The organism is Flavobacterium aquidurense (assembly GCF_031458035.1).
Lineage (GTDB): Bacteria > Bacteroidota > Bacteroidia > Flavobacteriales > Flavobacteriaceae > Flavobacterium > Flavobacterium aquidurense_C.
In genome coordinates this window covers 1-57,671 of the sequence record NZ_JAVDXR010000013.1, presented here as the reverse complement: position 1 = coordinate 57,671, position 57,671 = coordinate 1, and the positions used below count along the sequence as shown (strand labels likewise).

General features: G+C 34.7%; 37 protein-coding genes (1 of these 37 running past the window's edge). 12 read left to right on the top strand and 25 right to left on the bottom strand.

The annotated features are described in order from the left end of the window. The 3 genes from rpoB to J2X17_RS17475 form a co-directional block, all read left to right on the top strand. Window positions 1–2,370: the 3' portion of a DNA-directed RNA polymerase subunit beta gene (gene rpoB, locus J2X17_RS17485; protein ID WP_310300932.1), read on the top strand. Its footprint begins 1,443 nt before the window's first position; the window shows 2,370 of its 3,813 coding nt (coding positions 1,444–3,813); its start codon lies beyond the left edge, outside the window; the stop codon is at window positions 2,368–2,370. A gap of 300 nt (window positions 2,371–2,670) precedes the next feature. Next, window positions 2,671–6,981, top strand: coding sequence for a DNA-directed RNA polymerase subunit beta' (gene rpoC / locus J2X17_RS17480; protein WP_310300930.1), 4,311 nt, complete (start codon window positions 2,671–2,673; stop codon window positions 6,979–6,981). Between the two features lie 10 nt (window positions 6,982–6,991). Continuing rightward, entirely contained in the window at window positions 6,992–7,303 is a 312-nt protein-coding gene (locus J2X17_RS17475) for a DUF3467 domain-containing protein (RefSeq protein ID WP_155102783.1), read from the top strand. Window positions 7,304–7,553: 250 nt separating this feature from the next. Here the strand turns inward: J2X17_RS17475 and J2X17_RS17470 are convergent, their stop codons facing one another. Beyond that, complete coding sequence (locus J2X17_RS17470) at window positions 7,554–9,146, bottom strand: peptide chain release factor 3 (RefSeq protein ID WP_310300928.1); 1,593 nt, start codon at window positions 9,144–9,146, stop codon at window positions 7,554–7,556. A gap of 353 nt (window positions 9,147–9,499) precedes the next feature. Between J2X17_RS17470 and J2X17_RS17465 the strand changes: the two genes are divergently transcribed. Beyond that, a complete protein-coding gene (locus J2X17_RS17465; RefSeq protein ID WP_310300926.1) occupies window positions 9,500–10,930 on the top strand; it encodes a peptidylprolyl isomerase in 1,431 nt (476 codons plus the stop codon). 78 nt (window positions 10,931–11,008) lie between these two features. Beyond that, window positions 11,009–11,962 (top strand): AAA family ATPase, encoded by a 954-nt coding sequence (locus tag J2X17_RS17460; protein ID WP_310300923.1) that lies wholly within the window; start codon window positions 11,009–11,011, stop codon window positions 11,960–11,962. Between the two features lie 59 nt (window positions 11,963–12,021). Here J2X17_RS17460 and xrtN read toward each other — a convergent pair whose 3' ends face one another. Beyond that, window positions 12,022–13,257, bottom strand: a complete 1,236-nt coding sequence (gene xrtN, locus J2X17_RS17455) for an exosortase N (RefSeq protein WP_310300921.1) — start codon at window positions 13,255–13,257, stop codon at window positions 12,022–12,024. After that, entirely contained in the window at window positions 13,258–15,855 is a 2,598-nt protein-coding gene (locus tag J2X17_RS17450; RefSeq protein ID WP_310300919.1) for an XrtN system VIT domain-containing protein, read from the bottom strand. A 433-nt stretch (window positions 15,856–16,288) separates the two neighbouring features. Here J2X17_RS17450 and J2X17_RS17445 point away from each other — a divergent pair, with 433 nt between their 5' ends. The 3 genes from J2X17_RS17445 to J2X17_RS17435 all read left to right on the top strand — a co-directional run bounded on the left by J2X17_RS17445 (window position 16,289) and on the right by J2X17_RS17435 (window position 23,297). Then, window positions 16,289–19,060 carry a bifunctional aconitate hydratase 2/2-methylisocitrate dehydratase gene (locus J2X17_RS17445; RefSeq protein WP_310300917.1) on the top strand — a complete coding sequence of 924 codons (2,772 nt, stop codon included), beginning with the start codon at window positions 16,289–16,291 and terminating at the stop codon, window positions 19,058–19,060. A gap of 122 nt (window positions 19,061–19,182) precedes the next feature. Next, window positions 19,183–21,447 (top strand): aconitate hydratase, encoded by a 2,265-nt coding sequence (locus J2X17_RS17440; protein WP_310300915.1) that lies wholly within the window; start codon window positions 19,183–19,185, stop codon window positions 21,445–21,447. 401 nt (window positions 21,448–21,848) lie between these two features. Further along, window positions 21,849–23,297, top strand: coding sequence for a LysM peptidoglycan-binding domain-containing protein (locus tag J2X17_RS17435; RefSeq protein WP_310300913.1), 1,449 nt, complete (start codon window positions 21,849–21,851; stop codon window positions 23,295–23,297). A 1-nt stretch (window position 23,298) separates the two neighbouring features. On the opposite strand, the gene J2X17_RS17430 is transcribed toward J2X17_RS17435, so the two are convergent. The 4 genes from J2X17_RS17430 to J2X17_RS17415 all read right to left on the bottom strand — a co-directional run bounded on the left by J2X17_RS17430 (window position 23,299) and on the right by J2X17_RS17415 (window position 26,717). Further along, window positions 23,299–23,694, bottom strand: coding sequence for a response regulator (locus J2X17_RS17430; RefSeq protein WP_310300910.1), 396 nt, complete (start codon window positions 23,692–23,694; stop codon window positions 23,299–23,301). Further along, a complete protein-coding gene (locus J2X17_RS17425; protein WP_310300907.1) occupies window positions 23,684–25,108 on the bottom strand; it encodes a sensor histidine kinase in 1,425 nt (474 codons plus the stop codon). The genes J2X17_RS17430 and J2X17_RS17425 overlap by 11 nt, the downstream gene beginning before the upstream one ends. A 643-nt stretch (window positions 25,109–25,751) precedes the next feature. Next, the gene (locus J2X17_RS17420; protein ID WP_310300904.1) at window positions 25,752–26,279 is read right to left on the bottom strand and encodes a hypothetical protein; all 528 of its coding nucleotides are present in this window, start codon (window positions 26,277–26,279) and stop codon (window positions 25,752–25,754) included. 99 nt (window positions 26,280–26,378) lie between these two features. Continuing rightward, a complete protein-coding gene (locus J2X17_RS17415; protein ID WP_310300901.1) occupies window positions 26,379–26,717 on the bottom strand; it encodes a hypothetical protein in 339 nt (112 codons plus the stop codon). Window positions 26,718–27,126: 409 nt separating this feature from the next. On the opposite strand from J2X17_RS17415, the gene J2X17_RS17410 reads away from it, so the two are divergent. Then, window positions 27,127–28,539 (top strand): APC family permease, encoded by a 1,413-nt coding sequence (locus J2X17_RS17410; RefSeq protein ID WP_310300899.1) that lies wholly within the window; start codon window positions 27,127–27,129, stop codon window positions 28,537–28,539. Window positions 28,540–28,873: 334 nt separating this feature from the next. On the opposite strand, the gene J2X17_RS17405 is transcribed toward J2X17_RS17410, so the two are convergent. The 6 genes from J2X17_RS17405 to dinB form a co-directional block, all read right to left on the bottom strand. Further along, window positions 28,874–29,338: a DUF1810 domain-containing protein gene (locus J2X17_RS17405; protein ID WP_310300896.1), complete on the bottom strand. Its 465-nt coding sequence runs from the start codon at window positions 29,336–29,338 to the stop codon at window positions 28,874–28,876. A gap of 168 nt (window positions 29,339–29,506) precedes the next feature. Then, the gene (locus tag J2X17_RS17400; protein ID WP_310300893.1) at window positions 29,507–30,133 is read right to left on the bottom strand and encodes an alpha-ketoglutarate-dependent dioxygenase AlkB family protein; all 627 of its coding nucleotides are present in this window, start codon (window positions 30,131–30,133) and stop codon (window positions 29,507–29,509) included. Window positions 30,134–30,142: 9 nt separating this feature from the next. Then, on the bottom strand, window positions 30,143–30,919 hold the full coding sequence (gene xth / locus J2X17_RS17395) for an exodeoxyribonuclease III (protein WP_310300890.1): 777 nt from the start codon (window positions 30,917–30,919) through the stop codon (window positions 30,143–30,145). Window positions 30,920–30,988: 69 nt separating this feature from the next. After that, window positions 30,989–32,368 (bottom strand): exonuclease domain-containing protein, encoded by a 1,380-nt coding sequence (locus tag J2X17_RS17390; RefSeq protein WP_310301133.1) that lies wholly within the window; start codon window positions 32,366–32,368, stop codon window positions 30,989–30,991. Window positions 32,369–32,419: 51 nt separating this feature from the next. After that, the gene (locus tag J2X17_RS17385) at window positions 32,420–35,479 is read right to left on the bottom strand and encodes a DNA polymerase III subunit alpha (RefSeq protein ID WP_310300886.1); all 3,060 of its coding nucleotides are present in this window, start codon (window positions 35,477–35,479) and stop codon (window positions 32,420–32,422) included. Continuing rightward, window positions 35,480–36,661, bottom strand: coding sequence for a DNA polymerase IV (gene dinB, locus J2X17_RS17380; RefSeq protein ID WP_310300884.1), 1,182 nt, complete (start codon window positions 36,659–36,661; stop codon window positions 35,480–35,482). A gap of 84 nt (window positions 36,662–36,745) precedes the next feature. On the opposite strand from dinB, the gene J2X17_RS17375 reads away from it, so the two are divergent. Next, window positions 36,746–37,519, top strand: a complete 774-nt coding sequence (locus tag J2X17_RS17375) for an XRE family transcriptional regulator (RefSeq protein WP_065448371.1) — start codon at window positions 36,746–36,748, stop codon at window positions 37,517–37,519. Between the two features lie 177 nt (window positions 37,520–37,696). Here the strand turns inward: J2X17_RS17375 and J2X17_RS17370 are convergent, their stop codons facing one another. From J2X17_RS17370 to J2X17_RS17320, 11 genes are all read right to left on the bottom strand, one after another. Then, window positions 37,697–38,458, bottom strand: a complete 762-nt coding sequence (locus tag J2X17_RS17370) for a phosphatase PAP2 family protein (RefSeq protein WP_310300880.1) — start codon at window positions 38,456–38,458, stop codon at window positions 37,697–37,699. A gap of 431 nt (window positions 38,459–38,889) precedes the next feature. Further along, window positions 38,890–40,608, bottom strand: a complete 1,719-nt coding sequence (locus tag J2X17_RS17365; protein ID WP_310300878.1) for a sensor histidine kinase — start codon at window positions 40,606–40,608, stop codon at window positions 38,890–38,892. A 212-nt stretch (window positions 40,609–40,820) separates the two neighbouring features. Then, the gene (locus J2X17_RS17360) at window positions 40,821–41,948 is read right to left on the bottom strand and encodes a sensor protein KdpD (protein ID WP_310300876.1); all 1,128 of its coding nucleotides are present in this window, start codon (window positions 41,946–41,948) and stop codon (window positions 40,821–40,823) included. 204 nt (window positions 41,949–42,152) lie between these two features. Further along, a complete protein-coding gene (locus J2X17_RS17355) occupies window positions 42,153–43,229 on the bottom strand; it encodes a porin (RefSeq protein ID WP_310300873.1) in 1,077 nt (358 codons plus the stop codon). Between the two features lie 448 nt (window positions 43,230–43,677). Next, window positions 43,678–44,229 carry a K(+)-transporting ATPase subunit C gene (locus J2X17_RS17350; RefSeq protein ID WP_310300870.1) on the bottom strand — a complete coding sequence of 184 codons (552 nt, stop codon included), beginning with the start codon at window positions 44,227–44,229 and terminating at the stop codon, window positions 43,678–43,680. A gap of 101 nt (window positions 44,230–44,330) precedes the next feature. Further along, window positions 44,331–46,364, bottom strand: a complete 2,034-nt coding sequence (kdpB, locus tag J2X17_RS17345; protein ID WP_310300867.1) for a potassium-transporting ATPase subunit KdpB — start codon at window positions 46,362–46,364, stop codon at window positions 44,331–44,333. Between the two features lie 205 nt (window positions 46,365–46,569). Beyond that, on the bottom strand, window positions 46,570–48,291 hold the full coding sequence (gene kdpA / locus J2X17_RS17340; protein WP_310300864.1) for a potassium-transporting ATPase subunit KdpA: 1,722 nt from the start codon (window positions 48,289–48,291) through the stop codon (window positions 46,570–46,572). A gap of 130 nt (window positions 48,292–48,421) precedes the next feature. Then, a complete protein-coding gene (kdpF, locus tag J2X17_RS17335) occupies window positions 48,422–48,499 on the bottom strand; it encodes a K(+)-transporting ATPase subunit F (protein WP_072975519.1) in 78 nt (25 codons plus the stop codon). 180 nt (window positions 48,500–48,679) lie between these two features. Then, window positions 48,680–48,961: a DUF7674 family protein gene (locus J2X17_RS17330; protein ID WP_310300862.1), complete on the bottom strand. Its 282-nt coding sequence runs from the start codon at window positions 48,959–48,961 to the stop codon at window positions 48,680–48,682. Window positions 48,962–49,202: 241 nt separating this feature from the next. Then, window positions 49,203–50,558 (bottom strand): sigma-54-dependent transcriptional regulator, encoded by a 1,356-nt coding sequence (locus tag J2X17_RS17325; RefSeq protein WP_310300859.1) that lies wholly within the window; start codon window positions 50,556–50,558, stop codon window positions 49,203–49,205. Window positions 50,559–50,609: 51 nt separating this feature from the next. After that, window positions 50,610–53,048 carry a sensor histidine kinase gene (locus J2X17_RS17320; RefSeq protein WP_310300855.1) on the bottom strand — a complete coding sequence of 813 codons (2,439 nt, stop codon included), beginning with the start codon at window positions 53,046–53,048 and terminating at the stop codon, window positions 50,610–50,612. Window positions 53,049–53,252: 204 nt separating this feature from the next. Between J2X17_RS17320 and J2X17_RS17315 the strand changes: the two genes are divergently transcribed. Beyond that, window positions 53,253–55,223: a sigma 54-interacting transcriptional regulator gene (locus tag J2X17_RS17315; RefSeq protein ID WP_310300852.1), complete on the top strand. Its 1,971-nt coding sequence runs from the start codon at window positions 53,253–53,255 to the stop codon at window positions 55,221–55,223. Here J2X17_RS17315 and J2X17_RS17310 read toward each other — a convergent pair. Then, window positions 55,220–56,005: an alpha/beta hydrolase gene (locus J2X17_RS17310; RefSeq protein WP_310300849.1), complete on the bottom strand. Its 786-nt coding sequence runs from the start codon at window positions 56,003–56,005 to the stop codon at window positions 55,220–55,222. The two genes, J2X17_RS17315 and J2X17_RS17310, sit on opposite strands and share 4 nt — an antisense overlap. Window positions 56,006–56,330: 325 nt before the next feature. Here J2X17_RS17310 and J2X17_RS17305 point away from each other — a divergent pair, with 325 nt between their 5' ends. Continuing rightward, window positions 56,331–57,335: an LLM class flavin-dependent oxidoreductase gene (locus tag J2X17_RS17305; protein WP_310300847.1), complete on the top strand. Its 1,005-nt coding sequence runs from the start codon at window positions 56,331–56,333 to the stop codon at window positions 57,333–57,335. The last annotated feature ends 336 nt before the right edge of the window (window positions 57,336–57,671 follow it).

Genomic DNA, 57,671 nt, shown 5'->3' with positions numbered 1-57,671 from the left:
GCTGAGATTACACACAAAAGAAGACTTTCTGCACTTGGACCTGGTGGACTTTCGAGAGAGAGAGCTGGTTTTGAGGTTCGTGACGTTCACTATACACACTATGGTCGTTTATGTCCGATTGAAACTCCAGAGGGACCAAACATTGGTTTGATTTCATCTCTTGGTGTTTATGCAAAAGTTAACGGAATGGGTTTCATCGAAACTCCTTACCGTAAAGTAACAAATGGTGTAGTTGATTTAGAAAGTACTCCAATTTACTTAAGTGCTGAAGAAGAAGAAGGAAAAATGATTGCTCAGGCAAACATTGAAATGGATGCTTCAGGTAAAATTACAGCTAGCAATGTTATTGCTCGTGAGGAAGGTGACTTCCCGGTAGTTGAACCATCTGCAGTACATTATACAGACGTTGCTCCTAACCAGATTGCTTCGATTTCGGCTTCATTGATTCCTTTCTTGGAACATGATGATGCGAACCGTGCGTTGATGGGATCTAACATGATGCGTCAGGCGGTTCCTTTGATCCGTCCGGAAGCACCAATTGTTGGTACAGGTTTAGAGCGTCAGGTAGCTTCAGATTCTAGAGTATTGATTAATGCTGAAGGAGATGGAACTGTAGAATATGTTGATGCTAACATTATTACTATCAAATACGACCGTACTGAAGAAGAAAGAATGGTAAGTTTTGATGCTGATGAAAAAACATACAACTTAATTAAATTTAGAAAAACCAATCAAGGAACAAGTATCAACTTGAAACCTATCGTAAGAAAAGGTGACAGAGTTAGTCTTGGACAAGTATTATCAGAAGGATATGCTACTCAAAATGGTGAATTAGCTTTAGGTAGAAACTTAAAAGTTGCGTTCATGCCATGGAAAGGGTATAACTTTGAGGATGCGATTGTAATTTCTGAGAAAGTAGTTCGTGATGATATTTTTACTTCTATCCACGTTGATGATTATTCATTAGAGGTTAGAGATACTAAGTTAGGAAATGAAGAGTTAACAAACGATATTCCTAACGTTTCTGAAGAAGCTACTAAAGATTTAGATGAAAACGGTATGATCAGAATTGGAGCAGAGGTTAAGCCTGGCGACATTTTGATTGGAAAAATTACACCAAAAGGAGAATCAGATCCTACTCCGGAAGAGAAATTGCTTCGTGCAATCTTCGGGGATAAAGCGGGAGATGTAAAAGATGCTTCATTGAAAGCTTCTCCATCTTTACATGGTGTAGTTCTTGACAAAAAATTATTTGCAAGAGCCGTAAAAGATAAACGTAAACGTACTCAGGATAAAGATGCTTTAGGCGCTTTAGAAATGGAGTTTGAGACTAAATTTGTTGAATTAAAAGACAGATTGGTTGAAAAATTATTCTTGATCGTTAACGGAAAAACATCTCAGGGTGTAATGAATGATTTGGGTGAAGAAGTTTTACCAAAAGGTAAAAAATATACTCAAAAAATGCTTTACGCAGTAGAGGATTTTGCTCACTTAAGCAAAGGTCAATGGGTTGCTGATGACGCTACTAATAAAATGGTTAATGATTTGATTCATAACTATAAAATTAAGCTGAACGACTTACAAGGATCTTTAAGAAGAGAAAAATTCACTATTACAGTTGGAGATGAATTACCATCTGGAATCTTGAAATTGGCTAAGATTTATATTGCTAAAAAACGTAAACTGAAAGTTGGGGATAAAATGGCGGGACGTCACGGTAACAAAGGTATTGTTGCAAGAATCGTTCGTCATGAAGATATGCCTTTCCTTGAAGACGGAACACCGGTAGATATCGTATTGAATCCACTTGGGGTACCTTCACGTATGAACATTGGTCAGATTTATGAGACTGTTCTTGGATGGGCTGGTATGAACTTGGGTAGAAAATTTGCTACTCCAATTTTTGACGGTGCTTCTTTAGATCAAATCAATGAATTAACTGATGAAGCTGGAGTACCACGTTTCGGACATACACACCTTTATGATGGTGGTACTGGAGAGCGTTTCCATCAAGCAGCGACTGTGGGTGTAATTTACATGCTTAAATTAGGACACATGGTTGATGATAAGATGCACGCACGTTCTATCGGACCATACTCGTTGATCACTCAACAGCCACTTGGAGGTAAAGCTCAATTTGGAGGTCAGCGTTTTGGAGAGATGGAGGTTTGGGCACTTGAGGCTTATGGAGCATCAAGTACACTTCGTGAAATCTTGACAGTTAAATCGGATGACGTTATTGGTAGAGCTAAAACTTACGAGGCTATCGTTAAGGGAGAATCTATGCCAGAACCAGGATTACCTGAATCATTCAATGTATTAATGCATGAATTGAAAGGTCTTGGATTAGACATTCGTTTAGAAGAATAATAAGTATTAGATAGTATTCAGTCCCGATTTTTATCGGGGCTGATTACTCATTTATAGAAGTTTTTAGGATTTATACCCGTAACCCGTTCCGATTTTTTATATAAACCCTAAGCGTTTTATAATTAGCACTTCAAAATAATAAGGTTTGAAGTTTAGAGAAGTAACCCGAGGTGTTTAAGTCGAAAGTTTAAAAAGTCCAAAGTCTAAAGTCATTCCTGACTTTAAAACTTTATGACATTTGACTTTAGACTAACAACAAGAATCAATTTTTTAATTGCAAATAAATCAATAGTAAAAACTATGATGAATAACAGAAACAATAATAAGGATAAAAATCCAGTTAAAAGATTTAATAAAATCTCAATTGGATTGGCTTCACCAGAATCTATCTTGAAAGAATCAAGAGGAGAGGTGTTGAAACCAGAAACTATCAACTACAGAACTCACAAACCAGAGCGTGACGGACTTTTCTGCGAAAGAATCTTCGGACCTGTTAAGGATTTTGAATGTGCTTGTGGTAAATATAAAAGAATTCGTTACAAAGGTATCATCTGTGACCGTTGTGGTGTTGAAGTTACTGAGAAAAAAGTACGTCGTGACAGAGTTGGACACATCAACCTTGTTGTGCCAATTGCTCACATTTGGTATTTCCGTTCTCTTCCAAACAAAATTGGTTATATCCTTGGTCTTCCATCTAAGAAATTAGATATGATTATTTACTACGAAAGATACGTAGTAATCCAGGCTGGTATTGCTAAAAATGCAGATGGAGAATCATTACAAAGATTGGATTTCTTAACTGAAGAAGAATATTTGAATATTTTAGATACTCTTCCGCAAGAAAATCAATATTTAGATGATATGGATCCTAATAAATTTGTTGCCAAAATGGGAGCAGAGTGTATTATGGATTTATTAGCTCGTATTGACTTAGATGCTTTATCTTATGAATTAAGACACAGCGCTAACAACGAGACATCTAAACAACGTAAAACTGAAGCTTTAAAAAGATTACAAGTTGTTGAGTCTTTCCGTGAGTCTAACTTAAACCGCGAAAATCGTCCAGAGTGGATGATTATGAAAGTGGTTCCTGTTATCCCACCAGAATTACGTCCACTTGTGCCGCTTGATGGAGGTCGTTTTGCAACTTCAGATTTAAATGATTTATACCGTCGTGTAATCATCCGTAATAACCGTTTGAAAAGATTAATGGAGATTAAAGCTCCAGAAGTTATCTTAAGAAACGAAAAACGTATGTTACAGGAATCTGTAGATTCATTATTTGATAACACTCGTAAAGCTTCTGCAGTTAAAACAGAATCTAACAGACCATTAAAATCATTATCTGATTCCTTAAAAGGTAAGCAAGGACGTTTCCGTCAAAACTTACTTGGAAAACGTGTGGATTATTCTGCTCGTTCGGTAATTGTTGTTGGTCCTGAATTAAAATTATTCGAATGTGGATTGCCAAAAGATATGGCATCTGAATTATACAAACCTTTCGTTATCCGTAAATTGATTGAAAGAGGTATTGTTAAAACAGTAAAATCTGCTAAGAAAATCATAGACAAAAAAGAGCCTGTAGTTTGGGATATCCTTGAAAATGTAATTAAAGGACACCCTGTATTACTTAACCGTGCTCCTACGTTACACAGACTTGGTATTCAAGCTTTCCAACCAAAATTAATTGAAGGAAAAGCGATCCAATTGCACCCATTAGTATGTACGGCTTTCAACGCCGATTTTGATGGGGATCAGATGGCAGTTCACTTGCCATTAGGACCAGAGGCTATTTTAGAGGCACAATTATTAATGTTGGCTTCTCACAATATTCTTAACCCTGCAAATGGAGCTCCAATTACTGTACCTTCTCAGGATATGGTCTTGGGTCTATATTATATGACCAAAGAGCGTATCTCTACACCAGAACACATAATTTTAGGTCAAGACTTAACTTTCTATTCTGCTGAAGAAGTAAACATTGCATTAAACGAAGGAAGATTAGAATTGAATGCTCGTGTAAAAATTAGAGCAAAAGATTTTAATGACGCTGGAGAATTAGTGTACAAAATTATTCAAACAACTGCTGGACGTGTATTATTTAATGAAGTAGTACCTGAAGCAGCTGGATATATCAATGATGTATTGACTAAGAAAAACCTTAGAGATATTATCGGACACATTTTAAGTGTGACTGATGTACCTACTACAGCAGCTTTCTTGGATAATATGAAAGATATGGGTTATAAATTCGCATTTAGAGGAGGTTTATCATTCTCTCTGGGTGATATTAGAATTCCAGAACAAAAAACAAAATTAATTGCAGACGCCAGAGAGCAAGTTGAAGGTATTTCTGTGAATTATAACATGGGTCTTATTACCAATAACGAACGTTACAACCAGGTTATTGACGTATGGACTTCAGCAAATGCTCAATTAACTGAGTTAGCAATGAAAAATATTAGAGAAGACCAACAAGGTTTCAACTCTGTATATATGATGCTTGACTCTGGGGCGAGGGGTTCTAAGGAACAGATTCGTCAGTTAACTGGTATGCGTGGTTTGATGGCTAAGCCTAAAAAATCTACAGCTGGTGGTGGAGAAATTATTGAAAACCCGATTCTTTCTAACTTTAAAGAAGGTCTTTCGATTCTTGAGTACTTTATTTCTACTCACGGTGCTCGTAAAGGACTTGCGGATACGGCTCTTAAAACGGCCGATGCCGGATACTTAACAAGAAGGCTTCATGACGTATCACAAGATGTTATTGTTAACATCGAAGATTGTGGAACTTTAAGAGGTGTTGAAGTTTCTGCTTTGAAGAAAAATGAGGAAATCGTTGAATCATTAGGAGAAAGAATTTTAGGACGTGTTGCATTGCAAGATGTTATAAATCCACTTACTAATGAAGTAATGGTTCAATCTGGTCAACAAATTACTGAAGCAATTATGAGAACTATCGAAGCTTCTCCAATTGAAAAAGTAGAGGTTAGATCTCCATTAACTTGTGAGGCTTTAAAAGGTATTTGTGCTAAATGTTACGGTAGAAACTTAGCTACTGGTAAAATGACACAAAGAGGTGAAGCTGTCGGAGTTATTGCAGCTCAATCTATTGGAGAGCCAGGTACACAGTTGACACTTCGTACGTTCCACGTTGGAGGGGTTGCTGGAGGTATTTCTGAAGAATCTAGTATTGTTACAAGATTCAACGGTAGACTAGAGATTGAAGATTTAAAAACTGTTAAAGGTGAGGATAGTGAAGGTAATGCGACTGATATCGTAGTATCGCGTTCAACTGAATTAAAATTAGTTGATGAGAAAACTGGAATCGTTTTAAATACACATAATATCCCTTACGGATCTAGTATTTTCGTTAAGGATGGTGAAGTAGTTACTAAAGGATCTGTGATCTGTAAGTGGGATCCATATAATGGTGTAATTGTTTCTGAATTTACTGGTAAGATTGCTTACGAGGATTTAGAGCAAGGACAATCGTTCATGGTTGAAATCGATGAGCAAACAGGATTCCAGGAAAAAGTAATTTCTGAAGCTAGAAACAAAAAATTAATTCCAACTTTATTGGTTTACGGTAAAGAAGGTGAATTGATTCGTTCGTATAACTTACCAGTAGGGGCACACCTTATGGTTGAGAACGGTGAGAAAATTAAAGCAGGTAAAGTATTGGTTAAAATCCCACGTCGTTCTTCTAAAGCAGGCGATATCACGGGAGGTTTACCAAGAATTACTGAGTTGCTTGAGGCTCGTAACCCTTCAAACCCAGCGGTTGTTTCTGAAATTGACGGTGTTGTATCTTTTGGAAAAATCAAAAGAGGTAACCGTGAAATTGTTATCGAATCTAAATTTGGTGAGATTAAAAAGTATTTAGTTAAACTTTCTAGCCAGATCTTAGTACAAGAAAATGACTTCGTAAGAGCAGGAGTGCCATTGTCAGACGGTGCAATTACACCAGATGATATTTTAAGAATTCAAGGACCAGCTGCTGTTCAACAGTACTTGGTAAATGAGATTCAAGAGGTATACCGTTTACAAGGGGTAAAAATTAATGACAAGCACTTTGAGGTTGTTATTCGTCAAATGATGCGTAAAGTACGAGTTCAGGATCCAGGAGATACATTATTCCTGGAAGATCAATTGATTCACACTAAAGATTTCATCGTTCAAAACGATAAATTATATGGTATGAAAGTAGTTGAAGACGCTGGAGATTCTGCTGTATTGAAACCAGGTCAAATTATTTCTCCTCGTGATTTACGTGATGAAAACTCATTGCTTAAACGAACTGATAAAAATCTGGTTGTAGCCAGAGATGTAATTACTGCAACTGCAACGCCAGTTTTACAAGGTATTACAAGAGCTTCGCTACAAACTAAATCATTCATTTCTGCTGCTTCTTTCCAAGAAACAACAAAAGTACTTAACGAAGCTGCTGTAGCTGGTAAAGTAGATGATTTAGAAGGATTAAAAGAAAATGTAATTGTTGGACACAGAATTCCTGCAGGAACTGGTATGAGAGAATACGATAATACTATTGTAGGATCTAAAGACGATTACAATGAAATGATGGCTAATAAAGAAGAATATATTTATTAATTAGGAAACTATGAGTAATCCGAAACAACAACAAGAGCAAATTAATATTGAGCTGGATGAAACTGTCGCAGAAGGAATTTATTCTAATCTTGCGATTATCAATCACTCCTCATCAGAGTTTGTTTTAGATTTTGTGAGCATTATGCCCGGTATTCCTAAAGCCAAGGTAAAGTCAAGAATTGTTTTGACACCACAACATGCTAAAAGATTATTAAAAGCAATTGGTGAAAATATTCATCGTTTTGAAGCCGCTCATGGCGAAATCAAAGAGACGGAACAAGCACCAATACCGCTTAATTTTGGTCCGGCAGGACAAGCATAAATTATAAAAGCCCCAGTAATGGGGCTTTTTTATGGAGTAAAAATAATGCATTATGCAGTTTGTCTGATTTTAATTTACTTTCGTCGATTAAATTTCTTTGTTAGGTTCTATTACTTTAATTTGGTAGCTCCTAATAGAAGATTTGTTTTTGGAATATAATGACTTAGTAAGGTTGGTTTAATTCAAATTAAAAAAAAGCGCTAATTTAAAATTAGCGCTTTTTTTATGGTTTCATTTTGAGTGAAAAATATTAATCAAATTCTGAAGTGAAAAATAATTTTACACTTGGATATTTGCTTTGTGTCATTTGAATTGTAAAATCAGAATCGGCCAAGAATACCAGCTGACCATATTTATCATGTGCTAAGAATTTTTGTTTGATACGTTTGAATTCTTTAAACTCATCATTTTTAGCATCATCAGGTTTTACCCAGCATGCTTTGTGAACCGGAAAATTCTCATAAGTACATTTAGCACCATATTCGTGTTCTAAACGGTATTGAATTACTTCATATTGAAGCGCTCCAACAGTACCAATAACTTTACGATTGTTCATTTCTAATGTAAACAACTGAGCAACACCTTCATCCATTAGCTGATCAACACCTTTGTCCAATTGCTTGGCTTTCATTGGGTCAGCATTGTTGATGTATCTAAAATGTTCTGGTGAGAAACTCGGAATTCCTTTAAAACTCATTACTTCACCTTCAGTTAAAGTGTCTCCAATTTTAAAGTTTCCGGTATCGTGCAAACCTACAATATCACCAGGGTAAGAAATGTCAACAATTTCTTTTTTCTCAGCAAAAAAGGCATTTGGGCTAGAAAATTTTAAATTTTTCTTCTGACGAACATGGTAGTAAGGTTTGTTCCTCTCAAAAGTTCCGGAAACAATTTTGATAAAAGCTAAACGATCTCGGTGTTTTGGATCCATGTTAGCATGGATTTTAAAAACGAAACCGGTCATTTTTTCTTCTTTTGGATCTACTAAACGAGTTTCAGAATCTTTAGGTCTTGGAGAAGGAGCAATTGCTACAAAACAATCCAGCAATTCACGAACTCCAAAATTATTTAAAGCAGAACCAAAAAAAACGGGCTGAATTTTACCATCCAAATAATCCTGACGTTCAAATTTTGGATAAACTTCATCAATCAATTCTAATTCTTCACGAAGTTTTTCAGCTGCTTTCTGACCAACAATTTTACCCAATTCCGGATTATTTTGTACATCAGAAAATGCAATGGTTTCTTCAATATTTTTACGGCTATCTCCACTAAAAAGATTGATATTTTGTTCCCATAAATTGTAAATTCCCTGAAAATCATAACCCATTCCAATTGGAAAACTCAACGGGGTAACTGTTAATCCAAGTTTCTGTTCTACTTCATCCATTAAGTCAAAAGCATCTTTTCCTTCACGGTCTAATTTATTGATGAAAACAATCATCGGAATATTTCTCATTCTACAAACCGCAACTAATTTTTCAGTTTGTTCCTCAACCCCTTTTGCAACGTCAATAACAACAATAACACTGTCAACAGCAGTTAAAGTTCTAAAAGTATCTTCAGCAAAATCCTTGTGTCCAGGAGTATCAAGAATGTTGATTTTTTTGTCTTTATAATTAAAAGCAAGTACAGAAGTAGAAACCGAAATACCTCTTTGGCGTTCGATTTCCATGAAATCACTCGTTGCTCCTTTTTTGATTTTATTGTTTTTTACGGCACCCGCTTCCTGAATAGCCCCTCCAAACAACAATAATTTTTCAGTTAAAGTTGTTTTACCGGCATCGGGATGCGATATAATTCCGAATGTTCTTCTGCGTTGTATTTCTTTTAAAAAGCTCATATTTTGTATAAATAGGTTGCAAAAGTACTATTAATTACTGCGATTTAAAAATAAATACGATTCTGTTTTTAACTGATTTCTTTTAGTTTATAACCCGAAACAGTGATGAAAATTGCCTGATTTTTTAGTTTTAATAAATTCATTTTAAGATTGAATATAATTTTTTGTTAATAGTAAGGCTGATAGTTGTATTATGTAATTGAATTGTTATTTTTGTTCGTTATAAGTTAAAAGAAACTAGAGGTTAATTATTTGGTATTTTTTAGATCATTCTAGGAGATTAAATAAATAAGTAGTTTGTTTTTAACGAAATTCTAAGGCAAGATCTTTACATTCAAATTAAATTTAAAATAATGTTATTAAAAAAATTACAGCTAAAAACAATTGATTACAGATTTGGGTTAACAATATGTTTTTTTCTTTTTTTCAGTTCAATTATTTCGGCACAAGAAATTATTCCGGATGTAGTAGCTCAAAAACCAATAGAAGTCCCTTCAGGTCAAAAGTTAAAAGTTGACGGTATTATTGCTACCGTTGGTGATTATATAGTCTTAGATTCAGATATTGACAAAGGATATTTGGAGATTGCCAGCCAGGGCGGTTCTACAAAAGATATCACCAGATGCCAGATGCTTGGTAAACTTTTAGAAGATAAATTGTACGCACATCAGGCAATTCAGGATAGTATTGTGGTAAGTGATGCCGAGGTAAGAGGTATGATGGATGATCGTCTGAACTATATGATTCAGCAGGTTGGTGATATTAATAAGGTTGTAGCTTATTACAAAAAAAGTTCTGTAGAGGAATTTAAAACCTATTTTGCAGATATTTTAAAAGAGCAAAGGTTAGCTAGCGAAATGCAAAAAAAAATTATTGATGCTGTAGAAATAACACCTGAGGAAACTAGAAATTTCTTTAAAAAAATACCAAAAGAAGAATTACCAACTTTTGGAGCAGAAATGGAAGTTGCACAGATTGTTGTGGAACCAAAAGTTTCAAAAGAAGATAAACAAAAAGTAATAGATCGATTAAATGCAATTAGACAAGATGTTTTAGAAGGTTCTAGTTTTGCAACAAAAGCTGTGTTGTATTCCCAAGATCCGGGATCATCAACAAATGGAGGTTATTATAAGATGACTAGAAGGACAGCTTTTGTAAAAGAATTTAAAGATGTTGCTTTTAGTTTGCAGGAGGGGGAAATTTCTCAGCCTTTTGAAACTATATTTGGTTTTCATATCATTATGGTAGATAAAATTAAGGGGCAAGAAGTTGAGTTGCGACATATTTTAATTTCGCCAACAGTATCTGAAGCGGCACTTAAAGAAGCAAAAGAAAGAATTACCAATATTCGAAATAAGATAATTAATAAGGAAATATCATTTGCTGATGCAGCAAGGACAGAATCTGACGAAAAAGAAACCAGAGCTAATGGTGGAACTTTAGTTAATCCGAATACGCAGGACACACGTTTCGAATTGACAAAAATGGATCCGACATTATATGGTCAGGTTTCAAATTTAAAAGATGATGAAATTTCTCAGCCTATTTTAAATACTGATGATAAAGGGAAGAAGACGTATAAATTAATTACGGTGACTAATAGAATTGATGAACACGTAGCTGATTATGCTAAGGATTATACTAAAATTAGAGAATTGGCATTAAAAGAAAAACAAATCAATGCAATCGCAAAATGGTTTGATGCGAAAATTAAAGATACTTACATTAAAATTATTGGAGAATACAGAGATTGTACATTTACAAACAATTGGTTGAAAAAATAATTTTTATTAAATAAATAAAAAGAGTTAGTTTTATGAATTCATAGAGCTAACTCTTTTTCAATTTAAAAATATACTTAAATGTCTGACGTAGCAGCAATTCATAATTTAGTTCAAAAACGTAACGAATTAAAATCAGAAATAGCAAAAATCATTGTAGGCCAGGATGCAGTTGTAGATCAAATTTTGCTTTGTATATTTTCAGGAGGTCATGCTCTTTTAATAGGAGTTCCAGGTTTGGCAAAAACGTTAATGATAAATACGCTGTCTCAGGCTTTAGGTTTAGATTTCAAAAGGATTCAGTTTACGCCGGATTTAATGCCTTCAGATATTTTGGGAAGTGAGATTTTGGATGAAAACAGACATTTCAAATTTATCAAAGGGCCAATTTTTTCAAATATAATTTTGGCAGACGAGATCAATAGAACTCCACCTAAAACTCAGGCAGCTTTGCTGGAGGCTATGCAGGAGCGCTCTGTAACTATTGCCGGTCAGAATTATAAATTAGATTTACCGTATTTTGTATTAGCAACTCAAAACCCAATTGAGCAGGAAGGAACTTATCCGTTACCGGAAGCGCAATTAGACCGTTTTATGTTTGCCATAAAATTAGAATATCCAACTTTTGAAGAAGAAGTACAAGTTGTAAAACGTACTACGTCGGATGCTAAAACAACTATAAATCCGTTATTTACAGCACAGGAAATCATCGATTTTCAGCATTTGATTCGCAGGATTCCTGTCGCGGATAATGTTATCGAATATGCTGTGACTTTGGTAAGCAAAACTCGTCCTGACAATGCATTGTCTAACGATTTTGTGAAAAACTATTTGGATTGGGGTGCTGGGCCGAGAGCTTCACAAAATTTGATTTTGGCAGCAAAAGCACATGCGGCATTTAATGGTAAATTTTCTCCGGATATTGAAGATGTAAAAGCGGTTGCAACTGGAATTTTACGCCATAGAATTATTAAAAATTATAAAGCTGATGCTGAAGGAATAACAGAGGAAGTTATTATTCAGAAGCTGTTGTAAAGAATATAAAAATCTTTAAAAAAGCCTGACGAATATATTTTCTCAGGCTTTTTTTATTGTTAAATTTTAATTGTTTCTGTTTCGTTAATCAGTAGTACGGGTTTATTTTGGAATAATTTTATCAGCAGAACTTCTACTATAGAAGTGTATTTTTTCTTATTACACTCATACCACCAATATGAATAATATTGTATATTATTTTTCTCCATTTTGACGCGCCATATTTTTTCATTTTCTTTCCTTACTTTTTCTGATTTGATAATTTTATAGCCAGTTCCGGTCCAACAAATTAGAGGATTATGAGATACTGTTTTAATATAAATTAATTTTTCTGGAGTTGTAATTTTAAAGACTTCCTTGTTTACCCAGACACCTTTTTGAGTATAATATTTCGGATTTAGATTTTCAAGTATATTGGAAGGCTGTTCTTTTTTTATTTCTAAACTTGTTACAAATAATAATATAGTTCCAATGAAGGTAAATAGCATTTGATACTGACTTGTCGTTTTTTGAATTTCTTCTTTTTTTGGTTTAAAGAACCGAACTAGAAATAACATTGGGATAATTTGATAAAAGATGAAGCAGAGAATTCCAATACTATGATGCAGTATGTTTTCTTCGGTACAATCAAATAGAATCAAAGTTATGATTCTAAAATAATTCGAAATAATATTCAGCACAATCAAAATACAGCAAAAGAGAAGAATTTGTAAAATATTGAAATATTTCTGTTGTTTCTTTTCTTCTAATGTCAATACAAATGCTCCTGAAAGTAATCCGGTTTTAAACATAGACAACCCCATACACGCGGTATCAATGGTGATTTTTGCATTGTTGATATAAAAATTCACACCTTCTATTTTATTAATTGGAACAAAATCTTTCAATGTTACATACACATAATAGCAAAGAGATTGTTTTATTTCAGTTGTCAAATATTCGAAAAAAGTATTAAAAATGGAAGAAAATAACAGGATGCAAATAAAAGCTATAAATGAAAATTTTTGGGTTATGTTGTAATATAATAAGCAAATAAACAAGGCTAAAGCTAAAAAATGTACAGATTTAGTATGAAGACGATAGCTTATAAATTCTAAAATAAAAATCATTGCAAGAAGTGGGTAGTTTAGGTTAAAAGACGTTTTTCTACCCCCAATAAAAAATAATGCTATTGAAAAAATAATACCGAACAAATTACTGTCAAGTCCTATTAATATAATATTATAATTTATAGCTAAAAGACAGCAGCAAATAATTATGCCGATTGCTTTTTTGTGTTGCAATAAATAATTCATTTAGACAGTCTGTTTTTTGTTTTTTCTATAATACCACAATAGTGTTGAAAGTCCGATAATAATCAATAGCCATTCGTGTGGCTCAGGAACCGCGCCATCATTATTTATTGACGCATTTCCTAATGTATTTACATTTTTTTCAATACCATTCTTTTTATAATCATCGTCAGTTTCAAGGACAATTAGCGAGGAAATAGGTGTAACGATATTGGCATCTTTTGCTAAATTCACATATTTATTATATACTAACGAATCATTCTGATTTTTGATTTTTTCTTTACGGAATTCGTCAACCGAAATTGCTGTAACGCTAGTTGTATCTTGAGAAACTGACTCATGTTTTTGTGATAGATAAGCATTCTGAATTTTCACTTGTTCGTCTAAAACTTTTCCAAAAGCGTACATTCTGTAAATATGATTTGGACCATTGTTTTTTGAAAAATTACTTTTCGGGTTTTCTTGTATACTAATATGTGCAGGTTCTATATTTACGGAGTTTGTATCTGTTTTGAATTGAACAAATTGATGCTTTTCAATCATCCGTAAACTGTTCTTTAAACTGGTCTGAAAGTAATCGACATATTTTTGCTCCTTTACAGTTTGCCAAAACGGGGTAATATCGGCTCCAATATTAATAACCTTTAAGTTTCTTTGCTTTGTACTGCTCTTGATTTTTTTCAAATATTCTGAATCTTCTATATCTTCGAAATTTGCAGAAAATGTTCCTGATTTTGTGATGATCAAACTGTTTTGGGCAAGTTTGTAAAGAGGCAATAATGAATAGTGAAAATCTTCAAAATCTAATTGAATTGCCTTGAAGTTTTCTTTATTAATTGCTGTTTTTTCACCATTGACAAAGACATAGATATTCTTTTGGTTTAGGTTTACAAATGATTCGATTTGTCTATTTGTCCAATTACTATTTAAATCTAAGATAATTTCAGAAGGAGTGAAGCGAATTACTGTTTTCTGAATGTCTTTAACTTCATAAATTTTGTCTTTCCATACAAATGAACTGGAGTTTATTTTATTTAAAGGCATATCAGCCTGCCAATCGTCTAATCCTTTTGATTGATTTAAATAAAAACCATTTTTGAGCTCGAAATCTTTACTGGTTTCGATTTTTGTATTTCCAGTAATCTGTATGCGTGAAATTGTTTTGGCATTTGCAATATTAGGACCTTTAATAGAAAGACTTTGGTATTTCATTTCGTTATCTTCGACTTTTAATGGAGTTGTAAAACCGCATTTAAAAGTTCTTGGAGTTTTGTAGCTGACAGGAAAAACTCGCACTACAACTCTGTTCCCTTCTTTCCATTGCATTAAGGAAGGATCGCGATATTCGACACCTACAATTTGATTGTATGCCGCTTTAGCTTTTTCTTTAGTAGTTAGAATTCCTTTTCGCTCGATGCCGTTTACCCATAAGGATAATGAAGTTGCAACGGATCCTTCCGGTAATTGAAATGAATAAATAGCCTCCTGATTTTGCCACGATTCTTTTTTGCAGGCAATATCCATGGTGATTTCCGTATATGCTAAGCGAGAATCCGGATATATTTTGACATCTTCTTTTATGTTTTTGGTGAATGTATCTTCACCACTCCAAAGCTGTTCCTCAGTTTCTAATCTCTTATCAAAATTTGATCTCAGAATATTAATTTTATCATCATTGCTTAAACCTAGATCTTCGCAAAATAAATAGGCAATACTTATAAAAGGATTGTTTATTTTTCTTTGATTGAATTGTTTTATTCCTAATGAATCAAAGTTGTTAAAACTGAAAAAATCGTCAGGAGCCATATAAACGATGTCTTTCTTTAATAGTATTTCATTAAAAAAATTTGGTTTTAAGTTTTGAGAAACAAAAATATATGCAGGTAGATCTTCCTCATTGTGAAAAGATTTAATTCGTGCAGTATTTGCAATTTTTCTGCTTTCGATTGTTAAACCTACAGTAAAGACTAACAACACAATAAATACAATTGAAATTCCGGCACTGAAAGACTGGAAATACAGTCGATTTCTTTGTAAATAACGCAGAATAGTCAAAGTGTGAATTATTAGAACTACCAATGGCACCAAACCGTAAAACCCCATTCCTAAAGCTAGAATTGCAACAATTGAAATGGGTGTAAGTGGAATGAGATAAATTACGAAATAAATTATTATGCCGAAAGAAGCGCCATTAATAAAGAAGAGTAAGAAACTATTCAGGTTGTCTTCTTCATTTTTATAAATGAAAAAATTGGAAAGACAAAATGTAAAGGTTGTCAAATAAACCCAAACTGGGAGGTCTTGAAATACAGGAATAAAAGTATTAAGGCAAAAACATCCAATGAACCAATTGAGTATTACAAAAGGAAGTAAATGAAGATATTCTTCTTTGCGTTTTAAAATCAGAAAAGAAAAAGCAATTCCATATACGAATTCAATTGTAAGACTGAGTATGGCCAGTGTTTCAAAGTCGCGGGATTTTAATTTTATTCCAATAAGAGAAACGATAAGTAAGGTGGTGCTAAATGCTGTTACAAGTAGGCTAATTGTTACTCCTGTTTTTTGAGCAAACTGTTTAAAAACTTTTAGTTTGTGTTTCATAGTTGTATTTTTTTAAAAGTACTTTGAAATACAAAGTTAGTGGAAAATTTGGAATATCAATTTTTAATTTAGTTTTTTGAATAGAGTGTGATTTAGATTAATTAGTGATTTCGCTGACGCCGAAAAAAGATAAAAACACACAACTATATCGTTATAACTGGTTATTTAGAAAGATTCTTAGCGAAAAACGGGGTAAAATCTCACTTCGTTTATAACAACAAATTCCGACTTTGTTAAAGAAAAGATCTTAAAATACCAATAATTCATTTTTTTAATACAAAATTGATATTTTGTCAAAAACAAGCAGTCAGAATCGTTTTTTAGCAATAATAATTTTTGAAAAGGCGAGTTCTATTATATTTTTTTTAATTCTCGGCTTTAATACATAAATTTGCGAACAAAAAAATAAAAATACCTACAAAAGACTTTTATTATGAATATTTATCAGGATTACATCCAAGAAATTGAAGAACGAAAAGGTCAAGGGCTTAACCCGAAGCCAATTGATGGTGCTGAATTATTAAGCGACATCATCGAACAAATTAAAGATTTGAATAACGAGTATAGAGCAGATTCTCTTCACTTTTTTATTTATAATGTTGTACCAGGTACTACTAGTGCTGCTGGTCTGAAAGCTAAGTTTTTAAAAGAAATCATTCTTGGTGAATTCGTAGTTAACGAAATAACACCTGCTTTTGCTTTTGAGTTATTATCACATATGAAAGGTGGACCTTCTATTGAAGTTCTATTAGACTTAGCACTTGGTAATGATACTGCTATTGCAAAAGAAGCTGCAAATGTTCTTAAGACACAGGTTTATCTTTATGAGGCAGATACAGATCGTCTAAAAGAAGCATTTAAAAATGATAACGCAATCGCAAGAGAAATTCTTGAGAGTTATGCGAAGGCAGAGTTTTTTACTACACTGCCTGAAGTTGTTGAAGAAATAAAAGTAGTTACATATATAGCTGGTGAAGGTGATATTTCGACAGATTTACTGTCTCCTGGTAATCAGGCGCACTCACGTTCTGACCGTGAACTTCATGGTAAATGTATGATTACGCCTCAGGCACAAGAGGAAATCAAAGCATTGCAGGCAAAACATCCTGACGCAAGCGTTATGTTAATTGCTGAAAAAGGTACTATGGGTGTTGGATCGTCAAGAATGTCAGGAGTAAATAACGTGGCGCTTTGGACAGGTAAACAAGCAAGTCCATACGTTCCATTTATTAATATTGCTCCAATCGTTGCAGGAACAAACGGTATTTCTCCAATTTTCCTAACAACTGTTGATGTTACTGGTGGTATTGGTTTAGATCTTAAAAACTGGGTTAAAAAAGTAGATGCAGATGGTAACGTTATTCGTAATGAGAATAATGAGCCTATTTTGGAAGAAGCATATTCTGTTGCTACCGGAACTGTACTTACAATAAATACAAAAACGAAGAAACTTTATAACGGAAACAAAGAATTAATTGATATTTCTAAGGCATTCACGCCTCAGAAAATGGAATTTATCAAAGCGGGTGGATCATACGCAATTGTGTTTGGTAAAAAGCTTCAGACTTTAGCTGCGAAAGTTCTGGATATTGAAGCTCCTCTTGTATTTGCTCCATCAAAAGAGATTTCTATTGAAGGGCAAGGTCTTACTGCAGTAGAGAAAATCTTCAACAAAAATGCTGTTGGAATTGCTCCAGGTAAAGTATTACACGCTGGATCAGATGTCCGTGTAGAAGTGAATATTGTAGGTTCACAAGATACGACTGGTCTTATGACTGCTCAGGAATTAGAATCGATGGCTGCTACGGTAATTTCACCAATCGTTGACGGTGCTTACCAGTCTGGTTGTCACACTGCTTCAGTTTGGGATAAAAAAGCTCAGGCAAATATTCCAAAATTGATGAAATTCATGAACGATTTCGGATTAATCACAGCTCGTGACCCGAAAGGTGAATATCATGCTATGACTGATGTAATTCACAAAGTTCTTAATGATATTACAATAGACGAGTGGGCTATCATTATTGGTGGTGACTCTCACACAAGAATGTCTAAAGGTGTTGCTTTTGGTGCTGACTCAGGAACAGTTGCTCTTGCACTTGCCACTGGAGAAGCTTCAATGCCAATTCCGGAATCAGTAAAAGTGACTTTTGTTGGAGAAATGAAGGGCTATATGGACTTCCGTGACGTAGTTCACGCTACACAATCACAGATGCTTAAGAAGTTTGGTGGTGAAAACGTATTCCAGGGTAGAATTATTGAAGTTCATCTTGGAACTCTTACTGCTGACCAGGCATTTACTTTTACAGACTGGACTGCAGAAATGAAAGCAAAAGCTTCTATTTGTATTTCTGAGGATGATACTTTGATTGAATCGTTAGAGATTGCAAAAGGCAGAATTCAGATTATGATTGACAAAGGAATGGATAATCATAAACAAGTTCTTCAAGGATTAATTAATAAAGCAGATAAGAGAATTGCGGAGATTAAATCGGCAGAGAAACCGGCTTTACAGCCAGATGCAAACGCTAAATATTACGCTGAAGTTGTTGTTGATCTTGATCAAATTATCGAACCAATGATTGCTGATCCGGATGTAAATAATGTTGATGTTTCTAAAAGATATACTCACGATACTATTAGACCTTTATCTTTTTATGGAGGTGATAAGAAAGTAGATCTTGGATTTATTGGTTCTTGCATGGTTCATAAAGGAGATATGAAAATCCTTGCTCAGATGCTAAAAAATATAGAAAATATACACGGTAAGGTTGAGTTTAAAGCGCCACTTGTTGTAGCGCCGCCAACGTATAACATTGTAGATGAACTAAAGGCTGAAGGTGACTGGGAAGTTTTACAGAAATACTCAGGTTTTGAATTTGACGATAATGCTCCTAAAGGTGCTGCACGTACTGAATATGAGAAAATGTTGTATTTAGAGCGTCCGGGTTGTAATCTTTGTATGGGGAATCAGGAAAAAGCGGCAAAAGGAGATACTGTAATGGCAACTTCAACGCGTCTTTTCCAGGGAAGAGTTGTTGAGGACACTGAAGGTAAAAAAGGAGAGTCATTACTTTCTTCCACTCCGGTTGTAGTATTGTCTACAATTCTTGGTAGAACTCCTACTTTGGATGAGTATACGGCTGCAGTAGATGGTATTAATTTGACCAGATTTGCACCTTCTCATAAATTATTGGTTATGTAATCATTTGATTAGTTAATTATATGCAAAAGCCCGAGTTATTCTCGGGCTTTTTCTTTTCTGGCTGATCAATTATTTGTAACTTGTCCTGTTCAAAAATAAACAAAACAAAAACAATTATACTTATGGCTTTTGATATTGAAATGATTAAAAAAGTGTATGAGAACATGCCAGGTCGTGTTGATAAAGCACGCGAGATCGTTGGTCGTCCACTTACATTAACAGAGAAAATTTTATACAATCACCTTTGGGATGGAAGTCCAGCCAAGGCGTTTGGCAGAGGTGTTGATTATGTTGATTTTGCACCAGATCGTGTGGCATGCCAGGATGCAACTGCACAAATGGCATTATTACAATTCATGCATGCAGGAAAGAAAACAGTTGCGGTTCCAACAACAGTTCACTGTGATCACCTGATTCAGGCAAAAGTAGATGCTGTAACCGATTTAGCCAGAGCAAAAACACAAAGTAATGAAGTTTTCGATTTCTTATCGTCAGTTTCAAATAAATACGGAATTGGTTTCTGGAAGCCAGGAGCTGGAATTATTCATCAGGTAGTACTTGAAAATTATGCGTTCCCTGGCGGAATGATGATTGGTACCGATTCGCACACTGTAAATGCAGGTGGTTTAGGAATGGTAGCTATTGGTGTTGGTGGAGCAGATGCTGTGGATGTTATGTCTGGTATGGCCTGGGAATTGAAATTTCCTAAATTAATTGGAGTAAAATTAACTGGTAAATTATCAGGATGGACTGCTCCTAAAGATGTTATTCTTAAAGTTGCTGGTATCTTAACTGTAAAAGGTGGTACGGGTGCGATCGTTGAATATTTTGGTGAAGGTGCAACTGCAATGTCTTGTACTGGTAAAGGAACTATTTGTAATATGGGTGCTGAAATTGGAGCTACAACTTCAACTTTTGGTTATGATGATTCTATGAGTCGTTACCTGCGTTCTACAAACAGAGCTGATGTTGCTGATGCTGCAGATAAAGTAGCTTCTTACTTAACTGGAGATCCGGAAGTATATGCCAACCCGGAACAATATTTTGATCAGGTTATAGAAATTAATTTATCTGAATTAGAACCACACTTAAATGGTCCTTTTACTCCTGATTTAGCTACTCCAATTTCTAAAATGAAAGAAGAAGCGATCAAAAATAACTGGCCATTACAAATTCAGGTTGGTTTAATTGGTTCTTGTACAAACTCTTCTTACGAAGATATTTCCCGTGCAGCTTCTTTGGCAAAACAAGTTGCAGATAAAAACTTAAAAACAAAAGCTCAGTTTACAATCACCCCAGGTTCTGAAGTTGTGCGTTCTACAATCGAAAGAGACGGATTTATTGAAACTTTTAATAAAATCAATGCTACTGTTTTTGCAAATGCCTGTGGACCTTGTATTGGTATGTGGGACAGGGACGGTGCTGAAAAAGAAGAAAGAAACACTATTGTTCATTCTTTCAATCGTAACTTCTCAAAACGTGCAGATGGTAACCCAAATACTTTAGCTTTCGTGGGTTCTCCGGAATTGGTAACCGCTTTAGCTATTGCCGGTGATTTAGGTTTCAATCCATTGACAGATACTTTAATCAATGAAGATGGCGAAGAAGTAATGCTTGATGCTCCAACAGGAGATGAGTTGCCTTCTAAAGGTTTTTATGCTGAAGATCCAGGTTTCCAGGCTCCGGCTGAAGATGGTTCCGGAGTTCAGGTCGTAGTAAGTCCAACATCTGAGCGTTTGCAATTATTAGCTCCTTTTGATGCTTGGGATGGTAAAAACATTACTGGTGCTAAATTATTAATTAAAGCATTCGGAAAATGTACGACGGATCACATTTCTATGGCTGGACCGTGGTTGCGTTTCCGTGGACACTTAGATAATATTTCTAACAATATGTTGATTGGTGCTGTGAATGCATTTAACCAAAAAACAAATTCGGTTAAAAATCAATTAACAGGAAATTATGATGCAGTTCCTGCTGTGGCGCGTGCCTATAAAGCGGCTGGAGTTCCTTCTATTGTTGTGGGCGATCATAATTATGGTGAAGGTTCATCTCGTGAGCATGCAGCTATGGAGCCACGTTTCTTAGGAGTGAAAGCCGTATTGGTAAAATCATTCGCGCGTATCCACGAAACTAACCTTAAAAAACAAGGTCTTTTAGGATTGACTTTCGCTAATGAAGCAGATTATGATAAAATTCAGGAGAACGACACTATTAATTTTACTGATTTAACGGAATTTGCTCCAGGAAAGCCATTAACATTAGAGTTCGTTCATGCAGATGGCAGTAAAGATATTATTCTGGCAAACCATACTTACAACGCAGGTCAAATTGGGTGGTTTGTTGCTGGTTCAGCATTAAATTTAATTGCTGCAGGAAAAGCTTAATTTTAAGATTCCATTATATTTTAAAACGCTCTGTGAAAACAGGGCGTTTTTTTATAAGAACCTAATCTCAACTGTCCGCTATATCTTTTTTTTCTTGCTAAAGAAGCAAGAAAAAGGATGTCTCCCGATACTTCGGGACCATCCGGCTAGGGTACTCATTTTTATAATAAGTTCAGGTGCAAATATTTGACTATAAAAAATCGATTAACTGTAATTGGTTGGTGTTTAATAGATTATAATGTTGTAAGAGTCAAGAATGTTAATTTGAACAAAATTTGTTGTTAAAAAAAGTGTTTTTTTTACTTTAAAAAGTTAAATTCGCCTTACCCCAAATAAAATTCGTTTTTTTAAGTTTAATAAGTGAATAAACTTGAGAAATTACGAAAACAAAATTGAATAAAATGGTTTTTAGGTTAATAATAGTATTGTTTTTTTTTAGTGTCAGTGCTTTTTCTCAGGAGAAATATATCAAACACAAAATCTCAAAAGGAGAAAATCTTACTGTAATCGCCAAAAAGTACGGAGTTAAAGCGAAAGATATTTTAGAGGCAAACCCAAACGCTCCTAAAATTTTAAAATTAAATTCGGTTTTACTTATTCCAAATACAAATTCAACATCTGCTATAAAATCAAGCGAAACTATTGCAAATGCGACTCCTGGTTTACACGAAGTTCAATCTAAGGAAACACTTTGGGGAATCTCAAAAAAATACAGCGTTTCAGTTGAAGATTTAAAGAAAGCAAATCCTTCTCTGGAAACTGAAGGACTAAAATTGGGTCAGCAAATTAATATTCCGTATAATTCAGTTTCGGTTTCAGAAAAGTCAATCGACGATCTTAAAATCGTCACCGATGTAGAAGTTATTGTGGAAGTACAGCCTAAGGAAACAAAATATACAATTGCTAAAAAATACGGAATTACTGTTGCAGAATTAGAGAGGCAAAATCCTTTTGTTAAGGGGAAATTACCTGTTGGGTATGTTTTAAAAATACGGACTTCAAAACAAAAAGCTGCTGCTGCACAAAGATTAGATGCTTCAAAGCCATCTATTCAGGTTGCGGCAAATACATCGTCACAAACAGAAGTGTCAAAAGAGGGGCAGCAAAATGAGCTATCAAGTTCTGCGGTAGTTTTAGAAAAATCAATTGACGATCTTAAAATAGTTACTGATGTTGAGGTATCTGTAGAAGTTCAGCCGAAAGAAACGAAATATGCAATTGCTAAGAAATACGGAATTACGGTTGCAGAGTTGGAAAAGCAAAACCCTTCTATTAAAGCAAAATTACCAGTCGGCTATGTGTTGAAAATTCGAACTTCAAAAGAAAAAGCAGATGCAGCACAGGCATTAATCCAAAACGTGGCAATAAAAGATACTTTATCAACTCCCAATCAGCATATTCAAATTGCTGATAATTCAGAATTTAACAGAGATTCCTCAGCAGTAATAAAAGTAAGTAATCATTCCGATTTGATTAATCAGCTGATAATAAATGCAACTGAAAATATCGGGATTAGATATCGCTCAGGCGGGACTACAAAAGCAGGTTTTGACTGTTCAGGCTTGATGATTTCGACCTTTAGTAATTTTGATATCAAACTGCCAAGAAGTTCTATAGAACAATCCCGTATAGGAATGAAAGTCAGCTCAAACGAAGCGCAAAAAGGTGATCTGGTTTTTTTTAGAACTAATGGAAGAGGTCATATTAACCATGTCGGAATGGTGGTTGAAGTACTTGATGGCGAGATTAAATTTGTTCATTCTTCAACGCACGGTGGCGTTATGATTTCTTCCACCAAAGAGCCTTATTATGCAAGAGCTTTTTCACAGGTGAACCGTGTTTTGGAATAGATTAAATATTTGGAAAAATTTTATTTCTAAACTCTTCAATAGGAAAAGGCTTTCCTAAAAAATCAGTAACATATCTGCTTTCGCTAATTCTTTGAATTTCATCGGAATCTAATGTGGAGGAAAGTACAAAGATTTGATTATCTTTTTTTAAGTCATTATCTAATTCTGCATACTTGTTCAAAAAATCAAAACCATTCATGACAGGCATCTGTACGTCCAGGAGAATAATTATTGATTGATACATTTTTCCGTTATTCTCAAGCCACTCAATACCTTCTTTTCCATTATTGGCAACATGGATTTCTTCTATAGAAAGTACTTTTTTGAACAGTTGTTTGATAACAAGCTGATCTATCAGATTGTCCTCAATTAATAAAAATGTGTATTTAGATTCCATAAGCATGAGGGATTGTGACTGTAAATTTGCTTCCAATATTGCTTTTTGAGCTTACGGATATGTTTCCTTTGATATTTTCTACTGCTTCTTTGACAATATAAAGCCCTAAACCAGACCCTTTGTTTTTATTGGTACCAAAATACATCTCAAAAATATTGTCCTTATATTCATCATTAATGCCAATTCCATTATCTGCGACTTCAATGCTGCTAAAGCCATCAATAAGATAAGTTTTTATAGAAATAAACATTTCCTGTTTACTACTATCGGCATATTTTATTGCATTTGATATTAAATTAAAAATAATAATCTTTAATCGTAAACTATCACTCTGAATTTCGTCAACTAATAATTGTTTTGTAAAAATTATTCGGTTTGCATTTTCAATGTGCATTAATTGAGCTATAGCCTCATCAAATAATTCCTGTAAACTTACAGGCTCCATAATAACTTGTGCTCTTTTGTTTTTAGAATAGTCAATAATATCGTTAATAAATTGGTCTTGTTTAGCAAGACTTTGATGCATTAGCTGCAAATATTTTTTGATTTGGTTTGGATCATCCTCCAACTGTGTTATTTCTATCAGTCCTTTTAATGAAGTAATGGGAGATCGCAAATCATGTGAGGCACTATAAACAAATCGGTCAAGTTCATGATTTACAAGTGTTAAGTTCTCATTTTTAACCTCAATTTCTTTTTTGGAAACGATAAGTCGTTTTACCATAATTGTATAATAAAGGCAGACACTGCACACAATAATCAGAATGAAAATAATATTAGTGGCCATAAGTAAGCCTTTTATTTTACGTGTTCCTTCGCCTAAAGTGTTAGAGAAGTTACGTTCGTTAATCGTAAGTTTATCACTGATATCGCTTATTTTCTGTAGAAATTTTTGCTGAATTTCAGGAGTCAGTTGATTCTTTTCTATTTTTGCATTAATCTGCTGGCCTATAACAAATAATTCAAAAATCAATTTATCGCCTTGTTCCCATTCATGAATCGCCTTCGCTAAAAATGGAACTTCCTTAAAATTTTCGAATAGCCAAACAAGATCATCCAAATCATCTTTATGATTTCGGCCAACTAGAAATCCTTTCCTGGCATCTTCATTGTCTCCCGCCTTTAGCATAGTTTTTCTGGCGATTCCATCACCTTGAGGAACTTTTAATTCTTCCAGATATAATTTCCATTGTTTTTGATCTGCAGTATATAAATAAGTAATAAGATGTCTGGAAGCATCTTTTTGCCCTTTAGAATAATGTGATTCTCCATTAACATAAGCCCGGTTTGCAGATAAAATTTTGATGGTAAAAAAGTTAATACAAATCAATAACGCACAAGAAACAAATACTATAAGTAATAGAATGAAGACGTTTGCAAAACGTAATTTGTTTAAAATCTGTAACTTAAACATCGCTTCTGTTTTGTAGGTTAATAATTTGATTTTCTGTACTAAGATAAACTTGAGGTAAATAGCGTTTTTAATTCAGAGGAATTTTTTCTGGGTCGGCTAGTTCTTATGTAAAGATAAACATTTGTTAACGAAATTATTGGCTTTTTACGTTTTTAACACCTCTATCAAATTTAATAAAAAATAATTAGTTTAAATAGAAGTGATTGTTTTTTTAATTTAATTTATTTTTTAATTATTTAACTATTTGATTTTCATATTTTTATCAATTTTAAATTCAGATTAATTAACAAAAATGATGTTAGTAGAATGAATTGGTCATAAATGTTCCAATTAAAAAACAACTATTACATTGTTTTTTTTGTTTAATGTTTTTAAAACTGATAAAAAATAATATCTGTTTAAAAGCAGGCTCCTAATTGTGTAATGTTAAAAGAAATTACGAGTTAATTAAAATGTAAGAATTTCAAAATATTTTGGTCGCAGGATTTATTTATATAAAAAAAGCTGTAAGTATGAAACTTTCAGCTTTTTTTTATTGATCATTAATTTCGAATGAATGCTATTTTATGCTTTAATAAATTGGGTGCTGCGAACTATATTTTTATGTTAAAAAATAATAATAAGCAAGTGGTTGTTTAAAAACTTACTTCGGTAAATATTGATTAAGATCTTCGTTCTCGAATTTATTGGTTACAATTTCTTCTTTTACAAAACTCAATTTTGGCTCTGACGCCATATTTTTCTGAAATTGTGGATTTGAAATCGTTGAACTTTTAATTTTAAAAAGATTAATCCCAAAATATCCGAGACAAGCAATACCTATAATAACTAAAAAGATATTCAGATAAAGTTCTGTGCCTTGCTTGTCTAAACTTTGAGCAAGCATGACAAGAGCAAATGCAGGAAATATAATTCCCCAGTATTCCATATTGATCCAAAACAAACCATGATTGCTTTTAAAATTTATTTCCTTGCCGGTTTCCTTATCAATAAATACCCTTAGAGTTCTATTCCATTTAACTCCGAAAATATAACTGAAAATAGCAGCGATATAAAGCGGAATAACAAAACACTGTGTCACGTAAGTTTCCGGTAGTATGGAAATAAACAAAAATATGGCGATAAATAAAATTAAAATTGAGAGAAATCCTCTGCCTGACCAAACTATCATAATATTGATTTTAGGGTTATGCCTACTTTATTTTTAAGTCTTTTTCGGCTTATTTAGACTATTGATTTTAAATAAAAAGTGTTAGAAAATTCGGTGTAATTAGGAGTTAACATTGATCAAGCCTCTGAAAAACTGAATTCCGCCAAATAAAATAGCTCCCCAAAAGATAAAGCCAACATTAGCCAACGTTAAGGCTGTTCCGCCAATGCACCAAAGAGCACCGTAGAGCATATCTTTTCTGGCTTTTTCGTGTTTAGCTTCTTCAATTTGTTCTTCAATATTATCAACAATAATTGTGGCATTTTCGTCACTCAATCCTTTTTCGACAAGTGCGGCCTTGGTTTCGTACGCTGATTTATTTTGGTTTATCAGAAGATTTGCGGCATAATTATACAATTGATTCGCTGTTTCTTGCGATGCTGCGTTGGTGGTTTCCATAATGTTTTTGGTTTTGGTTGGTTAGGTTTTTATGTTTTTGATTTTCAAATATAAATAGTTGAAATAGTATAATGTTACGGGAACACGTAAAGTGTTAAATTTTTGTTTTTAAAGTTGAATTTTATAGGATATTCTTTAGACAGAATATCTCATGAAACCGAAATTTGCGTGAGGAGTTGAGGCGGTATCCTTTCGCCGGCGAAGCAGGGTAAAAGATATAGCCGATCCCGAAGCCTCGGGATGACCAGGAGGGACACGCCAAAATTATTCGTTAATATTAAAGTTTGGTTTCAATTTTAAACTTGATTTTTGATGATTAATAGAAATGTCTAAAAATCCAACAATCTAACAATTGAATCAAAATATTTTAGAAAAAAGTATATCTTTAGCCAACCAAAAATCTAAAATAATGCAGGAAAACGACCAAGAACATTTTAAAAGAGAACTCGGATTGCTAGACGGAACTATGCTTGTCGTAGGTTCTATGATTGGATCCGGAATATTTATAGTAAGTGCTGATATCGCCAGACAAGTAGGATCAGCTGGATGGCTAACTTTGATTTGGTTAATCTCAGGATTAATCACAATTATTGCGGCCGTAAGTTATGGCGAGTTAAGCGCTATGTTCCCAAAAGCAGGCGGACAATATGTGTACCTGAAAGAAGCATATAATAAACTGATTGCATTTTTATACGGATGGAGCTTTTTTGCTGTGATCCAAACCGGAACAATAGCTGCAGTAGGTGTGGCTTTCTCGAAGTTTGCCGCTTATATTTATGAGCCATTAAGCGATGAAAATATATTGTTTCAATTGGGTTCTTTTAAACTCAACGCTGCACAAATTGTTTCTATTTTCACCATTGTTTTGCTAACTTATATCAATAGCCGTGGGGTTAAGAACGGTAAAATTCTACAAACTGTTTTAACGATTATCAAAATTTTATCATTGCTGGGTTTAATCTTTTTTGGATTAACGCTTGCTGCAAAAGCTTCGGTTTGGGATGCCAATTGGGCTGATGCATGGACAACGCGTTCGTACAATGCCGAAAGCAGTTCATGGCTTCCAATAAGCGGAACGGCTTTGATTACCGGGATTTCTGCTGCGATGGTAGGATCGTTATTTTCAAGTGATGCATGGAACGGTGTTACTTTTATTGCTGGAGAAATTAAAAATCCAAAACGTAATGTGGGTTTCAGTTTGTTTTTAGGAACTTTTATTGTGACGATTATTTATGTTTTGACCAATTTGATGTATTTAGCCGTAATTCCCCTAAACGAAATTGCCACAGCAAAATCTGATAGAGTTGCGGTAGTAGCTTCACAATATATTTTTGGAGATATCGGAACTTTAATTATCGCTATTATGATTATGATTTCGACTTTCGCCTGCAACAACGGATTAATTATGGCAGGTGCGAGAGTATATTATACGATGGCAAAGGATGGTTTATTCTTTAAAAAAGCGGCAGTTTTAAATGAATCGAGTGTTCCTGCCTGGGCTTTATGGGCGCAGTGTTTTTGGGCTTCTGCTTTATGTTTGACTGGAAAATACGGAGATTTATTAGATTTTGTAATCATCATTGTATTGATTTTTTACATCCTGACAATCTACGGAATTTTCATCCTTCGTAAAAAAATGCCTGATGCAGAAAGACCATACAAAGCTTTCGGATATCCGTTTTTACCAATGCTATATATTATTGTTGCAACAGCAATTTGTATCTCATTATTATTAACTAAATTCTCAACTTGTGGTTGGGGAGTGCTGATTATGTTAACAGGAATTCCAGTTTATTATTTAACGAAACCAAAGGAGAACTAAATTGTTTCAAGTTTCAAGTTTGAAAAGTTTTAAGTTAAATCAACTTTGAAAATAAATATAGAACACGCCTTGTTAATAGCAAGGCGTTTTTTTATAAAATCTGTTCAAATCAACGTAAAAATAATCTCGCAAAGTCGCGAAGTCGCAAAGGAAGCTTAAAAAGAAAAACTTTGCGACTTCGCGACTTTGCGAGATTAAAAACAAATAGCATTGCGAACTTTGCGTAAAACCCTTGCACCCTTTGCGGTTAAATCCTCAGCACATTTCAAAAAAAAAAGACACTGCTTATTTCTAACAGTGTCTTTTGATTTAAATAATCCAGAAAACCTTATGGTTATTGCGCCATTTCGGTTTCGGCAGAAGATTTTATAGTTGAATTAATAATATTCAAAGTAAGAGGATCTGTTTCTCCAGAGAAAAATGCATCCAATATTTCCTGAAATATAGGGTTTGTGTTTTCTACCAAAGAAAAAAGTGTCATCGAAGAGCGAAGTTTTCGGGCATCTAAATCTCCTAAAATTCCATCCGCTGATTTTCTTTTAAAAGTTAATAAAAGCTCAGAGATTTCTATAAGATGTTTTCCTAAAATAGGGTGCTCTAAAAATTCGGTAGCTTCATTAAGATCGGCAATAGCATACAGATTTGCAGTATCGCTACTACCTAATCCTTTAATCTGAGGAAAAATGAACCACATCCAGTGAGTCTCTTTTTTTCCCTTGTTAATTTCGGAAAGAGCAGTAAGATAAAGTTTGTTTTGCGCATCTAAAAAACGCGTTAAATCATTGTTTGAGTAAGCCATTAGGTAATTTATGTATAAAAAAAGGTTGCAAAAATACTAAAAAAGATAAGGTCTGCCTAATAAAAGGTTCACACAATGAGTATTTTAACTTTTAGTGGAAGAATTTTCTATTGTATTTCCAACTAAAAATAAACTCAGCTATCCAAGAGCGTTAAATTAAAATGAAAATCATAATTTTCGATTCACTCTTCTAAATGTTAAATTAATTCTGGGCAATACATCCCGGGCTGTTTTGGGTACGTGATGCTGCCAAAAACTGTTTGTTGTTCCCGACATCAATAAAAAAGAGCCATGGTGCAGCGGAATTTCAATCTGTGGAATGTCTTTTCTGAATTTATGACGCAGCCTGAACATTCTGGTTTCTCCAAAAGTTACTGAAGCAATAATTGGATTTGGGCCTGTATTGTGTTCTTTATCGCTGTGCCAGGCAACGCTGTCATTGCCGTTGCGATATAAATTCAGCAGCAGAGCATTAAAATCGACTTGGGTTTCTTTTTCAACACGGCTTCGGATAGTCAGTAATTCATAAGTCCAGTTTGGCCCGTTTGGATCTGCCCCAATATTGTCCTTATCCTCATACCACGCAATCATTCTGGGAGCTGTAACGGTTTTGTCGAACATTTCCATTTCATATTCCCTCCATTTGGTTTGATGTAAAAGTCTTTCATAATAATAATCCGATTCTTCTTTGCTGAAGAAATTGTCTATCAAGATCAGTTCAGTATCAGGCAGGTCAAATACGGTTTTGCCACTCACGCCTGAAGTAAATAATTCGGTGTCGTTAAATAGTGTCATTGTTTCCATTTATTTTTTGTCAATTTCAATCCATACTGGCGCATGATCGCTTGTCTTTTCCCAGCCTCGAACATGGCGATCAACACCGCCGGCGCGTAACGTTGAAGCTATTTGCGGACTCAGTAAAAAATGATCAATTCGAAGTCCGGCATCTCGCTCATAAGCATTTCTAAAATAATCCCAAAAGGTGTAAATTTTCTCATCCGGATATAATTTTCTAATGGCATCTGTCCATCCTTGCGAAACAATGTCCTTAAAAGCTTTTCGAACTTCAGGTAGAAAAAGGGCGTCTTTAACCCATTTTTCAGGTTTATAAACATCCAGTTCCGTTGGCATCACATTGAAATCTCCAACGAGTATTACGGGAGTATTTAAACTCAGTAAGGTTTCAGCACGATGAGCCAGACGATCAAACCATTTCAGCTTATATTCTAATTTAGGTCCCGGTGCAGGGTTTCCGTTGGGCAGATAAAGACAGGCAATCACGATTCCATTGATCAAAGCTTCAACATAACGACTCTGAACATCTTCTTCATCGCCGGGGAGAATTCGGGTTACTTCTTCAATTTCCATATTTCGGGCTAGAATAGCAACACCGTTCCATTGTTTTTGTCCGTGCCAAATGGCATTGTATCCAGCGTCATTAATCGCTTTAAGCGGAAAATTATCCTGAGGCGCTTTTAATTCCTGCAGACAAACAATATCAGGCTTGGTTTCTTCAAGCCAGCGTAGTAATACATTTAATCTTCCGTTAACTCCGTTTACGTTATATGTTGCTATTTTCATGGTGCATTTAATTAGTTGGATATTAAATTTACTGATTATTAAGCATTTAATGAGGTAGATTTTATAATCTTATTTCAGGAACTGTTTGTTAAAGAATACTTTACCCGGATATTTTTCTGCGTAAGCAAAAATTAATTGCACCATGTATTGATTGCTTTTGTAAGGTGTGACATAATTTTTTACTTCTGAGGGATCTGTAATCGCAACATCTGACGGAATATAACCCATCCCATAAAAGTGTCCGTTTTCAATCCAAATACAGCTCCGTTCCTCTTTTGACCTTCCTTTGTCTATAATGGCAAAACTGGGTCTGTTGCTTAATAGAAAGTCAATTGCGTTGTCGACCTGTTCGTTGTGAAGCAAAACATCCGGGAGACTTTTGACTTCATTATTTTGAAAAAACTCTCCTTCTTCAGGTCTGGAATATTTGCAGAATCTTTGGTCAATTTCAAATTGCTCCGCCAGACTTCTCAGTAAATCTATAGCGTTATACAAACTATTAAACTCATGAATGCAAGTCTGAAATTTGGTTAGTTTTCCAACGGCCAGATATTTATATCCGTTTCTGGCTTCATATTGATAAATGCCAAATTTGGCTTCAAAACGTTTTAATGCTCTATTGTAGGTTGGCCAAAGCTGTTTTATTTCGGTACATTCTAATAAAAGCGCCATTAACTCGGTGGCACAGATTTCATAAGAAATACTATAGATATCCCGCAAAAAATGCTGTCTTTGCGGATTGATTTTATGACCGCTAAAATGAGAAGCTACGCGTTTTTTTAAGTTGATTGCTTTCCCGACATAGATTACCTTTTTCATCTGATTATAAAAATAATAGACACCTGGTTTTTCGGGTAAATTATTAAAATCTTCAGGAGGCAGGTTAGGTGGTAAACGCTGATCTTGTGAAGTCATCTTGACCATTTTTGCTATCTCGCCTTCAGCATCCCATTCGAGTAATCGGGAGAATAATATTGCGGTAGCAGCTGCATCACCGCCTGCCCGATGTTGATTTTCTAAAGGTATGTCTAGCGAATGGCAAAGTTTTCCCAAGCTGTAAGACGATAGTCCTGGTTTAATTTTTCTTGCTGCGCGAACGGTACACAGTTTTCTGGCGGTCCATTTAAACCCCGCTTGTTCTAATTGATGACGCACAAAAGAATAATCGAAGTTGACATTATGAGCAACAAAAATACGATCGGTTAGCATTTCCAGAACTTTCTCTGAAATATCATCGAAAATTGGTGCATTCGCGACCATTGCATTATTAATGCCTGTTAATCCAAAAATAGAAAGCGGAATTTCTTTTTCCGGATTAACAAGCGTTTCGAAGCGGTCGATTACATTTTCGCCGTCATGTATAATAATGGCAATTTCGGTAATGCGGCTGCCACTGGCGTTACCGCCTGTGGTTTCGATATCTACTATGGCATATTCCTGCTTTTTCATCTCTTTATTATAACGCAAAACCTCTTTTTGTTCTTGTAAAATCATCGGTGGTTATTTTTGAAATTTCATTCGGTGTCTTGGTAAGTTGATTTCATGTCCCTGCGGATACGGTTCACGATGCGTTGGACTCACATCTTCTTTAATTTGACGCTGTGTTGTAAACTGATCTTTAGCATCCATATATCTTGGATCCGGAATAAAAGGCATTTTGGCCATTTTAATAATGGTAATGGTTGGGAAATGATAATCGACTTCGACATTTCCTAAAAGCAAATAACAGCCTCCGCCCTGAAAAGGATATAGTGCCAGACAATCCGGAAAATGTGCCGTATCAAAATAAGTACCTTCATGATCGATCCAGGTGCCGAAATACATGTTTCCTTTTTTGGTCGGAACTTGTTTTCTGGAGATTAAATACGCCAGCATCTTAACCTGTTTTTTATGATATGCTACTAAATCCTTAGCCATAATATCGCCACGGTATTTAATTTGAAGCAAATCAAAAACAGTACACGAAACAGGAAAACTCAACAATTCAATTTCATCAAATGCATCTTCAAAAACAGAACGTTCCAAAGTAGGAAGTTTGTATTCTTTAACGGGTTCCTGCAATAACATCAAACTTCTGTTTTCGGGTTTGAAATTATTTAAAAGCAAACTCGCAATAACCAAAAGCTGATTTTTAGTTTTTCCTGTGAAGCGGAAAGCGCCTATAAAAATCAAAATTTTAATACTTTCAATCCCAATCGGAATTCGGTTTATGAAGTCTTCTAAAGAAAGATAATCGCCATTTTTCTCTCTTTCTGATTCGATTAAATACGCTGTTTTCGATTCTAAACTCTGCAAATGCATAAATCCGAGATAAATATCAGTTCCGTACAAAGTCGTTTGGTATTCGCTTTTATTCACGCACGGATTTAGGACTGTACCACCAGACATGCGTGCCTCGTGTACATAAACTTCGGTTCTGTAAAATCCGCCCTGATTGTTGATTACGGCTGTCATGAACTCCACAGGATAATAAACTTTCAGATACAAACTCTGATAACTTTCCACAGCATAAGAAGCCGAGTGGGCTTTACAAAATGAAAACCCAGCAAACGATTCAATCTGACGGTAAATTTCCTGACTAAGTGTTTCAGGATGTCCTTTTCTGGCGCAAGACGCAAAGAAATTATCTTTTACTTTTTGTAAAGCTTCTAAAGAACGTCCTTTTCCAGACATAGCACGGCGCAGGATATCGCCATCTGCTGCAGGAACGCCACCGTAATGCTGGGCAATTTTAATAACATCTTCCTGATAAACCATAATACCATAAGTTTCGCCAAGATGCTCTTTGAAAACCTCATGAAAATATTCGAATTGATCCGGATAATTATGACGGAAAATGTATTCTTTCATCATACCGGATTGAGCAACTCCAGGCCGAATTATTGAAGACGCGGCAACTAAAACTTTATAATTATCACAATTCAATCGGCGTAATAAACCGCGCATCGCAGGACTTTCGATATAAAAACAGCCAATAGTTCGGCCTTGAGCCAAATGAACATTACAGATTGCTTCATCTTTAGAAATAGAAGTATTGCGAATGTCTATTTTAATTCCTCTGTTTTTCTCGATCAGTTTTACACTGTCATCAATATGTCCAATCCCGCGTTGGCTCAAAATATCGAATTTATCAAAACCAATTTCTTCCGCAATGTGCATGTCAAAAAGCACAATTGGAAATCCTTTTGGAGGCATTTCCAGAGGTGTGTAATTCGTAATGGGATCTTCAGAAATGATAATACCACAAGCGTGCATACTGCGCTGATTGGGGTATTTTACAATCATGTCGCTATATTCCTGAACGAATTTTACAATAGAATTGGTTTCGTGTAGCTGTTTTGGATTTTTAGCCAGCATATCCAATTCTTCTTTTGGAAGGCCAAACACTTTTCCGACTTCCCTGTAAATAGATCGGTGTTTGAACTCGACATTGGTTCCGCAGAAAGCAACGTGCTCACGACCATAAGTTTCGAAAATATATTCTAAAATGGTATTGCGTTCTTTCCAGCTCCAATCAATGTCAAAATCGGGTGGGCTTTTACGATTTAAATTTAAAAAACGCTCAAAATACAGATCGAGTTCGATTGGACATATATCGGTAATTCCGAGACAATAAGCAATAATACTGTTGGCTCCACTTCCGCGCCCGATGTGCATAAATCCCTGACTGTTGCTGTATCGGACAATATCCCAAGTGATTAAAAAATAACCGCTGAATTGTAATTCGTCAATAACTTTTAATTCTTTTTCTACACGTTTTCGGGCAATTTTGTTTTCTTTTCCATAACGCCATTCAAAACCTATTTCGGCCAATTCTGTTAGTTTTTTGAGATCACTCTCACGATTTCCGGTAAAGAATTTTTTATTTCTTTTAATTGAAAAATCGTATTGAAAATTACAGGAATCGATTATATGTTGCGTGTTGACAATAATTTCAGGATATTTTTCATAGAAAGGCGAAAGCGATTCTAGAGGCAACATTTTTTCAGAAGTTTTGCAATAATCAGCTTCTGTCAATTTTGATAAAATAATATTGGTATCAATCGCACGCAGGATTTTATGCAGGTTGAATTCTTTTTTATTTCTAAAAGTTACCGGTTGAAGCACAACCATTTTAGAAATTTGATTTTTATGTTCCGATGTGAAAAGCTTTGAAATTTCATTTGTCCGAATGCCGATAAATTCATTTTCACGAAGCGTTTTCGGTGCATTTTCTAAAGTATAAATCACAAAAACCGATTCGAATTGAGGAGCAATTAATGGCAAAGGTTCTCCGCTGAAATTATGTTCTGTTAAAAACCGATTCATTTCAGCTAAACCTTCAGCATTTTTAGCCAGGCCAATATATCGGAATTGATGATTGCAGCGAAACTCCATCCCAACAAGAGGTTTAATTCCAACTTTATCACATTCTCTTATAAAGTCATAAATTCCCGTAACGGTATTAATGTCTGTCAACGCCATAGCTTTTATGTCGCAAGAAACTGCCTGCTTGATGAGATCATCAAGAGGAATCGTGCCGTAGCGAAGCGAATGGTATGAATGACAGTTGAGGTACATTTATTTTTTACGTTTTAAAATTTCGTCCTTATTATTCGGTTTAAAATGAGCTCCGGCACAACGCATTACAGCATCAAAACCATAACGGCTTTTCATTTTATCCATCGCGGCGTAGAGTGACAACATTTCCTCAGTATCTTCAAAAAGATTGATTTGATAGGTACCGCGAACCAATCCGCTAAAGCGAATACCAATTAAGCGTAATCGCATACGGCGTTGGTACAATTTTTCAAAAAGCTCCATTACATTTTTGGTTAAAATATGATCTGCTGAGGTGTACGCGATTTTGCATTGTTTGGTTTCGGTATCAAAATTGGCGTAGCGTATTTTAACCGCAATTGTTGAGGTTAACCATTGCTCGGATCGCAATTGGAAAGCCAGTTTCTCGACCATTCCGATAAGTACTCTTTTGAGTTTTGCGATATCTATAGTATCCTGAGAAAAAGTATGTTCAGTCGAAATTGATTTTCTTTCGGTATAAGGTTCAACAGGTGTATTATCGATTCCGTTGGCTTTTTTCCAAATATCCAAACCATTTTTGCCAATCATCTGCTGTAAAACTTCAGGAGGCATTTCAGCTAAAGTTTGAATTTTACGAACGCCAATTCGGGACAAAAGCTGAAAAGTTACAGCGCCAACCATAGGGATTTTTTGAATCGATAACGGATTCAAAAAACCTTGCACCTCGTTTTCCGGAATTTGTAAATTTCCAACTGGTTTGCCTTCGCCGGTAGCAATTTTAGAAACGGTTTTATTGATGGATAATGAGAAACTGATAGGAAGTCCGGTTTCTTTAATGACAGATTGTGCCAGTTCATTTGTCCATTTATAGCTTCCATGAAATTTATCCATTCCGGTAATATCCAGATAAAATTCATCGATACTGGCTTTCTCTAATACCGGTGCTTTTTCCTGAAGAACATTTGTAACATCATGCGATAATTTCGAATATAATTCCATATCGCCTTTCATTATTTTGGCATCCGGACAAAGTTTCATCGCCATATGAATTGGCATGGCTGAACGCACTCCAAATTTTCGCGCTTCATACGAACAAGAGGCTACAACACCGCGTTCACCACCACCAATAATCAACGGTATACCGTTTAATTCTGAGTTAGTTAGCCTTTCGCAGGATACAAAAAAAGTATCTAAATCCATGTGTACAATTGCCCGTGCCATTTTCTTGTTTTTGTAGGTACAAAATTAGTACAGATTAGAACATTTTTTCATATATTTGCTGTTCCAAATTATAACAAATTAGTTATGTCCTTATTTTCAGACAATATCAGAGCATTAAGGGTTAAGCATAAAATATCGCAGGAGAAATTAGCTGAAAACCTAAAAATTACCCGAGGCAGATACGTTAAATATGAAGACGGAACTTCAGAAGCTCCGTATGATATTTTAAAGCAGATTGCGTTATATTTTCATATGAGTATTGACTTAATTTTATCTGTCGATATTCGCAAAATCGATGTGGAAAATTTAATAAAACTGGAAGGTAACCGACTTATTTTGCCCATTCAAGTCGACCGATTCGGAGAAAATTTTATCGAAATTGTATCCCAAAAAGCAAAAGCAGGCTATCTAAACGGTTATGCCGATCCGGAATATATCGAAAGTTTACAGCAGGTTTCGCTTCCGTTTTTGGGTCCGGGCAAACACAGAGGATTTCCTGTAGAAGGCGATTCGATGCCGCCACACGAAGACGGTTCCATTATTATTGGGCGTTATGTAGAAAGGCTGGGAGAAGTTATGGATGGGAAAACTTATATCCTGATTACCAAAAATGAAGGAATGGTTTACAAACGTCTTAATAAAAACAAAAAGAATGCTTTGGTTCTGGAATCAGACAATCGTTTTTATCCGAATTATGAAGTGAAAGCCTCAGATATTTTAGAAATCTGGGAATACGAATGCAACATCGGACGAAGCGATAGACGTCATGAGCAGACAGAATCGCAAAGTATGAAGGATTTGCTTTTAGAAGTGAAACGAGAGGTTATGGAGATTAAGAATAATACTTCGAATACGTAAAAAGTTTTTGCCACAGATTTCACAGATTTGAAGGATTTTTTTTTCGCCACGAATTCACGAATTTTGATTTAAAATAATTCGTGAATTCGTCGCGAAAAACTTTAGACAAAGTCCTTCATTTTTTTATATATGGATTTAAATAAACTTTGTGCCTTAGCGTCTTTGTGGCGGAAAAAACTAAAAAATCTTAGCAAACCCTAATCCATATTGCTCTCCATTATAAAAAGGCATTATCATAGAAGTTGACTTACTTTCAGAAGAGGATTTGAATATTTTTTTGGTAATATACGGATTCATCCAATAAGCGATCTTAGTACTCAAAATCCCGATTCCGGCTCCGGCGGCAACATCGGTTAACCAATGACGATTATTATAGATTCTAAAAAGCCCGGTTCCGGTGGCTACGGCATAACCGGCAATTCCATACCAAATCGATTTGTCTTTGTATTCCTGCCATAAAAACTCAGCTCCGGCAAAAGCAGTTGCGGTATGTCCGGAAGGGAAGGAGTTATTCGAACTTCCGTCAGGTCTTTCTTCGTGTACAATCGATTTTAAACCCAAAACGGTTGTCGCCATAATCGCATAGGAAGTTACAAATATTACCGAACGATCCCGCATATTATTCTTCCCTTTTACACCAAAAGCATTCAGAGCATAAACAGAGGCCGCGGGCGCATATTGAGAGAAATCATCAATGGTAATTTTCTCGTCAATATCTTCGGTAACTTCTGCTTTGATTTGATGGTTAAAGCTTAGAAGCTGATCATTTCCAATTCCGATAACGCCGTAACCAATCAATACACTCGGAATAATTAATTGTTTGTAACTGAATTTTAAATGATTTGAAGTGCTGTCAATTTTAGCAATGGAATCATTTTGTTGTGCACTTGCAGAAAAAAAACCGAATAGAAATACCAGAGAAATCGTTTTGTAAAACATCTTTCGTTATTATTATAAGTTGCAATAATAACGAATGTGTTAACTAACTATTTTTGGCTTAATTGAACCTTAAGCGAATATTAACCAGTTGTGTTTGAATGATGTAATTGGATTAAGATTGGCTAAATATTAGAAAGCAAAATGTCAAATTCCAAATTCCAAATTTCAAAACAAGTTAATTAAACATAGTCCCAGAGGGACGATATATTTATAGAAAAATTTCATTACATTTTAATAAACCCCATCGGGGTGGCATGTTTGTAATCATGATGACTGTCGCTCCGCTGGAGCTTTATTGGAGAATCTATAAATTGGCTATAAACATTATGCTCCGCTGGAGCTTTTTTTAAAATTTTATCGCAATGTTATATACTTTGTCTAAACTGGACTGAAGTCCAGCCCTACAATATAATTTGAGCCTACTGCTCTTTTTACACTTTTAATGAGAACCAAAACGTACTCCCCAATCCCAAATTACTCTCAACCCCAACACTTCCATTTTGCGCTTCAATAAATTCCTTGCTGATCGCTAATCCCAATCCGGTTCCGGATTTTTGACTTCCTGGAACCTGAAAATATTTATCAAAAACTTTGTCTTTATATCTTGCGTCAATTCCTTTTCCGGTGTCTATAACCTGAAAAACGATCTGATTGTTTTCTTTTTTTAATTGAATGACAATGGTACTTTTCTCAGAAGAATATCTTATTGCATTCGATAAGTAATTAATCAGAACCCAGCCTGTTTTTTCGCTGTCGGCTTTTACATCTTCCAGATTTTCATCAGCATGAATAACCAATTTAATCTGCTTTTGATCGGCCTGAACTTTTACAGCTTCTACAGCATAATTTACAATTTCGTGTGGATTGCTTTTTTCGATATTCAATTGAATATTTCCGGTTTCTAATTGTGATAAATTCAGCAATTCGCCTGTGATTTTTAATAACCTCTGACTATCATCTTTGATACTTTCAACCAATTGTTTTTGATCGTCGTTCATATCGCCGGTTTTGGCATTTTCAAGTAATTGCAAACTCAGTTTTATAGATGCAATTGGCGTTTTTAATTCGTGCGAAACGGTGGCGATAAAATTGGTTTTAGCAAAATCAAGCTCTTTAAATAGTGTAATATTTCGCAGAATAATCACATCGCCAATATTGATTTCTTTTTCTTCTCCGGTTGGAATTATCGTAATATTTAGAATTTCTTTTTCGAAATAACTTTCCTTTCCGTGTGCGTAAATTTTAAGCGGTTGTTTTTTTGGAGAATCAATTTCTTCTTTTACAATCAAAGACCGAATTAAATCATTAGACAAGGCTAGAGTAGAGGCCGATTTCCCAACAACATCTTCCAATTTCATTCCGATAATCTTCAGTGCTTCATCATTCATAAACAAAATAATTCCGTCATTATCCAATCCAATAATAGGATCATTCATATTATTGATAAGCGTTTCAAGTCGTTTCTTTTCGAAAAACAACTTATACAAATTACTATCATTGTATTCCTGAAGTTTTTGCGCCATCGTATTAAACGATTTTGCCAAATCACCATATTCGCTGTGACTGGTAAAATGGACGCGTTCTGAATAATTCTTGTTTGCAATTTCCCTAATACTTTGCGTTAATTCCTTAATAGGGTTTGCAATGTTATTCGGCAGATTAACCAATAAGTTAAACGCAATTAAAAAGCATAAACTTCCCACAATGGCAATCCATAAATTGGCATTTTCGGCGGTATGTTTGGCAATGTCGCTTTTCTGTTTGATGGCATCCAGATTCAGTTTCATAATCGCAAAAATGTCTTGCCTGATTTGCGTTTTTAGGATTTCATCGGCACTGTTTTTTTCTAAAAGCGAAAAATCATTTTCAAGTTGAGTCGTTGCTTCTTTTTCACCGGGTTCGGTAACATTTTGCGTTTGTTTTTCAAGATATTCCTTGAAAACGGAAATCTTACTATTGGGGTTTTCTTTAATTTCATCCAAAGACAAAATCATATTTCGCGAATATTCCAGCGTATTATAATTCGCTTTCAGAATATTCTCCGTGTCCGCTTTTATCAAAAAAACAGAATAGCCGCTCACTAAAGAAAGTATGATGATCATCAAAAATAACAATCCAACACCCAGATTCAATTTGGTTTTAATTCTCATTTTATAAAACATTTAATTTTTTTTCACCATATAAGTGATATAAGGAAATATAACAATGCGCAATAGTGGCAAAGAATAGAAAAAATAAGAAAGTTTGTGATCTTGCTACAAGCAAAAACTTAAATGAACTTTGCATAAACCTTTGCGAACTTTGCGGTTAAATTCAACGCCCCTAATTAAAATGAACTTATATAACTTATATGGTTTAAAATTTAAGACAGAATAACAAGGTCTACATTAGATAAAGACAGGCGATTTAACAAACGTCTGAAAATTGTTGTAGACAAAATTACTTTAAATAAATTCAAATGCGGTTTTCCAATGCAGACAGTTGTAATTTGTTTTTCTTCAACCGCAATTAAAATAGCATCGGCAATATTTTTATTTTCTAATTTGATAACTTCTGCGCCTAATTGTACGGCCAGTTTAAAGTTATTAATTAAATGTCTTTGTTTGTCTAACGCAATTTTTGTACTGCTTTCTTTTGGTGTTTCTACATACAATACGTACCAGCTTCCGTTGTAATAACTCGCCAGACGCGCCGCTTTTCGAATTACGATTTTAGCCGTTTTATCATTACTGCTAATGCATGCCAAAAGTTTTTCATGACGTAAAGCATGCAGTTGAGGTACTTCATTTTCGACTTTTCGAACCACCTGGCTTGCTACTTCTTTCAAAGCCAATTCCCGCAATTGTAAAATTTGTTCCGATTTAAAAAAGTTAGTCAAAGCGGTCTGAATTTTATCAGCTGTATAAATTTTACCTTCCTTCAAACGCGCAATCAAATCTTCCGATGTCAAATCGATATTTACTACTTCGTCAGCCAAACGCAAAACATTATCCGGAATTCGTTCCTGAACATCAATTCCTGTAATCCGTTTTACATCTTCATTCAAACTCTCAATATGCTGAATATTAACTGCCGAAATCACATTGATTCCCGCATCTAAAATTTCTAAAACATCTTGCCAGCGTTTTTCGTTTTTGCTTCCTTCAATATTCGTGTGCGCGAGTTCATCAACAATTACGACTTCCGGTCTAAGGTTGATAATTGCCTGTACATCGAGTTCTTCCAGCTGTTTTCCTTTATAGAAAATGGTTCGCCTCGGAATCACAGGCAAACCAGCTAAAAGTTCATGCGTTTCCTTTCGCATATGTGTTTCGATGTAGCCAATTTTCACATCGATTCCATTCTTCAACAAAGAATGCGCTTCCTGAAGCATACGAAAAGTCTTGCCCACACCGGCACTCATCCCAATGTAGACTTTAAACTTTCCTTTTCGTGATTTCTGAATTAAATCGAGAAAGTGCTGTGCGTTATTTTCTTTTTTCTGTTCCATATGGTTTTGCCACGAAGGCGCTAAGTCGCAAAGTTTTTTTTAGCCACAGATTTCACAGATTCAATTGATTTTTTTTCGCCACAAATTCACGAATTTTTATTTAGAAATGGGATAAATTATAATTCGTGAATTCGTGGCAAATAAATCTACACAAAGAGATGTAAAAAAATCATTTTAATCTGTGAAATCTGTGGCAATATAATTTTAAAAAGAAATCGCCAGCGAAGTCGTTACAAACGTATTCGTATCCGTTGGAAGATTGTCTTTTGTAAATATTTCATCTTTACTAGAAAGATTTCTGGCTTCAATTCTAAACATTACATTATCAGTAACTAAGTAATCAAAGTTAGCCGAAAATCCATAAGTTTTAAAACCATTTGGCGTTTCTGTTGCGATAATAACTCCTTTTTCGTCACTGTAATATTCGCCACGGGCAGCTAACTGAATCTTATCTGTAGGTTTGTATTGCAGAATCAAAACAGGCGAAAACCAGGTATCATATTTATTACTGCTTTTAGCCGATTGTTGCGAACCAACATCAAAACCAGCTGTAATATTTGTTTTTTCGGTTACTTTAAATTGTCCGTAAAAGTTGTTGAAATAACGCCACTTTTTATCGATATCCGGCTGTTCATTTCCAACATACGTACTCCAGTTCAAAACTAATTTATCAGTTGGTTTATACGTAATCTGCGTTCCAAAAGCAGGCGTATGATTTCCGTCTACTTTCTGAATACGCTGCCAGCCATTCAAATACATTCCGGCCAAATACCATTCTCCGGATTCAGAGGTGTAGCCAATTTTTACTCCTGTTTCATAATAAGGAGAATTCTCCGCCAGAATACTTCTGGTCAAAGTCTGGCAATCTTTTCCAATTGCACTTTCAAAACCAATGTGTGCCGGCATAATTCCCGCATCAATCCACAAATTATGGTTTTGCGAAATCTTCACCCCAACATTGGCTTCATAGACATTTTTCAGTAAATCCTGTTCTGCTGACATGTTATATTGCGCATAAGTTCCGGCCATTAAGGCAAAATTTCCACGAATATTATTTTTTGTATAATTCACTTTTGCCATACCTAAATTCAGGTTCACTTCATTGCTTCGATTATAATTGTAAAAAAATCCCGGGCGTGTATGATTGTCTGGTTTTCCAAAATCATAACTGTAATAAACGTCTACATATCCTGAAAACGTTAAAGGACTTTTCGATTCTTCCTGTGCATGTAAATTGCTAAAACCGAATGCGATTAAAGCAGTAAGTATTATTTTTTTCATTTTTGTTTTTATTATTTGGGGTAAAAAAGGCGTATTAATTTTTATTAGTAGGTTTTTAAGGAGCTGTTTCCTGCTATCCGCTATATCTTTTTAGGCAGATTGTTTATGGTAAACAAGATCTTTTCAATAGCCTAAAAAGGATGCCGCTTCTATCAGGGCTAGGGCACTCAGGGTAAAAGGACGTTTTGTATCCTAACAGGTTTTCAAAACCTGTTAGGTATTATTTAAGTTTCGGTTTTACGCTCCAGTTTGTCATTGCGAGGAACGAAGCAACCACATTTACAAAATCAGATTTGTGTCTCATTGTTAGTGAGGTTGCTTCGTTCCTCGCAATGACCAAAATTGACGAAAATCTTTGTCATACCTACAAGGTTTTGAAAACCTTGCAGGAGAAAAACCTTAGAACCTTAGCGACTCAGTCCCGAAGCTTCGGGATCAGAACCTTGTTTTAGCGAAGCGCATCAAGCGCCATATTCAATTCCAAAACATTAACTGTTTCAGGACCAACAACAGCCGTATTAATTTTAGATTCAACCAAAGCTTTTACTTTATCTTCCGCTAATTTTCGTTCTTTGGCAACACGTTTTACCTGAATCAAAGCACCTTTCGGAGAAATATTCGGATCCAATCCACTTCCTGAAGCCGTCACCATATCTGAAGGGATCTCCCATTTTTTCAAATAAGGATGAGCAACTAAAAATGTATCAATTCTTTTTTGAACCAAAGCCAAATACTCTGCGTTGCTTGGTCCTTTGTTACTTCCGGCACTTCCGGCCGCGTTGTAATCTACAGCCGAAGGTCTCCCCCAGAAATAATTCGGCTTATCGAATTTTTGACCTATTTTTTGGTAGCCAATAACTTTTCCGTTAACCGAAAGAGTTTCTCCTTTTCCTTGATTCGGAGCCATTTGTGCAATTCCATAAATTGCAAGAGGATAAATAACTGCGAACATAATTATGGTAAGCAGAGTCAATTTTAGTAATGAGAATATATTTTTCATTTTTTTCTTTTTAGAGGTTCTAAGGGACTAAGGTTCTGAGGGACTAAGAAAAAATTTAGCACCTTAGCACCTTAGCGCCTCAGAACCTTAGCAACTTTTATTTACATAAATAAAGCAACAAGTAAATCAATCAATTTAATTCCGATAAAAGGAATAATCAATCCGCCTAAACCGTAGATTAAAAGATTTCTTTTTAGAATTGCACTTGCTCCGATTGGTTTGTAATCAACACCTCTCAATGCTAATGGAATCAAGATCGGAATGATAATCGCGTTAAAAATTACCGCTGATAAAATGGCACTTTCCGGACTATGCAAACGCATAATATTCAAACCCTGAAGCGCAGGAATCGCAGTAATAAAAAGAGCAGGAACAATAGCAAAATATTTCGCTACGTCATTGGCAATAGAAAAAGTAGTTAAAGTTCCACGAGTCATTAAAAGCTGTTTTCCAATTTCGATAATCTCGATTAATTTTGTTGGGTCATTATCAAGATCGACCATGTTTCCGGCTTCTTTTGCGGCTTGCGTTCCACTGTTCATGGCAACACCAACATTGGCCTGAGCAAGGGCAGGAGCATCATTCGTTCCGTCTCCCATCATCGCAACAAGTTTACCCAGATTTTGTTCGTTTTTGATGTAGTTCATTTTATCCTCAGGTTTTGCTTCGGCAATGAAATCATCAACTCCGGCAGCTTCGGCAATAAACTTAGCCGTAAGTGGATTATCTCCGGTAACCATTACCGTTTTGACACCCATTTTTCGCAAACGGTCAAAACGTTCTTTCATTCCGGGTTTAATGATATCCTGCAATTCGATAACACCCTGAACCTGATTGTTTTTAATCACAACCAATGGCGTTCCTCCATTTGTAGAAATGTCAATTACTTTTTGGGCAGTATCTTCAGGAAAATTATTTCCTGCCTGAGCAGCAATATTTTTTGCAGCATCCTGAGCACCTTTTCGAATATTGGTTCCGTCTTTTAAAACAACTCCGGAAGTTCTGGTTTCTGCGGTAAATTTGATTAAAGTAGCACCTTCAATTGATAATTTATTGGCAGTTTCGGCTCCTGCCAACTCCACAATACTTTTTCCTTCCGGAGTGTCATCTGCGAGTGAACTTAACACGGCAGATTTTATAAAATCTTCTTCTGAAACGCCTTTTGTAGGATAAAAACTGGTCGCTTTTCTGTTTCCGATCGTAATTGTTCCGGTTTTATCCAAAAGCAATACATCAATATCACCGGCAGTTTCTACCGCTTTTCCAGATTTTGTAATCACATTGGCACGTAAAGCCCTGTCCATTCCGGCAATACCAATAGCAGAAAGCAAACCACCAATTGTAGTTGGAATCAAACAAACGAACAAGGCGATAAAAGCCGCAATCGTGATGGGTGCATTTGCATAGTCGGCAAACGGTTTTAGCGTAACGCACACAATCACGAAGATTAAGGTAAAGGCGGCTAATAAAATGGTTAAGGCAATTTCGTTTGGCGTTTTCTGACGGCTTGCACCTTCAACCAAAGCAATCATTTTATCTAAAAAACTTTCGCCAGGTTCAGAAGTTACAATTACTTTAATTTTATCAGATAACACTTTTGTCCCTCCGGTTACAGAGGATTTATCACCACCGGCTTCGCGAATTACAGGAGCACTTTCTCCTGTAATCGCACTTTCGTCGATAGTCGCTAAACCTTCGATAATCTCTCCGTCAGTTGCAATTAAATCGCCCGATTCACAAACGAAAATATCTCCTTTTTTCAATTCTGATGAACTGATATTTTTGATTTCTCCATTTGGTAAAATTTGTCTTGCCGGCGTTTCTTCACGTGTTTTTCTTAAACTGTCGGCTTGCGCTTTTCCTCTGGCTTCGGCGATAGCTTCGGCGAAATTGGCAAACAAAAGCGTTGCTAATAAAATGAAGAACACAATTAAGTTATAAGTAAAACTGCCCTGATCTGTAGCTCCCATTAAAATGGAAACACAAACAGCAAACATAATGGCAGTTCCTATTTCTACGGTAAACATTACCGGATTTTTGATCATCAATTTTGGATTAAGCTTGACAAAAGATTGCACTAAGGCTTCTTTTACCTGTTTGCTTTCAAACAATGATGCGGATTTATTAGTTGTCATTTTCTTGTAAAAAGTTAAATGTTATTTGTGAAATGTTATGCGGAATAAATTCATAAATTGTAAACATAGCCAGTGGTTTCAACCACTGGAACGCAACGTATATCACAATCTTTACTCCTCGAAATTCGTTTCCCATGGTTGAAACCACGGGCTATGTTTGAAATATTTTACGTTTATTTTTACGTGTTTAAAATATTCAGCATTTTTATTTTAGTGTAAAATATTCTGCCAATGGACCTAAAGCCAAAGCTGGAAAGAATGATAAGGCAGCAATAATTGCGATTACGGCAAAAACCATAATTCCGAAAATTGTAGTATCCGTTTTTAAAGTTCCCGCACTTTCCGGAATGTATTTTTTATTAGACAATAATCCGGCAATTGCCAATGGGCCAATGATCGGAATGAAACGGCTTAACAATAACACAATTCCTGTAGTGATATTCCAAAACGGATTATTATCTCCTAAACCTTCAAAACCAGAACCGTTGTTGGCAGCACTTGAAGTATATTCGTATAACATTTCTGAGAATCCGTGATTGCCAGGATTGTTCAGCCAGCCAGTGGCGTTTCCGCTAAACCAGTAGCCCATTGCAGTATCATGTGCCGCAAAATAAGAAGCTATGGCTGTCCCTGCTAAAATCAATAATGGGTGAAGAATCGCAATAAAAGCAGCAATTTTAACTTCTCGGGCTTCGATTTTCTTTCCTAAAAATTCAGGAGTTCTACCTACCATTAATCCGGAAATAAATACAGCCAGGATAATGAAAATATAAAAGTTCAGAATTCCAACACCACAACCGCCGTAAAAAGCATTGACCATCATGGCTAGCAATTGCATAGCTCCGGAAATTGGCATAGAACTATCGTGCATACTGTTTACAGAACCAGTAGAAATTACAGTTGTAGCAATACTCCAGAATCCTGAAATCGCCGGTCCAAAGCGAACTTCTTTTCCTTCCATCGCTCCGGTTGCCTGCGCAATTCCCATTTTTTCAATGGCTGGATTTCCATTAAGCTCGGTAACTACAGTCGGAATAACAAGGAGTAAAAAACCAATTGTCATTACGCCGAAGATTACGTAAGCAAGTTTCTTTTTCTTTAGATAAAAACCTACAGCAAAAATCATCGCAAACGGAACAATCAATTGTGCCCATAATTCAACCGCATTGGTGAAATAAGTCGGGTTTTCTAGTGGATGTGCCGAATTGGCTCCAAAAAAACCTCCACCGTTTGTACCTATATGTTTGATAGCAATAAAAGCTGCAGCCGGACCGCGAGAAACTTGTACTGAATCGCCTTGTAAAGTTGTAATAGTATCTTTTCCTTCAAACGTCATAGGAGTTCCGCTAAATAATAGCGCAACTGCTACAATAGCTGAAAGTGGTAACAAAATACGAGTACAGCTTTTGATGAAATAATTATAGAAATTCCCCAATTTATCTGTAGTTCTTTCTTTCATTGCGGTAAAAATCATTGCTGCAGCAGCCATCCCAACACCAGCAGAAACAAATTGCAGGAACATCAAAAACATTTGCGACAAATATGAAAGTCCGGTTTCGCCTGAGTAATGCTGTAGATTACAGTTTACTACAAATGAAATTGCCGTATTAAACGCCAAATCTGGCGTCATTGAAGAATTGTTATCGGGATTCAAAAACAGCGATCCCTGAAAAAGTAAGACAAAAAAGCAAAGAAAGAACCAAATCATATTTACACTCAAAAGTGCTTTTAGATGTTGTTTCCAGTTCATTTCTTCAGTAGCATTAATTCCGCTGATTTTAAAAATAAATTTTTCAATTGGATTGAAAATCGGGTCAAAAAGTGTTTTATCTCCCAAATAAACTTTAGCAATATATTTTCCTATTGGAATGGCTAAAACTATCGAAATGATAAAAATGCTAATGACACCAAATAACTCTGTGTTCATATTTTGTTTGTTAGAAATTAAATAAAATTTGGGCTTTTATAAAAACGCAATAAGCGTTATAAAGGCTAATGTCCAAGCCACAAAAACATATAGTAGTAACTTTTTTCCTGACTGTGACTTTTTCATTTTTTTAGAATTTTTCAGGTTTGATTAATACATAAACCAAATAGCCAAAAACAGCGATCGAAATAATAAATAGTGCAGTCATGATTTAGATTTTTTCAAAGAATTCAACTGATTTAAAACAAATGGCAAACAGCACAACGGCTAATGCGAGTAAAAGAAAAGTGATCATAATTATTTTAGATTTTAGTCCCGAAGCCTCGGGATCAGATTTTAGATTTTTAGAAAATCGATTAAACGATTTAACAATTAACCAGTTAAACTTTTACACGCCTGAAGTATTAACCTGCTTGATATATTCCGCTTTAAGCGTTTGTGGGAAAAGATGTGAAATGTTGCAGTGACGTACTTCCATAAAAGAAGAAACGGAGAAAACATACACATTAGAAATAGCATTTTTAGTTTCTAAGCTTCCGGCAATAAATAAGCGTTCGGCAAGAGCCAGGCATTTTTTTGCTCGCACGATATTTCCAGAAATGATAGCTTTTTTGGTTATCTCGGCGAAGCGTTCGGCTTGTTTGTAGATTGAGGTTACTTGATTTTTCATGAGAATGAATTTTTATGTTCTTCCTCCTTATGCCAAAATATGTTCCGAAAAAGTTGAGGTATAGCTAAAGTGCTGTCAATAAAAGGAATGTAGTTTTTTGCCAAAAAACAGGTATAAAAAAAGCCTATCATAATGATAAGCTTTTATTGAAATGATAGGGTTGTTTTAATTAAAAATTGAGAATTAAAAATTAAAAATTGTTATTGCTGATGAGATTAGATTTGCAATTGGAATTTGGAATTTAAATTTTGGAATTTTCTATTCCATATTCGTCCAGCTTTCTATACAAAGTAGCAATTCCAATTTCCAGCAAACGTGCCGTTTCAGCTTTGTTGCCTTTGGTATAATTTAAAACCTTCTGAATATGTAGTTTTTCAATACTCTGCATAGAGAAAGCCGACATTGGTTTGTTTGTTTTTTCAGATTGATGCTGCATCTCATAAGGCAAAACATCTGAAGTTAAAGTATCTCCATTACTTAAAATCACTGATCTTTCGATAATATTTTTAAGTTCCCGAATATTCCCCGGCCACGAATAATTTTCTAATTTCTGAAGAAAATCATCCGAAATAGTTAAGGTCTTTTTGTTCGTTTTTTCTGAGAATTGTTTAACGAAATAATTTGTCAAAGGAACAATATCTTTGATTCTTTCTCTTAGCGGAGGCAGATTGATTTCGAAAATATTCAAACGAAAATATAAATCAGAACGAAAACGATGTTCGTCACTTTCTGTTTTTAAATCTCTGTTGGTTGCCGCTATTAATCTGAAATTTGACTTTTTAGGAGTAGTATCTCCTATTGGAATATATTCGCTGGTTTCTAAAACACGTAATAATTTTGCCTGAAGTTCAATTGGCATTTCACCTATTTCATCCAAAAATAAAGTGCCGCCATTGGCTTCTTCTATAAATCCTTTTTTATCTTTTAAAGCTCCGGTAAAAGCACCTTGTTTATGTCCGAAAAGTTCACTTTCGAGGATTTCCTTGCTGAAAGTACTACAATTCAAGGCAACAAAAGATTTGCCTACACGATTGCTATTTTCATGGATTGCCTGTGCAAAAACTTCCTTTCCTGTTCCGGTTTCTCCGGTGAGAAGAACAGTTGAATCGGTTTTGGCTACTTTTTTGGCAAGATCAATAACCTGCTCAATTCCTTTTGATTTTCCGATAATTGTATTGAAAGAATATTTATCGCCAATACGTTTTTCCAATTGCTGTACCTTTTTCTGCAGCTGTACTTTTTCGACTGCTTTGTACAAAAGCGGAATGATTTTGTCATTGTCATCACCTTTTACAATATAATCAAAAGCACCATTTTTCATGGCTTGAACACCGTCAGGAATATTTCCGAAAGCTGTCAGTAAAATAACTTCAACTAATGGAAAATGGCTTTTTATATTTTGCAGAAAATCAACGCCGTTTCCGTCAGGTAATTTTACATCACACAAAACAACTTCGATATCTGTTTGTTCGAGTTTTTTAAAACCTGATTTTAAATCTTTGGCTTCAATAACTTCAAAACCTTCTGATTTTATAATACGCGCCAACAGACTTCTGAGTTTTTCTTCATCGTCTATAATTAAAATTTTGTGTGTCATTGGAGGAAAAAGCTAGAATCGAAATTTATTTTCGTGATACAAATTTAGGTTTTAAATCTTTTGCCTATTTTGATTCAGCGGAAATTCTTGTGAAAATTCAATTTTTAAAATAGTTCCGTTATTATTTTCCATAGTGAATTTAGCTTCCAAATCATCACTTAAACCTTTGATAAGGCTCATTCCGAACGAGTTTGCTTTTGTGTCGGTAAAATCGGTTGCAATTCCAATTCCGTTATCTGAAATGATCAGTAAATAGCTATTGTCTGTTGTTGCTTCAAGCGTAACATAAATCATTCCGGTTCTATCGTTTGGGAAAGCATATTTGATTGAATTGGTGATGGCTTCATTCAAAATAAGTCCTAAAGGAACAGCTTGTGCAACATCTAATTCTAATGGGTCTACTTTAATTTCAAAACGGATTCTCTGTCCAAGTGAAAAAGATTCTTTCAAATATTCGACTAATTCTTTGATGTAATTGGGCATATTAATCGTCGAAATATTTTCAGAATTATATAATTTTTGATGAATTAAGGACATAGAATGAATTCTGTGCTGGCTATTTTTTATTGCCGTCAAAGCCATATCATTATCTAAATAAGCTGACTGGGAATTCAAAAGACTTATAACCGTTTGAAGATTGTTTTTGACACGATGGTGAATTTCTTTCAAAAGCCATTCTTTTTCATCCAGCAAATGTCTCAAATTAACGTTTTTCTGATTGATTTCTTTTTCTTTCTGCTCCAGTTTAATGTTATTTCGTTGTTTTAATCGGTATCTGTTGTATAGCAAACTAATAGTTATCAAAAGTAAAATCAAACTCCAAATAGATAGAGTATTTAAGAGTTTCGATTTTTGTAGCTGACTTTCCTGTAGTTTTGAATGGTCATATAAAAGGGCAATTTTTTGTTCCTTATTTTTAGTCTCATATTGAATCTTTAACTCTTCAATTTCTTTGTTTTTATCTGTTCTGTAAATAGAATCGGTTAATTTCTTATAATTTTGAAAATGTATTAGAGAGTTTTTATAATTTCCGTTTATAGAGTCTGTTTTATATAATAAAATCTGAAGGATTTGCGAGTTGTAGGTTATTTTATAAGCTTTGCAAAGAGCAAAAACTTTAGCATTGTAATATTTAGCTTTTTGAACCCTGTTGGTATTCAGGTAAAATAACGCCATATCAGTATATTGATTAACAACTTCTCTAATTGTTTCCGGAGCGTTTAATTGTTGTGCATAATATTCTGTTTCTTTAAAATACTTTTCTGCCAGGACATTATCCTTAAGTGATACATAACAATTCGCCTTAATATAAGCAACACTCATTTTATCAAATGCATTTGTTGGAGGGTATTTTGCCGTTATAGAATTAATGTAACCAATCGCTTCTTTATTTTTACCTTTTAACGATAAAGCGGCGACCGCCCCATAAAAGCTTTTGTACCACGTGCCGCTGTTTATTGTTTGCTGCCCGATTTCAATACTTTTTTTAAACATTTCCAGCGCTTCCTCATAATGACCGTACTGGTTATAGACATCACCGAGACGCATATAAAAAATGTCCCCCAGAGTAAAATCTTTTTCAACTTCCATTCGTTTTACACTTTTTAGGGCATAGTATAAGGCATCTTTTATATTGTTTTGTCTTACTTCAACATAAGCAATAGTTGCTTCTGCAAATTGTTGATGCGTAAAACCAATTTTTCGTAAATCGACCAAATTTTGATAAAGTCTCTTTTTGGCTTCATTTATTTTTCCTGCCCAAAAATAGATGGTAGTTATCTTGGTGTAATTTTCTATTCTTTTTTCTTCTAAACCGAGAGCGGCATAAAGTGAAATGGCCTCTTCAATCATTTTTTCCTTTTCGGGATCAAGGTTGGATAAAAGAGTTGCATGCGCGTCTAAAGATTCGGCTAGACCAAGTTTATCGTTTTGTTTTCTACATTCATTTATAACCTGCAAAAAACATTTTTTGCCTTGAATTTGGTTATTGGCCTGATAATAATATTTTCCCAATAATAATAAAGATTGATGCTGCCATTTTTTTACTTTTAGCAGATTACTTTCTAAAACAGCTTTATTAATATATTTATATGCATGTTGAAGATCTTCGGGTTTTGTGCCTGGTTTAAAAAGATAAAAACTTCCTAATTGCAGTAATAATTTAATCCGATTTTCGCCTTTAGATTTGTCAAGAATTTTTATTGCAGCATTAATATTTCCCTTGTCAATCAAATCGCTTCCTATTAGATTACCATCATTATAACCTTGATCATAAGATAAGGAAGCGGGTAATTTATAAGCTTTTGATGCCAGAACAACAGAACTGTCAACATCTATAGCACCCTGATTGGCATTAAATAAATATATAGAACAAGAGCTGAGCAATAGTCTTTTTTTAGGAAGATCGTATTTCTGAACAGAAGGCGATAATTGTGCAAATGATTGAAAAGTTATGAAAAGAATTAAATAAAAAGAATACAATTGTTTCATTTGGTCTGTGATTAAATTCTTAATGTTTTTGGATTAAACAAATATAGAAATAAGGAGAACGGTTATTTGAAAAATATCAGGAAAATTCACATAAAAGCTATTTTTTATCATTTAAATTAGAAGAAGTTGCTGTTTTTATTCTAATAATTAACTAATTTTATACCAATATATTAGCTGAATTATTATACTAAAAATACCACATTTATGGAAACGGTTTCCGGCCATCCCCTCAAATCCTCTAACGCAGCATTAAAAAAGCGAATTTTAATTGTTGAAGATCAATTTATCGAAGCGCATGATTTGCAATTAATTCTTGAAAAAGCAAGTTATGAAGTGATCGGAATTGCACGTTCTGTAGACCAGGCTCTGGAACAAATTGAAGCTGAAAAACCAGATTTGGTATTTTTGGATATCATGTTAAAGGGAAGTCGTAACGGAATAGATTTGGCTCAAATTCTTAAAGAAAATTATATTGGTTTTATATTTATTTCAGCTAATTCCAGCAAAAACATTTTAGATCAGGCCAAAATTACGCAACCTTATGGATTTATAGTAAAACCTTTTAGAGAACAAGATGTCTTGACAACTCTTGAAATTGCTTTTTACCGTCACGAATATAGTTTAGAGTCTCAATTGATGCAGCAAATGCAATTGCAAAATGATCTGAATGAGATTTTAAATTCAAATCTAAAATGGGAAAATGCGTTATTGGCATTCGGAAAAACGGTACAAAATTATATTTCGTTTGATTATTTAGAAGCTGGTTTTTCCAATACAACGCATTATGCCAATCTCGGAATTATACGCAAAAATGTTGATGATTATCAGATTATCAATCCTGAGAAATTTTCAAAAATTGCTGATATTTCCAGTAAGGAATTGGATGAAACTTATAAAAAATCAAAAATAGATTTACAGCCAATCATTTATAGTGAAGAAAACCTTATTAATAATTTTCAGGTAGCACCAATAAAAAGTTTGATTTCTCATAATTTCGGGATCAAATCATATCTGGTTTTTCCTATCGTGATTGCAACGATACAAAAATTCCATTTTACTTTTTACAGTCGAAATTTTAATGTTTATTCAGCAGAAGATCTTAAACTTTTATCGATTCTAGAAAATACGTTTGCATTATTTGTGTCAAAAATGTATCCAAAAACAAATTCGGATTCAGATCAAAAGGAAATTATTAAAGAGGTAAAACCAACAAATAAATCGATTGGTTTTGAGGGAATTATTGGCAGCAGCCCACAAATGATAACAGTTTTTAATTATATTAGAAAAGTAGCGCCGTCAGACACTTCGGTTTTAGTTTTAGGCGAAAGCGGAACCGGAAAAGAAAAAATAGCCCAAAGTATTCATGCTTTATCACCAAGAAAAGACAAGCCTTTGATTATTATTAATTGTGGAGCTATACCTGAAAATCTTGCAGAATCCTTGCTTTTTGGTCATGAAAAAGGTGCTTTTACAGGAGCCTTAGACAAACGAATTGGTAAATTTGAGCTAGCAGACGGAGGAACCATTTTTCTGGATGAAATAGGAGAGATGCCTTTGGAGCTTCAGGTGAAATTGTTACGTGTTTTACAGGAAAGAGAAATTGAGCGCATTGGCGGAAGATCTCCGTTGAAAATTGATGTTCGAATTATTGCAGCTACTAATAAAAATCTGGAAGAAGAAGTTGCAGCGGGAAGATTCAGAATGGATTTGTATTATCGTCTTCATGTTTTTCCGATTTTAGTGCCATCGCTAAAAAAACGAAAAGAAGATATTCCTGAATTAGCACTTCATTTTATAAAAGTCTACAGTGAAAAAATGGGCAGAAAAGCACCGTATCTTGCTGATTTTGCCTTGCAGCAAATTATGAATTATAGCTGGCCCGGAAATATCAGAGAACTCGAACACGTAATGCAACGCGCCATTTTATTGACTGATGGAAATACAATTAAAGAAATAGAACTTTCAACATCTTCAAAAATGCACGCAGATCAGACAAGCGAATCTTTTTCAATAAAAACAATTCTCGAAAATGAAAGAGATTACATATTATATATTCTGAAAAAATGTAACGGAAAAATATCCGGAGTGGGAGGAGCTGCCGAAATTTTAGACATTCATCCATCTACTTTAAATTCAAAAATCAAAAAACTGGAAATCAAAAGAGAATTAAATTAGCCGATTTTCTCCAGCCAATTAGAAATAAATTCAGCAACTTCCTGCCAGTTATTTTGACCTAAAACAAAGTGATTTCTATTTTGAAATTCTTTATAGCAAGTAATAGAATGTATGTTTGTATATTTTTTAAAGTTCGAATAATTGAGCGAAGCCGGTATTATAGTATCGTTACTGCCTGATAAAAATAATAAAGGTTCATGTTTTTTCTTGAAATTTATTCGTGCTGTTTGAGACAAAGCATCTCGAAAAACTAATTTTGATTCCGGAATTACTAATTTTTCATAGTAATCTTTCTTTTCTTCAAATGACATTCCATTTGTAAATTTGCATTGCCACTCTTGAAAAGACATTAAATATGTTTTTTTTGATGAAGTAAAAAAGCCCAAAGGTTTCCAAATGGCTTTATAAAAAGAAAACTTTGTTGCAAATAGACCTTTTGGAGGAACGGAATGAATACAAACACCATTATAAGCTAATTCTTTCTGAACCAATAATTGTGTCAAAAGTCCTCCATAAGAATGTCCAATTAATATAGGTTTTTCATGTAATTTTTCGATGATTTCTGTGTAATAATCAATTAGATCCGTTAAATGAAATGAAGCAATCTTCGAATTAGGATGTTCTTTTCGTAATATTTCTGCCGATTCATTTTTATGAGGCCATGGCGGTGCCACCGTTTTGTATCCTTTGACTTCAAAAAAAACAATCCATTTCTCCCAACAAGTATGGCTGATAAATGCTCCCGTAATAAACACAATAGTTTTCGTATTAGATAGGTACATAAAAAGAAGTTTGAAGTTTTTGAAACTATTTGAGAATATTCCAACAAAAAACAAACAACATGCCTGTTTGTAAAGTATTGATAATGCTAAGGTTTTATAAGTGGTGAATTATTATATTTCGTTAAAACTATTATGGACTATTGAAATATCATTTTTAAAAAGATAGAAATCATTTCATTCAACAAAAGTGAATTCATTTGAGAACTAACCTTCAATTTATATAAGGTGGACAACATTTGTAGTTACAAATATTATAATTCTATTAACATCAAAGAATTTATGCTTTGTTGTAAATGAAGTAATTTTGTAAAAAGCATTAATTTACATGAAAGATCCAATTTCAGTTTCAATACTAGAACTCGCTATTATTACACAAAATAGCAATGCCACCGAAACATTTCAAAAAACAAAAGACATAGCGCAACTTGCAGACCAATTAGGATATAAACGTTTTTGGCTGGCCGAACATCACAATATGGCGCATGTAGCAAGTTCAGCTACAGTTGTATTAATAGGTTATATTGCCAGCCAGACGCAAAATATTCGGGTTGGTTCGGGTGGAATTATGTTACCGAATCATTCCCCATTAATAGTAGCCGAACAATTCGGCACTTTAGAAACGCTTTATCCAAACCGTATCGACTTAGGTTTAGGAAGAGCTCCAGGAACTGATCAGCCAACTGCGGAAGCAATTCGAAAAGATTTTTTTGAGCAGGCACAGCGATTTCCACAAAATGTGAGTAAGCTTCAGGATTATTTTTCTGCAGAAAATGCGACGGCAAAAGTTCGGGCATTTCCTGCTGAAGGCACAAATGTTCCCATTTGGATTTTAGGTTCAAGTATGGAAAGTGCAGCTTTAGCCGCAGCTTATGGATTGCCTTATGCTTTCGCCGGACATTTTGCACCGCGCCAAATGATACAGGCCTTTGAGTTTTATCGCGAAAATTTCCAGGCATCAACCGTTTTAGATAAACCAAAAACAATGGCATGCGTTAATATCATCGCGGCAGATACAAATGAAGAAGCTGAATTCCTTTCAACCAGCTTGTATCAGATGTTTCTAAATCTAATACGCAACGATCGAAAGGGATTACAACCACCGGTTCCGTCTTTAGATGATATTATGGGTGAAGAAGAACGTTTCCATGTTAATCAAATGACAGCTTGTACGTTCACAGGAAATAAAGAGCAATTAGAAATCGATCTTAAAAAGTTTATTAACTACGCTCAAATAGATGAACTAATGGTTACAAGTCCAATCTTTGATCATCAGGCAAAGCTAAAAAGTATACAAATTACCAAAGAGGTTATTGATAGTTTAAATTATTAGTATACATATATAAGTATATCTTTTACTATTGGATATAAGGTATGTTTTATTCAACCCGGCAGTTTTTCCAATCTGTCGGGTTTGTTTTTTATACCTAATATATTAAGGATGGAATTCTGCTATTAATATATAATGGTGTTTTCAGGCTGAGCGCAGCCGAATCCTGTTTCAATTGGAATTTGGAGTTTCAAAGATTTGGAATTTGTTTTTTAATAAGGAGCTTTATCCCGCTGTCCGTTTCAATCTTTTGTGGTGTCCCGAGGCTTCGGGGCCACCACAAAAGGATTTCCTCCCGTCCCGAAGCGTCGGGATCGGGACTATCGGGGCTAGGGGGAG

Bases quoted from the DNA above. Each gene is read 5' to 3' on its own strand.
- J2X17_RS17370 (WP_310300880.1), bottom strand. From the start codon at position 38,458: ATGTTTTACAAAACGATTTCTCTGGTATTTCTATTCGGTTTTTTTTCT.
- J2X17_RS17305 (WP_310300847.1), top strand. From the start codon at position 56,331: ATGAAAGATCCAATTTCAGTTTCAATACTAGAACTCGCTATTATTACA.
- J2X17_RS17330 (WP_310300862.1), bottom strand. From the start codon at position 48,961: ATGAAAAATCAAGTAACCTCAATCTACAAACAAGCCGAACGCTTCGCC.
- xrtN (WP_310300921.1), bottom strand. From the start codon at position 13,257: ATGAATTATTTATTGCAACACAAAAAAGCAATCGGCATAATTATTTGC.
- J2X17_RS17355 (WP_310300873.1), bottom strand. From the start codon at position 43,229: ATGAAAAAAATAATACTTACTGCTTTAATCGCATTCGGTTTTAGCAAT.
- J2X17_RS17475 (WP_155102783.1), top strand. From the start codon at position 6,992: ATGAGTAATCCGAAACAACAACAAGAGCAAATTAATATTGAGCTGGAT.
- xth (WP_310300890.1), bottom strand. From the start codon at position 30,919: ATGAAAATAGCAACATATAACGTAAACGGAGTTAACGGAAGATTAAAT.
- J2X17_RS17405 (WP_310300896.1), bottom strand. From the start codon at position 29,338: ATGGCTTACTCAAACAATGATTTAACGCGTTTTTTAGATGCGCAAAAC.
- kdpF (WP_072975519.1), bottom strand. From the start codon at position 48,499: ATGACTGCACTATTTATTATTTCGATCGCTGTTTTTGGCTATTTGGTT.
- J2X17_RS17325 (WP_310300859.1), bottom strand. From the start codon at position 50,558: ATGACACACAAAATTTTAATTATAGACGATGAAGAAAAACTCAGAAGT.
- J2X17_RS17420 (WP_310300904.1), bottom strand. From the start codon at position 26,279: ATGATAGTTTGGTCAGGCAGAGGATTTCTCTCAATTTTAATTTTATTT.
- J2X17_RS17465 (WP_310300926.1), top strand. From the start codon at position 9,500: ATGTTATTAAAAAAATTACAGCTAAAAACAATTGATTACAGATTTGGG.
- J2X17_RS17360 (WP_310300876.1), bottom strand. From the start codon at position 41,948: ATGGAACAGAAAAAAGAAAATAACGCACAGCACTTTCTCGATTTAATT.
- J2X17_RS17425 (WP_310300907.1), bottom strand. From the start codon at position 25,108: ATGTTTAAGTTACAGATTTTAAACAAATTACGTTTTGCAAACGTCTTC.
- kdpB (WP_310300867.1), bottom strand. From the start codon at position 46,364: ATGACAACTAATAAATCCGCATCATTGTTTGAAAGCAAACAGGTAAAA.
- J2X17_RS17415 (WP_310300901.1), bottom strand. From the start codon at position 26,717: ATGGAAACCACCAACGCAGCATCGCAAGAAACAGCGAATCAATTGTAT.
- J2X17_RS17310 (WP_310300849.1), bottom strand. From the start codon at position 56,005: ATGTACCTATCTAATACGAAAACTATTGTGTTTATTACGGGAGCATTT.
- J2X17_RS17390 (WP_310301133.1), bottom strand. From the start codon at position 32,368: ATGAAAAAGCAGGAATATGCCATAGTAGATATCGAAACCACAGGCGGT.
- J2X17_RS17350 (WP_310300870.1), bottom strand. From the start codon at position 44,229: ATGAAAAATATATTCTCATTACTAAAATTGACTCTGCTTACCATAATT.
- J2X17_RS17445 (WP_310300917.1), top strand. From the start codon at position 16,289: ATGAATATTTATCAGGATTACATCCAAGAAATTGAAGAACGAAAAGGT.
- J2X17_RS17375 (WP_065448371.1), top strand. From the start codon at position 36,746: ATGTCCTTATTTTCAGACAATATCAGAGCATTAAGGGTTAAGCATAAA.
- J2X17_RS17440 (WP_310300915.1), top strand. From the start codon at position 19,183: ATGGCTTTTGATATTGAAATGATTAAAAAAGTGTATGAGAACATGCCA.
- dinB (WP_310300884.1), bottom strand. From the start codon at position 36,661: ATGGCACGGGCAATTGTACACATGGATTTAGATACTTTTTTTGTATCC.
- J2X17_RS17470 (WP_310300928.1), bottom strand. From the start codon at position 9,146: ATGAGCTTTTTAAAAGAAATACAACGCAGAAGAACATTCGGAATTATA.
- J2X17_RS17460 (WP_310300923.1), top strand. From the start codon at position 11,009: ATGTCTGACGTAGCAGCAATTCATAATTTAGTTCAAAAACGTAACGAA.
- J2X17_RS17400 (WP_310300893.1), bottom strand. From the start codon at position 30,133: ATGACACTATTTAACGACACCGAATTATTTACTTCAGGCGTGAGTGGC.
- J2X17_RS17435 (WP_310300913.1), top strand. From the start codon at position 21,849: ATGGTTTTTAGGTTAATAATAGTATTGTTTTTTTTTAGTGTCAGTGCT.
- J2X17_RS17430 (WP_310300910.1), bottom strand. From the start codon at position 23,694: ATGGAATCTAAATACACATTTTTATTAATTGAGGACAATCTGATAGAT.
- J2X17_RS17450 (WP_310300919.1), bottom strand. From the start codon at position 15,855: ATGAAACACAAACTAAAAGTTTTTAAACAGTTTGCTCAAAAAACAGGA.
- J2X17_RS17320 (WP_310300855.1), bottom strand. From the start codon at position 53,048: ATGAAACAATTGTATTCTTTTTATTTAATTCTTTTCATAACTTTTCAA.
- kdpA (WP_310300864.1), bottom strand. From the start codon at position 48,291: ATGAACACAGAGTTATTTGGTGTCATTAGCATTTTTATCATTTCGATA.
- rpoC (WP_310300930.1), top strand. From the start codon at position 2,671: ATGATGAATAACAGAAACAATAATAAGGATAAAAATCCAGTTAAAAGA.
- J2X17_RS17365 (WP_310300878.1), bottom strand. From the start codon at position 40,608: ATGAGAATTAAAACCAAATTGAATCTGGGTGTTGGATTGTTATTTTTG.
- J2X17_RS17385 (WP_310300886.1), bottom strand. From the start codon at position 35,479: ATGTACCTCAACTGTCATTCATACCATTCGCTTCGCTACGGCACGATT.
- J2X17_RS17410 (WP_310300899.1), top strand. From the start codon at position 27,127: ATGCAGGAAAACGACCAAGAACATTTTAAAAGAGAACTCGGATTGCTA.
- J2X17_RS17315 (WP_310300852.1), top strand. From the start codon at position 53,253: ATGGAAACGGTTTCCGGCCATCCCCTCAAATCCTCTAACGCAGCATTA.